The organism is Alcanivorax sp. (assembly GCF_017794965.1).
Lineage (GTDB): Bacteria > Pseudomonadota > Gammaproteobacteria > Pseudomonadales > Alcanivoracaceae > Alcanivorax.
Genome location: NZ_CP051240.1, coordinates 686,549 through 742,154 on the forward strand (window position 1 = coordinate 686,549; position 55,606 = coordinate 742,154).

Genomic DNA, 55,606 nt, shown 5'->3' on the forward strand with positions numbered 1-55,606 from the left:
TCCAGCATCTCCACCTTGGCCTGGCCCAACAACGGCAGGCACAGGGCGGCAATCATCAACAGTCCCCGCAGGGGACGTGCGCGTTGCGTGCTGCGTGAAGCGTGCAGCGTTCCGTTATTCATATTCTCTCCTGTATCCCGGGATGCTGCGTTCCAGCAGGGAGTCCACCTGCCCGCCAAAGCCACCCAGGCCAATCATCTGAATCTGGAGCCAGATAGTGCTGTCACCTTCCAGATCGCCGTCACCGTCTTCATCGGTGAGTTCGCGCTGGCTGAGCAGGCGCAGTTTCCAGCAGCAGTTGCGGTATTCGGCCCCTGCCATGGTTTCCAGTGTGCGTTGGTTATCCAGGTCGTACATCCAGCGACCGACCACGCGCCAGTGCCGGTGGACCGGCACAATGGCGCTGATCTCGGATTCCTGAATATCGTCGGCGGGGCGGTCGTGGTAACCCACGTTGAAGACCCGTCGCTCGCGGTCGTTGTAGCCGATCTGGAAATTGGAGCGCTCGCGCTCGTTTTCCTCAAGATCCCACTGTGCCTCTGTATAGAGGTACCAATCGCTGGCAAAGTTCCATCGGGCGTCGCCCACCAGCGGGGTCTGGTCATCGGTGGGGTCTTCCAGGGGATCGTCGGTCACTACTTTGCGATCGTCAAAGTAGAAGCCCTGGGCCACCCGCAGGCGCAGTTGTTCGCGGCCGGAGGCATCATGGAGGAAACGGCTGGTCAGGCCCAGTGCTATCTTCTCCTCGTCACCAATGCGGTCATAGCCGATAAAGCGGTTTTCCCGGAACAGGGCATTGTAGGAGAAGGTCAGTTCGCGGCTGTCGAAATTGGGCAGCCCGCTCTGGTCCTCATAGGCCACCTTGTTGAAGAACAGGCGCGGCTCCAGGGTTTGGGTGTAGCTGGTACCAAACCAGTTGCCGGGGCGCTCGAAGATCATGCCGGAGTCCACGCTGGCCCCCCAGGTGGTGAGCTCCGGGCGCTCTTCTTCGCCCATGGGCACGTCGTCCAGCTGGTAACGGGTGTGGTAGATGCGGCCACGGGGCTCCAGATAGCCCCAGGTGTTCTGCAGACGCAGGCTCAGGGCCGGCGCCATATGGCCACGCAGGCCGGTGGCCTTGCCGCTGTCATCGGTGCTGCTGCGGTCGAAGGCGGTCACATCCGACAGCCACAGCCCTTTCAGAGGGCCAAACAGTGTGGGGTCGCCGGTCAGCTGCAGCTGCGGCAAACGCCGATAGGGCAGGTCTTCATCCGCCAGGGTGGGGTCGATGGTCTGCCAGGACTGCATCCGCCCCAGTACCTGCCAGGTGCGGCCGTAGTAGCGGGCTTCGGCCAGGCGTGGAAGGTGGGTTTGCGAGCTGATTTCCAGCCCGGTATCCAGATCCTTGAAGTAAAAGTCATCCGACACGTAATTGAAGTCGGTCTCCAGGGTCCAGCGGCCCACGCTGCCGTTGTGGGTCCAGCGGGCGACTTCACGGTCTTCGTTGTCGAACTTGCGGTCGTTGAACAGGATGCCGTAGCTGATGTCGCCCTCACCGTACGGGGTGAGATAGCGGAACTCGGAATCGATGCCGCTGCCCCGGCCGTCGATATAACGGGGGGCCAGGGTGGCATCCATCTGCGGATGAATATTGATGTAGACCGGCTGGGAAATATCCAGCCCGTTGGCGTCACCAATGCTGATGGTAGGGAACAGCAGGCCGGTCTTGCGGCGATCATCAATGGGGAAGGTGATCCAGGGCAGCCAGAATACCGGCGTGCTCTTGACCTTGAGGACCACATTCTCCGCTTCGCCCCAGCCCTTGTCCCGATCCAGGGAAATGCGCTTGCCATGGAGGGACCAGCCATTGGAACCCGGCGCACAGGTGGTGTAGCTGCCGTTGGTAATGGTGGTGGTGTTGCCCTGAATGGTGATGTAGTCGGCGCTGCCCCGGGAGGCAATATCGAACAGGGAATAGCGTACCCCCTGCAGGGTGCCTTCCCGGCGGCGGGTCTGGCCGCTCATGTTATCGGCAATAAAGGTGGCCTGGTCGCTTTCCAGGCGCATGCCGCTCTCCAGCTCGTATTTGCCGGTAGACTGGTCCAGCCGGGCGCTGTCAGTGGTGATCCGGCGGCCGGGCTGTTCGATCAGCACATCGCCATCCAGCGAGATCAGGCCATTCTGGGTCAGGGTGGAATGGTCGGCGGTCACCACGGTGTCGCTACCCTCGACGGGCAGGCCCACACTGGGGTTGTAATACATGCCGCCGCACCAATCCGGCACAACGCGTTGCTGTACCGGCGGGAACGTGGCCATCTCTTCGCGGTCTACCCAGTTCAGGTCGTTATCCGCGGTGCTGGCCCCGGCCAATAACAGCAGGGCGGGTAGTAGAATTCGTTGTGTGGGCAGTGGCATCAGCTGCTCAGAACAGGTAAAAAGGCCGTTTTGCACCGCGCGGGCGTCCCGTGCGGTAAAAGCGGCAGTGTAATGGAACAAGGAAGGCAATGCAGCCTGATAAAAGTAATTCTCACGTAGATCTGCGTAAGCAGACGTTGGACAAGTGGGTGAGCGCTCACCTTGGCGCTACCCTTGAGGGCGTCCCGGCCTCCGCCGACGCCAGTTTCCGCCGCTATTTTCGCTATGAGCACGCCGGGCAGACCCTGGTGGCCATGGATGCGCCGCCGGAGCAGGAAGACTGCCGGCCCTTTATTGATGTGGCCGCGCGCCTGCGAGAGGCCGGTGTTCATGTGCCAAAGATCATCGAACAGGATCTGGAACAGGGCTTCCTGTTGCTCACCGACATGGGCACCGAGACCTGGCTCACCGCCCTCTGCGAGGCCAATGCGGATGAATGGTATGCCGCGGCTATCGATACCCTGATCACCCAGCAGAAGCACGCCCGCACCGAGGGCCTGCCGGAGTACGACGAGGCCCTGCTGCAGCGGGAACTGGAACTGTTCCCCCAGTGGTACCTGTTCCGGCACAGGGAGAAGGTGGTCACCGGTGAGCTGCGCCAGCGGCTGGACAAGGTGTTTGACGTCCTGATCGAGTCGGCTCTGGCCCAGCCCAGGGTGTTCGTTCACCGGGACTACATGCCCCGCAACCTGATGGTGTCCGAGCCCAACCCGGGCGTGATCGATTTCCAGGATGCCGTGGCTGGCCCCATTACCTACGACGTGATCAGCCTGTTCAAGGATGCCTTCCTGAGCTGGCCGGAACAGCGGGTGGAAGGCTGGCTGCGCCAGTACCACCAAAAAGCTCAGGCCGCCGGCCTGCCGGTACCGGACGCCTTTGAAGACTTCCAGCGCGATTGCGACCTGATGGGCGCCCAGCGCCACATCAAGGTGATCGGCATCTTTGCCCGCATCTGTCATCGTGACGGCAAGCCCAAATACCTGGGGGATGTGCCGCGCTTCTTCGCCTACCTGCGTACCGTCATCGCCCGTCGACCGGAGCTGGCGGACCTGCAGTGGGTGCTGGACCAGATCGAGGACAACGAGTGAAGGCCATGATCCTGGCCGCCGGCTACGGCAAGCGCATGCGGCCGCTCACCGATCACACCCCCAAGCCCCTGCTGCAGGCGGGGGGCAAGGCGTTGATCGAATACCACATCGAGAGACTGCGCGATGCCGGTATCGATTCCCTGGTGATCAACAGCGGCTGGCTGGGTGACAAGCTGGCCGAGGCCCTGGGCGACGGCAGCCGCTACGGCATCCCCATCGCCTGGTCCCATGAAGGCACCCCGCTGGAAACCGCCGGCGGTATCAAGCGCGCCCTGCCGCTGCTGGGCGATGACCCCTTCCTGTTGGTCAACGGCGATATCTGGACCGATTTCGACTTCCAGCCGCTGCTGGCGGACCGCCCCGATCCCGTCCATCTGGTGCTGGTGAATAACCCCGAGCATCACCCCGCGGGCGATTTCCATCTGACAGAAGGGGGCCGGTTGCGCGATAATGCCGAGCCCAGACATACCTACGCCGGCATCGGCCGCTTTGATCCGGCCCTGTTTGCCGCGCTGCCGGAAGGCGAAGCCAAGCTGGCCCCGCTGCTGCGCGCCGCCATGGCGGAAGACGCCGCCAGCGGCGAGCATCACCAAGGCCAGTGGTGGGACATCGGCACCCCGGAACGTCTGGAGGAACTGGATCGGTTACTGACCCAACGCTGAAAACAAAATTTGTAGGAGCGGTCGTTGGACCGCGATTTCTGCCCGTGGCGCTTTCGCGGTGGAACCACCGCTCCTACAGACGCTGCTGCGCCAACTGCACTTTTGAGGATTTATCATGCCCAAGCAGGATTACCTGATCGCCCCCTCCATTCTGGCCGCCAACTTCGCTCGCCTGGGCGAAGAATGCGATAACGTACTGGCCGCCGGGGCAGACGTGATCCACTTCGACGTGATGGACAACCACTACGTGCCCAACCTCACCATCGGCCCCATGGTGTGCAAGGCCCTGCGCGACCACGGCATCACCGCTCCCATCGACGTGCACCTGATGGTCAGCCCGGTGGACGACCTGATCGGCATGTTCGCCGAAGCGGGCGCCAGCTACATCACCTTCCACCCGGAAGCCAGCCAGCACGTGGACCGCTCCCTGCAGCTGATCAAGAGCCACGGCTGTAAAGCCGGCCTGGTGCTCAACCCGGCCACCCGCCCGGACTGCCTGGAATACGTGATGGACAAGCTGGACATGATCCTGCTGATGAGCGTGAACCCCGGCTTCGGTGGCCAGAAGTTCATCCCGTCCACCCTCGACAAGACCCGCGCCGTGCGCCAGATGATTGACGCCAGCGGCTACGACATCCGCCTGGAAGTGGATGGCGGCGTTTCCGAAAAGAACATCCGCGAAGTGGCCGCCGCCGGCGCCGACACCTTCGTGGCCGGTTCCGCCATCTTCGGCAAAGACGACTACGCCACTGTCATCCAGCAAATGCGCGAAGAACTCGCCCAGGCCTGATGTGGGAGCTTGCCTGCAAGCGATTTCCTTCAGAATCTAAAAACCCAAAAATGGTTTACCACAGAGATCACTGAGGTTAAAGAAAGGGAGCGCCTTACGCCCGGCTGACGAAGCCGCTGTAGGAGCGCCACTTGAGGCGCGAAAGCGAGCCTTGGCGAGCAGAGGTTTTTCAAAATCCGTCCTTCGCTAGCGCTCTGGTTCGCGCCTCAAGTGGCGCTCCTACAAATGCCAGCTCCTCGTCGGAACCATCCCCATCGATTATTGCCAGACACAATAAGTCAGCAATCACCAACTCCCCATGCCCTTTGAACCGTTCTCCCACTCAAAACCCTCCGCAACAATGCTCCTCTGCATTGCGTTAAGCGCCTGCGCCACAAAACCCACTCCCCCCGTCCAGGAATCCGAACCCCCAAAAGACGACAACACCACCGCCGAACTTCTCACCTCCGACAACCTCCTCCTCAACAGTCTCCTGGCCCAAAAAGAAGACTGGCAAGGCGTCCCCTACCGCTACGGCGGCCTAAGCACCAAAGGTGTGGATTGCTCCGGCTTCGTCTACCTCACCTTCCTCTCGCAACTGAACATGCAAGTGCCGCGCACCACGGCTGAATTATTGAAAGAAGGCGAGCCCGTCGCCCGTAACGAACTGGCCGTTGGCGACCTGGTGTTCTTCCGCCTGGCTCGCGGCAATCGCCATGTGGGCATTTACCTGGGTGACGAGGCGTTTTTGCATGCCTCAGTGAGTAGTGGCGTTATGCAATCGTCGCTGGGGAACCCGTATTGGCGGGAGCGCTATTGGCAGGCGAGGCGGTTGGTGGGGCGGTAGCTCTCGATCCGGTTTTCTTACATCCGCAAGCTCACTTTGTAAGGGATGGCTTACATAAACAGGTAAGGGGCTGAGTTAAGGTTATTTTCCCGAATCGGGGAGCGGGCCGCTGTTTGCTGATGAGCACAGGTCTGGCGTTTCAGAGACCGTTTCGGAGACGGAATTGTAACGTGTATCGATACAGGGTACAGTGTGAATGATAGAGTCGTTCAAGGAGCGGGCGCTGGATGATTACTTCTTTAATGGCGGTGTATGTCCGGCCCCCAGGAACATTGAGGGGGCACTCAAGCGCAAACTTGAAATTCTTCACATCGCCACCGGCGAGCAGGATTTAAGGGTGCCACCAGGAAACAGGTTTGAGCACTTGAATGGAAAGTTGAAGGATTGGTGCTCGATTCGGGTCAACAAGCAATACCGCTTGGTGTTCAAGTGGGACAAGGGTAAAGCGCGCGATGTTTACCTTGATCCCCATCAGTACAGATGAAAGGTGACATCATGGTTGAGGCATTAAGACTGCCTGCGCATCAACCCACCAGCGTGGGCGCCATGCTCAAGGAAGAATTCCTCGAGCCCCTGAAAATTACTCAGGGGGAACTGGCCAAAGCAATGGGCGTCAGCCGTAAAACGGTCAATGAGCTATGCGGCAATCACCGTGGCATCACGGCGGAAACCGCGTTTCTACTTGCCAAGGTACTGGGTACAACCCCTGAGTTCTGGCTTAACCTCCAATACATGAATGACATGTGGTTGGCCATTCACAAGGAGTCCCTTGCCAAGAAGGTGGCTGCGGCCAAGTCGTTGGTTGCAGCCTGATCAGGGGGCCGGGGATTGGTCGCTTTTGGATTCGGGGTCAGATCTTTCATCCGGGTGCACGATGCAGGGCCTCGGTGGCTCGGCTTGTCGAGAAACGCATCAACGGGAAGAATGTCCTCACTCATGCGGAATACGACAAAGTCTGGTCGTGATACGCGAGAGGAGATTTATCATGACTGCAATAGCGTTCAAGGAAGCCTGTTACAGCTTCGCGCAGGCCGCGGCGCCTTACCTTCCTATCCGGGATGAGGCGCACTATGAGGAGGCGCTGGCGCTGATCGAAAGTCTGCTGGAAGAGGCTCAGGATTCCGCCGATGATCCCCTTAATGCGGTTGTCGATCTGCTGGCGCAGGCAATTGAATCCTATGAAAACAAGGATGCTGAACTTGCCGCTTTTGATCGGAGTGCAATGGAGCAGCCCGCAGATCTTGCCATGCTTCGTCTGCTGATAGCACAACACCAGCTGGGCACCGCCGATCTCCCTGAAATCGGCTCCAAGTCCATGGTGTCACGGGTGCTCTCCGGTGAACGAAGCTTGAACAAAAAACATATCGCGGCACTGGCCAGGCGTTTTGGTATTGATCCTGGGCTTTTCTTTTGAGGGGCTCGCCATTGTGATGGAGTGCACGATGCAAGACCTGACCCCAATGTCGGACCCTCTCCCAAATGCCGCGATGGTACATCAAGACCTGATCCCGGTTTGCTTAAATCACGCCGCGAGATGCTGCTATGGAAGGCGTTAGCTGCGCAGTTTCTTTAGTGCGCGATTGAGGTTGTCTCTGGCTGCCAACTCCAGTTTCTCTCTCAACTCTACCGTGTGATAAATCACCCCCTGATCCAGAAAACTTTTTAACACCGCACCCCGCCCTTTCCGGAACGCTTCCTCCGGCACAAAGGCATACTCCTGCCGAATCCATCCTTCATAGCAGTCATACAGTTCTGCCTCCGCCCCGAGAATACTCAGATCAATATCCTGCAGCAGCGCCATGCCCCTATCGGTGGGTGGGTGCGGGTGGATGGTGGCGAGGATGAGTGCGTGGACGCGATCTTTCTGTTTCTTTGTGAGTGTGCTGTCTTCGAAATGCTCAGCGAACCAGTCGGCGCTGCGGACTTCGTTGTCGCTGGCGCGGGGATCGTAGGTCACGTCGTGAGCCCAGAGGGCTAATTCAATTGTCAGCGGATCATCGGCAAGGTGGCGGTAGCGGTCCAGCCATGTCAGGCAGGCGGCCACGTGATCCAGGGTGTGGTAGTGGCGATGGGGTTCGCTGTAGAGGGTGGCCAGTTGTTGCCAGGTGGCATCTGGCTCGCCTAGTAGCGGGGCAACGTTGGTGTGCCATCGCTGTTGTAGTGTGGATTCGGTGGTCATCCAGTTTTCTCAGATCGTCTGGCCAGGAGACCTTCTGTATCAGGAGAAGGTGCTGGCTGGCCTGCCCAGATGGGTGTCGTCTGCATCTTGAATGAATCCTTCTTCAGGGTCATCAATGATCTCGTATTTCGGTACACCTATCAGGTAGAGGCGCTTGCAAGCCTGCATATCCTGCGCAATGGTGCGTTGAATCACTTGATTTTTGCCTACTTGGGGAAGAAAACTTTTAAAACGACACCCATTCTCAACCTTTTCGCCTTCCCGAAGTTCATAGTGGAAAGCGCTAAATTCAATCGTGTTGAAACCTTCTCGCAATTTAACCGTTGCTCCGGAAAGAAAGTTGTTGAAGGCAGACAGTTTATCACTTTTAAGGATCAAAGAGTCTGCCGCTGCGACATTCATTGCCAATCCAAAAGCGACTATTAACATTCCCTTGTACATACCATGCTCACTGCTTTTATAAGCATTTCCATCATCTCATTGATGTGGAATGAAAGTGAGCTATTAAAATAGCTTTTGGCTTGATTAGTGGCAGTAAGTTTTGCTGAAAGTAACAATTCTTCACAGTAGAGAAAAGGCAAGAGAGAGGCGCGGAATTAGCAAGGAAATAGGGCCTGGTCTTGCCCCGTGCGTCAACGGACAAAGACAAAATCTCGAATCTTGTAGATCCGAGAATCTCGATATTCACTGTGTAAGCGAAGAGCATTGGCCTCAGGTCTGCCTATTCCCGTGATGTGATCCCCCGGCCTTTCAGTATGGCGACTTCCCGTAGAGTGAGTCGAGGAACGTAATAATCTGAAGGCGTAGAGCAAAAAACCTGTCTGAGCGGAGCGAGTCTTTTTTGTGTCCTTCAGATTATGAGTACCGAAGTGTACCCGCGGAGCGGGTCGAACGGAGTCGGGGTGGCGGGGAGTCCAGAGGGGGAGCCAGTTCCCCCTTTGGGCCCGTCCGGCGAGGACAAGCACTTTGATCGGTGCGATAACGGGGCAGGTAAGTCGTGAGTCATCCGGGTGGGTGCCACCTTCACTTCTGGCATTGCCTAATGGATGGTGGTGGCATCTTCCTCGCTGTCGCTCGGTTCGCGGCTCAAGCGCCGCTCCTACGGGGGGGGGGAAGGTCAGCCCGCTTCCTCGAATGGCTTGCCGTCCTCATCCACAAACCGCACATCCCGCACAGTCAGCGGCTGTCCCTGCTGGTTCTGGACGCTGACCGGGGCCAACGGCTCACCCGTCTGCCGATCCACCAGCTGCATGCTGTCCTGTGCTCCATTCCAGCGTTCGCTCCACTGGCGCAGGGCGGTGACCACGGTGAACAGGTCGCGGCCCTTGTCGGTGAGGCGGTATTCGTAGCGCTTGCCGTGTTCGCCCACATCCACGCGCACCATGACGCCGTTCTCTACCAGGCGGGAGAGACGGTTGCAGAGGATGTTCTTGGCGATCCCCAGGCTGTTCTGGAAGTCCACATAGCGGCGGGTGCCCAGCATGGCCTGTTTCACGATCAGCAGGGACCACCAGTCGCCAACCTCATTGAGGGCGGAGGCAACGCAGCATCCCATTTCATCAAAGCGTTTGCGTGTCATAGCGCTAGTGTACGTCAGAATGGTTGCAAAACGAAACCAAATAAGGTTTCATCGTGAAACCAAATTATGTGGCCGGGCGTTTCCCGGCTGACAGAAGCGCTGATTCTGTTAATTTTTTTAAGACGAGATTCGGGAGAGCCCCCTATGAGCAATTCACTGGATAGCCTGTTGCGTCCGTTTGAGTGCAAATCCCTGAAGCTGCGGAACCGGGTGGCCATGGCCCCCATGACCCGCACCTTCTCTCCGGGCTATGTGCCCAATGATGAAGTGGTGGGTTACTACCGCCGCCGCGCCGAAGGCGAGGTGGGGTTGATCATCACCGAAGGTACCTTTGTGGGCCACAAGGCGGCCAACGGCTACGAGCGGGTGCCGGCCATCTATGGCGATGAGGCCATGGCGGGCTGGAAGAAGGTGGTGGATGCGGTGCACGAGGCCGGAGGCCAGATCATTCCGCAGCTGTGGCATGTGGGCGCGGTGCGCAAGGCCGGTATCGGCCCCGATAAGGACGTGCCCGGTTATTCCCCGTCTGGCCTGTTCAAGCCGGGCAAGGAAAATGGTCATGCCATGACCAAAGAAGACATCCAGGACGTGATCCGTGCCTTTGCGGAGTCCGCCAAGGCTGCCAAGGAGGTGGGGTTTGATGGCGTGGAGATCCACGGCGCCCACGGCTACCTGCTGGATCAGTTTTTCTGGGAAGGCACCAACCAGCGTGACGACGAGTACGGCGGCTCCATCGAGAACCGGGCCCGTATCGGTGTGGAGATCGTCAAGGCGGTCCGTGAAGCGGTGGGTGAGGACTTCGCCATCGTGCTGCGTTTCTCGCAGTGGAAACAGCAGGATTACGAGGCCAGGCTGGCTCAGAACCCGGAAGAGCTTGAGCGCTTCCTGATGCCGTTCGTGGAGGCGGGCGTGGATATCTTCCATGCCTCTACCCGACGTTTCTGGCTGCCGGAGTTTGAAGGCTCTGATCTGAACCTGGCGGGCTGGACCAAAAAGATCACCGGCAAGCCCACCATTTCTGTGGGCAGCGTGGGCCTGGATGATGACTTCCTGAACAGCCCGGAAGGCATGGGCGGCACCGCCAACCCGGCGGGGCTGGACGAGCTGACCCGGCGCATGGAGAACGACGAGTTCGATCTGATCGCCGTGGGCCGTGCGTTGCTGCAGGACCCGAACTGGCTGGTGAAGATGCGTCAGGGCAAGGAAGACGAGATTACGCCGTTTACCAAGGCAGCGCTGGGGAGTTTGAGCTGACAGCTACGAGCTATGAGCTGTGAGTAAAAGCACGCGGGGCAGGTTGTCTGGCCCGGAAATGAAAGAGGCCGCGTCCAAGGGTTGGGTGCGGCCTTTTTTGTTGTGCAGACGATTTTGTGGGAGCGGTGGTTCCACCGCGAAAAAACACCGCGCCACGGCTATCGCGGTCGGACGACCGCTCCTACAGCGGGAGGTGCGGTTTGGCTTTTCGACGGAGTCGCTGTAGGAGCCCAGCTCGCCTGGGCGAACCGAGCCACAGCGAGGAAGTGTTGAGGTTGGGCCCACTCCTGTTTCGGGAGAGCCAATGCTTGGTAGCCCTGCGGCGGAGTCCGCATTGCCATGCGGTTCGCCCAGGCGAGCTGGGCTCCTACAGAGGGGCATTGCTGAACGACAGAGGCCGCGTCCAATGTCTGGGCGCGGCCTCTGTGTTTCAGTTCGCTGCGACCTCAAACCGCGTTGCAGCTTGAGGCTTGTAGCTTGCCGCTCAGTCCTCGCCCTGATCCTCCAGGGACTGGTTGATGGCCAGGGCGAGCAGGGTGCAGATGACGCCGGAGAGCAGGTACACGGTCACCGACAACAGGCCGAATTTGGCGGACAGGCCCAGGGCCACCAGGGGGGCGAAGGCCGCGCCGAACAGCCAGGCGAAGTCGGAGGTGAGGGCGGCGCCGGTGTAGCGGAAGCGCGGGGCGAAGTTGGCGGTGACGGTGCCGGAGGCCTGGCCATAGGACACCCCCAGCAGGGCGAAGCCGAGCAGGATAAAGGTGTCCTGCATGACCGGGCTGCCGCCCATTAATAGTGGAGTGAGCAGGCTGAACACGCCGATCATGGCGGCCAGGGCGCCCACGGTGGTGCGCTTGCCAATGCGCGCGGCGATCCAGCCGGAGCCGATGGTGGCCAGGATGCCTACGAAGCCGCCGACGATCTGTACGGTGAGCACCTGGGCGGTGGTCTGGCTACCCTGAAAGGCAATCCAGGACAGCGGGAAGATGGTCACCACATGGAACAGGGCGTAGCTGGCCAACGCCGCGAAGGAACCAATGAAAATGTTGTGGCCTTCTTCGCGCACCATTTCGGTGGTGCGGATGGGCTCCAGTTCTTTTTCCTGCATGGCTTCAGTGTATTCCTCGCCCAGCACCAGGCGCAGGCGGGCAAACAGGGCCACCACGTTGATGGCAAAGGCCACGAAGAACGGGTAACGCCAACCCCAGCCGAGGAAGTCAGCGGCAGTGAGGCTGTTATAGAGGTACAGGAACAGGGCGCTGGCGATCACAAAGCCCAGTGGCGCGCCCAGCTGGCCCAGCATGGCGTACCAGCTGCGTTTCTCTTTGGGCGCGTTCAGGGCCAGCAGGGACGGCAGGCCGTCCCAGGAGCCGCCGAAGGCTACCCCCTGCATAATACGGAACAGGGCCAGCAGGGCGATGGCGTAGCCGCCGATTTTTTCATGGCCGGGGAGGAAGGCGATCCCGGCGGTGGCGGTACCCAGCAGGAACAGGGCGGCGGTGAGTTTCACGCCGCGGCCCCACTGACGTTGGATCCACATGAACAGGGCGGTACCGAAAGGGCGCGCCACAAAGGCCAGGGCGAACAGGGTGAAGGCATAGAGCATGCCCTGCAGTTGGCCGGTAAACGGAAAGAAGACCTGGGGAAAGATCAGGACCGAGGCAATCCCGTAGACGAAGAAGTCGAAATATTCGGAGGTGCGGCCGATGACCACGCCAACGGCGATTTCATTGGGGGCCACGGGGGCGTGGCTTTGCCCCGGTGAGGGGGCTGCGTAGCTCTGAGACATGTTGTGCGCTCTTCCTCGAAGTTGTTATGGAGGCTTGCTGGCGGCCCTAAACGTGAATGGCCAGTCATGCATTGATTTCCATCAAGCCTGCTTAGGACTTTAAGCCGATGGGACAAAATGTCCAATACCGGCTACCCCTTCCCTTGGCTAAGGTGCCGCAAAGGGAGTCGCAGATCCGCTCCCTCTCCTGATCCCATAAGCCAACAGAAGTACGCCAATGCAAATAGCCAAACTATTGCGTGGGGTGGTGTTGACCCTGCTGGCAGCCGCACTGCTAACCGGCTGTGACACGGTGGTAATGTCCCCGTCCGGAGACATTGCCATGCAACAGCGTGACCTGCTTGTCTGGGCCACCATCCTCATGTTGCTGGTGATTGTGCCGGTCATCGTGCTGACCCTGTGGTTCGCCTGGCGCTACCGCGAGACCAACGAAGAAGCCACCTACGCCCCGGAGTGGACCCATTCCACCGTGCTGGAGCTGGTGATTTGGGCGGTACCACTGATGATCATCATCGCCCTGGGCGCCATGACCTGGGTGGGCACCCACAAGCTGGACCCCTACCGTCCGCTGGACCGGATTGATGCACAGACCCCGGTGCCCGCCGATCTGGAGCCGCTCACCGTGGAAGTGGTGGCGCTGGACTGGAAGTGGCTGTTCATCTACCCGGAGCAGGGCATTGCCACGGTGAATGAGCTGGCAGCGCCGGTGGATCATCCGATCCGCTTCAAGATCACCGCGTCCACCATGATGAATTCGTTCTTCATTCCGGCTCTGGCCGGACAGATCTATGCCATGGCGGGCATGGAAACCAAGCTGCATGGGGTGATCAACGAGCCGGGTGTCTACAAGGGGTTCTCCGCCAACTACAGCGGCGCGGGCTATTCCCACATGAAGTTTGATTTCCACGGGCTCAGTGAGGCGGACTTCGACGCCTGGGTGGCGAAGGTGAAGGCCAGCGAGCTGAGCCTGGATCGCGACACCTACCTGGAACTGGAAGTGCCCAGCGCCAAGGTGCCGGTGACGCTGTACGCCAACGTGGATCCAACCCTGTACCACGGCATTCTCAATCGCTGTGTGGTGCCGGGCACCGTGTGCATGGAAGACATGATGTACCACAGCGGCATGGGCCAGCACGGGGAACATCACGGCGAGGCTGAGGGCCATGAAGGTCACGAGAGCCACGCCGGTCACGGCGAGCATGGAGGCCACCATGATTAACACCGAACTCCAGACCACATACGCAGTAGGTGCCGCCCATGTTTGAGAACCTGGACCTGACCAAGCTGATCTTTGGTCGCCTGACCTGGGATGCAATCCCGTTCCATGATCCGATCATCCTCGCCACCTTCGCGGTGGTAGCGGTGGGCGGTGTGGCCATGCTGGCCGCCATTACCCGCTACAAGCTGTGGGGTTACCTGTGGAACGAGTGGTTCACCACCATCGACCACAAGAAGATCGGCATCATGTACATCATCCTCGGTCTGGTGATGCTGCTGCGTGGCTTTGCCGATGCCATCATGATGCGTCTGCAGCAGGCGCTGGCTTTCGGGGATTCCGCGGGCTATCTGCCACCGGATCACTACGACCAGATCTTCACCGCCCACGGCGTGATCATGATCTTCTTCGTGGCCATGCCGCTGGTAACCGGGATCATGAACTACCTGATTCCGTTACAAATAGGCACCCGCGATGTGGCGTTCCCGTTCCTGAATAACTTCAGCTTCTGGATGACCACCGCTGGCGCCGTGCTGATGATGATGTCGCTGTTCATTGGTGAATTCGCCAAGACCGGCTGGCTGGCCTACCCGCCGCTATCGGGGATATTGCAGAGCCCCGGAGTCGGGGTGGATTACTACATCTGGTCGTTGCAGATTGCCGGTGTGGGCACCTTGCTGTCGGGCGTCAACCTGCTGGTGACCATCGTCAAGATGCGTGCACCGGGCATGAGCCTGATGAAGATGCCAGTGTTCACCTGGACGTCTCTGTGTACCAACGTATTGATCGTAGCGGCCTTCCCGGTGCTGACTGCCGTGTTGGGCATGCTGACCATGGACCGTTACCTGGACACCGCCTTCTTCACCAACGATCTGGGCGGCAATGCCATGATGTACGTGAACCTGATCTGGATCTGGGGTCACCCGGAGGTGTACATCCTGATCCTGCCGGTGTTCGGTATCTTCTCCGAGATCGTGGCCACCTACAGCCGCAAGCCGCTGTTCGGTTATACCTCCATGGTATACGCCACCGTGGTGATTACTGTGCTGTCCTACCTGGTATGGCTGCACCACTTCTTCACCATGGGCTCGGGGGCCAGCGTGAACTCGTTCTTCGGGATCACCACCATGATTATCTCGATCCCCACGGGCGCGAAGATCTTCAACTGGCTGTTCACCATGTTCCGCGGCCGCATCAAGTTCGATGTGCCGATGCTGTGGACCGTGGGCTTCATGGTCACCTTCGTGATCGGTGGCATGACCGGTGTCTTGCTGGCGGTACCGCCGGTGGACTTCGTGCTGCATAACAGCCTGTTCCTGATCGCGCATTTCCATAACGTGATCATTGGCGGTGTGCTGTTCGGTCTCTTTGCCGGTATCACCTACTGGTTCCCGAAGGCTACCGGATTCAAGCTGGATGAGTTCTGGGGCAAGATGTCCTTCTGGTTCTGGCTGATCGGTTTCTACTTCGCCTTCATGCCGCTGTACGTGCTTGGCCTGATGGGCGTGACCCGTCGCGTCAGCCACTTCGAAGATCAGTCCCTGCAGATCTGGTTCCAGATTGCCGCCTTCGGTGCGGTGCTGATTGCGGTGGGTATTGCTGCTTTCGTTATCCAGCTGGTGGTGAGTTTCAAGCGCCGCGAAGCCCTGAAGGACGAAACCGGTGATCCGTGGGATGGCCGCACTCTTGAGTGGTCCACTTCCTCACCGCCGCCGCCGTACAACTTTGCCTTCACGCCCCGCGTGCATGATCTGGATGCCTGGTGGCAGATGAAGCAGCACGGTTTCCAGCGTCCTGAATCCGGCTTTATCCCGATTCATATGCCCAAGGGCACCTGGGCGGGCATCGTGCTCTCCGGTATCAGTGTGGTGGTGGGCTTTGCCCTGATCTGGCACATGTGGCTGCTGGCAGGTGTGTCCTTTGTGGCCCTGATCGGCACGGCGATTTACCACACCTTCAACTACGACCGTGACTACTACATCCCGGCGGAAGAAGTAGCGCGGATTGAAGCAGAACGTACACGGGTGCTTGCCAATGTCTGATAACACCATGACTGCTGCTGTGAATGACAGCGACAAGAAGGCCCCGCTGGAATTTCTCGTGAAGGGGGATCACCACCCCCAGAACGGTACCCTGCTGGGTTTCTGGCTCTACCTGATGAGCGACTGTCTGATCTTCGCTTGTCTGTTTGCCACCTATGGTGTGCTCGGTCGCAGCTATGCGGGCGGGCCCACCGGCATGGAACTGTTCGATCTGAACCTGATCGCCATCAACACCTCGTTGCTGCTGATCTCGTCGATCACCTATGGCTTCGCCATGCTGCAAATGCAGGCCAACAAGGTGAAGGGCACCATGTTCTGGCTGGCCATTACCGGCCTGCTGGGCGCGGGCTTTCTTGGGCTGGAACTGTATGAGTTCCATCACCTGATTCACGTGGGCGCTGGCCCGCAGACCAGCGGTTTCTGGACCGCTTTCTTCGCGCTGGTAGGGACTCACGGTCTGCACGTGTTCTTCGGCATCGTGTGGCTGGTGACCCTGCTGTTCCAGTTGAAGAAGCACGGTTTGATTGTGGAAAACAAGCGCCGGGTATTCTGCCTGTCCATGTTCTGGCATTTCCTGGATGTGGTCTGGATCGGCGTATTTACTTACGTTTACCTGATGGGAGTGCTGCCATGAGCGAGCATACACACGAGCATGATCATCACGATGATGACATTCCCCATGTTTCCCTGAAGGAATACCTCACCGGTTTTGTGCTGGCGGTGATCCTCACCGTGATTCCGTTCTGGCTGGTGATGGGCAATGTATTTGAGAGCTCAGCCACCACCGTCCTGGTAATCCTGGCCTTTGCGCTGGTGCAGATCGTGGTGCACATGGTGTATTTCCTGCACATGAACTTCCATTCGGAAGGTGGCTGGAACATGCTGGCGCTGATTTTCACGTTGATCCTGGTGTTCATTACCCTCGCGGGTTCGTTGTGGGTGATGTACAACCTGAACGTGAACATGATGCCGGGGATGATGGAATAGGCGACGCTTCACGCGACACGCATCACGCAACATGCGTAAGACGGAAACCGGCATAGCCGATTTCTGCCTTACCTTTCACTACGTTTGAAGTGATGTTGGGGTGATGTAGGGGGAATGCAGAAATGTCCCGTTCGCGCTCCGTCCCGCCGTAGGAGCCTGCCTGCAGGCGAATCTGTCTTTGCTGGTGAAAGATCGCCTGCAGGCAGGCTCCTACGGATTCCTTCCCCTCTCCCTCCACGTTTGAAGAGGCATGACCATGGCTCGTCGGCGTTTTCTGGCTTTTGTTTTTCTGCTGCTGGCGGCGTTGGCCTTTGCTGGCTTTATGTCGCTGGGTGTCTGGCAGATAAAGCGGCTGGCGTGGAAGGAAGATCTGATTGCGCGTATCGATGCGCGGGTGCATGCGCAGGCCGTGGTGGCGCCTGCCCGGGAAGAGTGGGCAGACGTGACCCATGCCAGCCATGAATACCGCCCTGTGACGGTGACCGGGCACTATCGGCCGGAGGCCGTGTCATTGGTGTCCGCTGCCACGGAAGCGGGGCAGGGCTATTGGGTGATGGCGCCACTGCAACGGGCGGATGGCAGTTGGTTGTACATCAATCAGGGCTTTGTGCCTCAGTCCGAGCGCAAGCCGGCTCAGGCGGGTGAGTTTACTCCGCAGGGTGAAGTGACCGTGACCGGTCTGCTGCGTCTCAGCCATCCCGGCGGTGGCGTACTGCGTGACAACGTGCCCGCGGAAAATCGCTGGTATTCCCGCGATGTGCAGGCCATGGCGGCCAGACAAAGCATTGCCCCTGTAGCCCCGTTCTTTGTAGATGAGGCCAGAGCGGGGGAGGCCTTGCCGATCGGCGGGCTCACCGTTATCCAGTTCCGTAATAACCATCTGGTGTATGCCATCACCTGGTTCGCACTGGCGTTAGGCGTGGTACTGGCGGGGTGGCTGGTGCAGCGGCATCGCTGACGCTTTCACGTGGAAGCCGTTACACTGACGGCATGGAAACCATGAGTACAACCGATTCTGCCAACCGGCATCCCCTTTCCGCCCTGCGCAGTGTACTGGGCAGCGGTAGCGACGATGCCACCGGGCGCAAGAACCTGCAGCTGCTGATCCAGCTACGCTGGATTGCCATGTTCGGCCAGTTCGCCACCATTCTGGTGGTTTACTACGGGCTGGATGTGCCGCTGCCGGTGTCCAACATGTTGATCGTGTTGTTCGGCTTGTTGCTGTTCAACGCCCTGAGTGTATTGCGCCTGCGGGTGCGCCGCCCCATTGGAAACACTGAGCTGTTTCTGTCCCTGCTGGTGGACGTGGGCACACTCACCATGCTGCTTTTTCTTAGCGGCGGCGCCACCAACCCCTTCGTCTTTTTGTTTCTGCTGCAGGTGATTCTGGGCGCGGTATTGCTGGAGGCCTGGTCCACCTGGGTGATCCTGATTGTCACCACCCTGTGTTTTGGCTGGTTGGCCTGGTACGGGCATCCCTTGCCCATGCCTTTGGATCATTCCCGTGGGCTGTTCAGTCTGTATATCGAAGGCATGTTGATCTGCTTTGTGCTCAACGGCGGCTTGCTGGTGATCTTTATCAACCGCATTAACCGCAACAAGCGTCAGCGGGATGAGCGTCTGGCGGAATTGCGTCAGCGTGCGGCAGAGGAAGAGCACATTGTCCGCATGGGGCTGCTGGCGTCCGGCGCCGCCCACGAGCTGGGCACGCCGCTGGCCACCCTGTCGGTGATTCTGGGGGATTGGAAACACATGGCGCCGTTCAAGAATGATCCGGACATGGCGCAGGAAATCGCCGAAATGCAGACCCAGGTGCTGCGCTGCAAATCCATTGTCAGCGGCATTCTTTTGTCTGCCGGTGAAACCCGCGGCGAAGCCTCCGAGGAAACCACAGTGCGGGAGTTCCTCGATGAGCTGGTGGCGGAATGGCGTGACACGCGGCCGGTGAAGGATTTCATCTACATGAATGATTTCGGCACCGACCTGCGTATTGTCTCCGACGACGCGCTCAAGCAAAGCATTCATAATGTATTGGATAATGCCCTGGAGGCCTCGCCGAACTGGGTGCGGCTGGATGTGCATCGCGAAGACGAGACGCTGCTGATTTCAGTGACTGACCGGGGTCCCGGCTTCCCGGAAGACATGCTGGACAGTATCGGCCGTCCGTATCAGTCCACCAAGGGCAGACCGGGCAGTGGCCTGGGGCTGTTTCTGGTGATGAATGTATTGCGCACTCTGGGCGGCAATCTGCGCGCCCGTAATCTGGTCCAAGGCGGGGCGTTGGTGACGCTGTCGCTGCCCCTGAACACCGTGACGCTGGAAGAGGAGGGCTAACATGTCTGACGCTATCGAAAATGAAGGGCGGCTGTTGCTCATCGTAGAAGATGACGAAGCGTTTGCCCGCACCCTGGGGCGTTCCTTCGAGCGCCGTGGCTATACCGTGGTGACGGCGGACAGTCATGAGGCCATGGAGAAGGTGCTCAAGACCCACAATCCGGGTTACGCGGTGGTGGATCTCAAGATCAAGGGCGAAGCTTCCGGGCTGGCCTGTGTGCAGACCCTGCACCAGCACAATGAAGAGACCCTGATCGTGGTCCTTACCGGTTACGCCAGCATTGCCACCGCGGTGGAAGCGGTGAAGCTGGGCGCCTGCCATTACCTGGCCAAACCTTCCAACACCGATGATATCGAGGATGCCTTCCAGCGTGCGGAAGGGACCACCGATGTGTCGCTCACCGCGCGGTCGTCGGACCTGAAAACCCTCGAATGGGAACGCATCCACGAAACCCTGGCCGAGACCGGCTTCAACATTTCCGAAACCGCCCGCCGCCTGGGCATGCATCGCCGCACCCTTGCCCGCAAGCTGGAAAAACAACGCGTCAAGTAAAGCAATTAATAGTTAACAGTGAATAGTTAATAGCTAAATCCAAAGACAAAAGCTTTCGGGTCAGCTAACGCCCCGTAGGAGCTTGCCTGCAAGCGATCCGAGCCTCGGCGAGGTATGGATTCCAGAGACGCGAGGTGCGAGTTGCGAAAATCTCACAACCTCGAGAATGAACGCGGTGTTTTGCCTTTCGAAACTTGTTCCTCGTCAGTCGAAACAGATTCCCTCGCTGTCGCTCGGTTCGCCCAGGCAAGCTGGGCTCCTACAAAAGCGATGCCTGTCGAATGGCGGTCATGTCATTCGATTAGCTATGGATAGCCAATCATCTCAAGGAGAGAAACCATGTCTGATGTGAAGATCAACCCCTACCTGAATTTTCCGGGCAGCTGCCGGGAGGCCTTCGAGCTGTATGCCCAGGTGCTGGAGGCGCCGGTGACCTTTCTGATCACTATGGGAGAAACGCCCATGGCGGAAGAGGTGCCGAAGGAGATGCATGATCGGATTTGTCATATCTGTCTGGAACGCGATGGTTTGACGTTGATGGGTTCGGATTGTCCGCCAGACCAGTATGAGACGCCGCAGGGCACCATTATCAATATCGGAATGGAATCGGTGGAGAAAGCCGAATTGGTATTTGCCCAGTTGAGTGAAGGGGGGCGGGTCACCATGCCTTTGGAGGAGACCTTCTGGGCAAAACGGTTCGGTATGTGTGTAGACCGGTTTGGGGTGCCGTGGATGGTGAATTGCGATAAGCCCATGCCGTAATACACAGCATTCCCTGCTTCACGGTGCCGCTGTAGGAGCTTGCCTGCAAGCGATCCGAGCCTCGGCGAGGTACGGATTCCAGAGACGCGAGTAACGAGTTTCGAGTTGCGAAAATCTCAAAACCTCCAGAATGCGCAAAGTGTTTTGCCTTTCGAAACTCGTGACCCGCAACTCGAATCTTTTTACCTCGCTGTTGCTCAGATCGCCTGCAGGCAGGCTCCTACGGTGTGTGTCGCGATCTCCGCGACCTAGTGCAGCTGTTCAGGGGGTGGGGTGTAGCGGTGGGGGGGCAGGTCGACGCGGTGCACCGTGCCGCCCATGACGATGGTGTGGCCCTGATAGCGTTCGCCGCCGGTGACGGTGAATTCGAAGCGGTAGATGCGGGTGATGCGTAGCTTGCCGTTGCTGTCCCGTTGCAGGGTCAGCTTGTCCATGCCCACGGTGTCGTCGAGAAACTCCAGCGCTTCCCGTTCACAGTATTTGCGTGTGTAGGCCAGGGCCCGCTCACGGATTCCGTGGGAGCGCCAGAACAGGGCGGCGATGATCACCACGGCGGTGACCAGAAAGATATCCCCCAAATCCAGATTCATCGCGAGGCTCCCGGCGGGCCGCCGAACAGACTGAGCCACTGGGCTTCGCTGAGGTTGTCCAGGGTATCCAGGTTGCGTTCGGGAATGGCTTCCGGGTCCGGGTAGCTGGCGAGCCCCTGCTCCAGACTGTCTTCACGCAGCAGGTGCAGGATCGGGAAGGGCGCCCGGTTGGTGTAGTTGCCCGGGTCGTCCGCTTCCGTGTCGGCAAACTGATAGGCCGGGTGGAAGCTGGCGATCTGGAAGGTGCCTACCCAGTCCTGCTGTTCCAGCAGGGCGTCGGCCAGATCCAGCATGTCGTTGTAGTCGTAAAAGTCATCCAGTTGATCGGGGATGATAAGCAGGGTGGTGTCGATGGTGCTGGCGGGTGTCGTCGCCAGTTTTTCCAGTTCGTCGTAGAGATCCTGCAGCAGGGTTTCCACGTTGCGGCTGTCGGTCACGGCAAAACGCACCTGGCCTTTCTGGAAGGGTTTGCGGGCGAAGGGGCACAGGTTCAGGCCGATCACCACCTGTTCCAGCCATTGGCGGGTCTGGTTGATGTAGCGGGTTTTTTCCACGTCGTTCATGCGGTGAAGCGCTCTAAAAAGTGTCGTAGGGCGGAAATTCCCGGAGGGAATCTCCGCCGCTGGGTGTTCATGGCGGAGATTGGCTGGCGCCAATTTCCGCCCTACGGTCGAGTTGCAAGTGACAAGTTTCAAGTTGCAACGCGGAAGATGTCCGATGTTATCTTCGACTCTTCAGTCCGCGCCCTGCGTTGGTTCGCGGCCACGGCGCTGAAATTCTGTTGGCCTTGCTCCGCGTTGAACCTTGAAGCTTGACCCTCATTCGCTGGGGATCACAATGTCGTCGCCCACTCTCACCACGCCTGTTGAGAGGATCTCGCAGCGTAGACCGCCGCGGCCCATGAAGGACTGGATGATGCGGGTGGGCGTAAGCTCGCCGGCCAGCAGTTTGCCCACCACCGAGCAGGGCTCACACAGCTCGATGCCGCGCACCCGCACCGGGCCGATCATGAATTCATGGCCCTCCAGGGCATTGAGATCCACGCCCTGGGTAACGATGTTGCGGCGCAGCTGGTGGGGCTGCACTTCCTGGCCGAACTCTTCGTTGAAGGCGTCCACGGCCTCATGCTCGATCAGGGTGAGCTGCTCTTCGGGTTTGGTATTGCGCTTGTAGTGGCGGTCACCAACGATGCCGCAGCCGGCACGCAATTGCACGGCTTCGTGGCCGGTCATGGGGCCACGGGACTCATCGGCGGTGTAGAGGGCGACAATATTCATGGCTGGGGACGCCCGACGCCGGCTGCCCGACGCCAGACGCAAAAAGCATCCGGTTGACGTTGTGCGATCTAGTTTACATGAGAGCGGGGGCGGCTGAATTCAATCTGCACGGTAGATTTGGCTTCTGGCTTGCTGTGGGGGCGTGCTTGCACGCGAAAGGGTGACTGGAAAGCTTCGCGTGCAAGCACGCTCCCACGGAGTTTCCTCCATGGGCTCCCGGTAAGGCGTCCGGCGTCTGGCGTCCGGCGTTAACATTGACTACAATTTCAGCCATCGACCTCGCTTGAGAAAGGACGTCCCCCTTGGACCGTACCCCGATCAACAGCTCTGCTTCCCTGTCCGCACCCGCCAGCTGGCGATGGTGACGCTTTCCCTGTGTTTGTGCGCATCACGTCTGCACTGACACCCCCCTTTGCTCTACAATCTGCATTCTCGATATCGGCCTCCCAGAGAAAGGTCGGATAAGGAAAAACCATGTCACCACAAGAACTGGATCGTTACGCCCAAGAGGGCTACACCCGCGTCCCTGTTGTCCGCGAGGTGCTGGCGGATCTGGATACGCCGCTGACGGCGTACCGCAAGCTGGCCCAGGGGCCTTACAGCTACCTGTTTGAATCCGTGCAGGGCGGCGAGCAATGGGGCCGCTATTCCATCCTTGGCTTGCCCGCTGAAGAAGTCATTCGCATCACTGGCCAGAAGGTCTCGGTGAGCAATGCCGATGGTGAAACCCAGCTAGATGTGGAAGATCCGATCCGCTGGATCGAGAGCTATCGCCAGCAGTATCGGTCTCCGGAACTGCCCGGGCTGCCCCGTTTCAATGGTGGTCTGGTGGGTTATTTCGGTTATGACAGCGTGCGTTATTTCGAGCCGCGGCTGGGCCCGGCACCGGGCAAGGATGTGTTGGGCGTGCCCGATATCCTGCTGATGCGTTCCGAAGAAGTGGTGGTGTTCGACAACCTGCGTGGTTCGCTGTATCTGATCGTGCACGTGGACCCCACTGCTGCCGATGCCGCAGAGCAGGCAGAGGTCCGGCTGGAGGCCCTGGAGGAGAAACTGCGGGCGCCGCTGCCGGAGCCCGAGCATACGGTGTATGGCGATCCGGTGGACGAAAGTGATTTTCAGAGCGAGTTCCCGGAAGCCCAGTTCAAGGCCGGGGTGGAGAAGGTGCGCGAGTACATTCTCGCCGGCGATGTGATGCAGGTGGTGCCGGCCCAGCGCATGAGCTGCCCTTTCAAGGCGCCGGCCATGGATCTGTACCGCGCTCTGCGCTACCTGAACCCGTCGCCGTACATGTTCTATCTGGATCTGGATGACTTCCACATTGCCGGTTCTTCGCCGGAAATCCTTGCCCGGGCCGAGCAGGGGCGGGTGACCGTGCGCCCCATTGCCGGTACCCGCAAGCGCGGTGCCTCCACCGAGGAAGACAAGGCCCTGGAAGCGGACCTGCTGGCGGATCCGAAGGAAATCGCCGAGCATCTGATGCTGATCGATCTGGGCCGCAACGATGTGGGCCGGGTGGCCAAACCTGGCAAGGTGAACCTCACCGACAAGATGGTGGTAGAGCGCTATTCCCACGTGATGCACATCGTTTCCAACGTGGAAGGCGAGCTGAAGGACGGCCAGGGGCCGTTGGAAGTGCTCAGTGCCACCTTCCCGGCGGGTACCCTGAGTGGCGCGCCAAAGATTCGCGCCATGGAAATCATTGATGAGCTGGAACCCACCAAGCGCGGCATCTATGGCGGTGCAGTGGGTTACATCGGCTTCAACGGCGATATGGACACGGCCATCGCCATCCGCACCGCGGTGGTGAAGGACGAGCGGCTGTACGTGCAGGCGGGCGCCGGCATTGTGGCTGACTCGGTGCCCCAGTCCGAGTGGGACGAGACCATGAACAAAGCCCGGGCAGTATTCCGGGCGGTGAACCTGGCATTGGGTGGTCTCAACCTGGCAGACGGAGGGCAGCGGTAATGCGTGTCTTGATGATCGATAACTACGACAGTTTTACCTACAACCTGGTGCAGTATCTGCAGGAACTGGGCGCCGAGGTGCTGGTACATCGCAACGACCAGATCACCCTTGAGGAGATTGAAGCCCTCAACCCGGACCGGTTGATGGTATCGCCGGGGCCCTGTACGCCTAATGAGGCCGGGATTTCCATTGCGGCTATCAAGCACTTTGCCGGCAAGCTGCCTATTCTGGGTGTGTGCCTGGGACACCAGAGCATCGGTCAGGCGTTTGGCGGCGAGGTGGTGCGGGCCCGTCAGGTGATGCACGGCAAGACCTCGCCGATCTATCACAGTGGCGTGGGCATCTTCCGGGATCTGCCGTCCCCCTACATCGCCACCCGCTACCACTCCCTGGTGGTGGAAAAGGGCAGCCTGCCAGATTGTCTGGAGATCACGGCCTGGACCCAGAATGAAGACGGCAGTATGGACGAGATCATGGGCATGCGGCACAAGACCCTGCCGATTGAGGGGGTGCAGTATCACCCGGAGTCCATCCTCAGTGAGCACGGCCACGCCCTGCTCGACAATTTTCTGAAAGGAGAGCAAGGCGCATGAATATTCAGGAAGCCCTGGCCAAGGTGGTCGAGCAGATTGATTTGAGCGTGGACGAGATGCAGGACGTGATGCGCCAGATCATGACCGGCGGCGCCACCGATGCCCAGATCGGCGGATTCCTGGTGGCCCTGCGCATGAAAAGCGAATCCCTGGATGAAATTACCGGTGGTGTGCAGGTGATGCGCGAGCTGGTGACCGCAGTGCCGGTGGCCAATCGCCAGTATCTGGTAGATATCGTCGGCACCGGTGGTGATGGCGCCAACCTGTTCAATGTGTCCTCGGCCAGTGCCTTTGTGGCCGCAGCCGCCGGTGCCCACGTGGCCAAGCACGGTGGCCGTTCGGTGAGCTCCAGCAGTGGTTCTGCTGACCTGCTGGAAACCGCCGGGATTGCCCTGGACCTGACCCCGGAACAGATTGGAAGCTGTGTGGACAACGTGGGCGTGGGCTTCATGTTTGCTCCCAACCACCACAAGGCCATGAAGTATGCGGTGGGCCCGCGCAAGGAACTGGGTATGCGTACCCTGTTCAATATCCTCGGACCGATGACCAACCCGGCTGGCGTGCAGCGCCTGGTGCTGGGGGTGTTCAGCGAGAAACTGTGCCGGCCCATGGCAGAAGTGATGGGGCGCCTGGGCGCTGAGCACGTGATGGTGGTGCACAGCAAGGACGGCCTGGACGAGATTTCCCTGGCCACCCGCACCCATGTGGCGGAGTTCAAGGACGGTGCCGTGAGCGAGTATGACGTGACCCCGGAAGATCTGGGGCTTGATTCCGCCTCCTTGGTGGGGCTGGATGTAAGCAGCTCTGATGGCTCCCTGGCCCTGATCAAGGATGCCCTGGGCAAGCGCACCACAGACGCGGCCAGCAAGGCGGCGGACATGATTGCACTGAATGCCGGTGCAGCTATCTATGTGAGCGGTATTACCCGAACTCACAAAGAGGGGGTACGCATGGCCGAAGACCTGATACACAATGGAGAGGCAGCGGAACGCATGCGTGAGCTTGCCCAGTTCAGTACTGCCCTTACGGCGGCGGACTGACAGGCCAGGACAGGGAGTATCGTTATGAGTACCGGCACTATTCTCGACAAGATTATTGCCCGCAAGCAGGAAGAGATTGCGGTGGGCAAGAACAACTACACCCTCGGTGATCTGCAATCCATGGCGGAGAACCAGGGCAAGGCCCGCGGTTTTGCCCGCGCCCTGTTTGACCGGGTGCGTGACAAGCAGCCGGCGGTGATTGCCGAAATCAAGAAGGCGTCCCCCAGCAAGGGGGTGATACGCGATGATTTCGATCCGGTGGCCATTGCCCGGAGCTATGAAAAGCATGGCGCAGCCTGTCTGTCAGTGCTCACTGACCAGGATTTTTTCCAGGGCCACGAAGATTACCTACGGGCCGCCCGGAACGCGGTGGAACTGCCGGTGATTCGCAAGGATTTCATGATCGACCCCTGGCAGATCTTCGAATCCCGTGCCATGGGCGCCGATGCGGTGCTGTTGATCGTGGCGGCCCTGTCCGATGCTCAGCTGGACGAGCTTAACCATGCTGCCCAGCAGGCCGGCTGTGACGTGCTGGTGGAAGTGCACACCGAAGAAGAGCTGGAGCGGGCGGTGAAGCTGAACGCGGAGCTGATCGGCATCAACAACCGCAACCTGCATACCTTCGAGACCAGCCTGGACACCACGCTGACCCTGGCCGAAAACGTGCCCGCCGACCGCATGATCATCACCGAAAGCGGCATCCACACCGCCGCGGATGTGAAGCTGATGCGCAGCAACGGCATTCATGCCTTCCTGGTGGGAGAAGCGTTCATGCGCGAAGCGGACCCGGGGGAGGGGCTGAAGGCGCTGTTCTTCAGTTAATAGTTATACTGAATAGTTAATAGCTGCGCGTGATGCGTGGGTATTGGCGTACAGCATAGAGGCCGCGCCCATGAATTGGGTGCGGCTTCTTCGTTTCTACAGAGTCGCCGTAGGAGCCCAGCTTGCCTGGGCGATCCGAGCCTCGGCGAGGTAGGGTTGCAGGCCGTGACAGGTTTCTCTATCGAATCCCTGTCTGCCTGGAATGCCAGGTAGCGCCGCGGATGATGACGTGCTCCGCACGGTTCGCCCAGGCAAGCTGGGCTCCTGCGGTGACTTTGTAGAACGGTCGGCTACAGATAAAAGTGGCCGCGTCCAGATTCTGGTTGCGGCCTTGTTGTTTCAAGGAGGAAGCATGACAGCTAAGTCACCGGAGGAATGTCTGGGGATGGAGGATATTCGTGCCGAAATTGATCGCCGGGATCGTGAGATTATCGCCTTGCTCGGCGAGAGGGCGGGTTATGTGCATGCCGCAGCGGCCTTCAAGACCAGCGAAGATGGTGTCAGGGCGCCAGAACGGTTCCGGACCATGCTGCAGACCCGAAGAGAGTGGGCGGAGCAGGAAGGGCTGGATGCGGATATGGTCGAGAAGCTGTACCGGGATTTGGTGGAGCACTTTATCCAGCGGGAAATGGCGGCTTTTAAAGGCAGTTAATAGTTAATAGTGAATAATTAATAGCTGCGCGGGATGTGTGGGGGTTGGCTTACAGGATAGAGGCCGCGTCCAGAGATTGGGCGCGGCCTCTGTGTATGAACAGCTTTGTTACGAAGCCACCGTAGGAGCCCAGCTTGTCTGGGCGATCCGAGCCTTGGCGAGGTAGGGCTGCAGGCCGTGACGGGTGTCTCTATCGAATTCCTGTCTGCCTGGAATGCCTGGTTGCGCCCGGATGATGCGGTGCTTCGCACGGTTCGCCCAGGCAAGCTGGGCTCCTACGGTGGCTTGAAGGAAGTGTTTGTACAAACAAAGAGGCCGCACCCGGATTCCGGGCGCGGCCTCAATGCTTTCAGATCAGAATGGTGCCAATCCGCGCAGCTATTAATTATTCACTATTAACTATTAATTGCTTTTCAGCGCGTGCCGTAAACCACCATGGTCTTGCCCTTCACAGATACCAGACCCTGTTCTTCCAGATTCTTCAGTACCCGGCCCACCATTTCACGGGAGCAGCCGACGATGCGGCCGATTTCCTGGCGGGTGACCTTGATTTGCATGCCGTCGGGGTGGGTCATGGCGTCGGGTTGTTTGCACAAGTCCAGCAGGGTGCCTGCCACGCGGCCGGTTACGTCCAGGAACGCCAGGTCACCCACCTTTCGGGTAGTGGCGCGCAGGCGGCCGGCGATCTGGGCGGAGACGGCGAACAGGATATCGGCGTCTTCGCGGGCCAGCTGCTTGAATTTTGCGTAGCTGACTTCCGCTACTTCACATTCACTCTTGGCCTTAACCCAGGCAGAGCGGGACGGGTCATTCTCGAACAGCCCCATTTCACCGAAGAAATCCCCCTCATTGAGGTAGGCCATGATCATTTCGCGGCCGTCATCATCCTCGATCATGACGGTCACAGACCCCTTCAGAATGTAATACAGTGCATCTGACTCATCCCCGGCATAGATAATTGTGCTTTTCGCCGGATATTTGCGACGGTGACAATTGGCCAGGAAATGGTCCAGATTTGGAATAATTTTGTTGCCTTCAGTCATGGGCGCTCAGTCTTAAGCCAGAAAAATGTCTTAGCCAATAAGTCATGGATATTGCCTGTTTTTATGGGTCATGCCAAGGGAACTGGCTCTCACTCTCGCTTTTCCCGGCCCGGACGGTGGCCCAGGGGGGACAAAGCCGCTCACTGGCTAGCCAGAACGGCATGTAAAAGCCATTGCAGGCGCTGACAAAAGGGGGTGGCGAAGCCCCCCTGCTATGGTACTCTGCGCGCCTTTTTACGGGGTTGTGGATCCCGCATCAACAGACTCAGGAGACGGCCATGAAAGCAGTGGTTCAGTGGCAGGGCGAAGCCTGCTACGAAGGGCAGACGGAAAGCGGCCATCAGGTGCTGATGGACGGTCCGCCGGATCACGGTGGCCAGAACCGGGGTCCACGGCCCATGGAAACCCTGCTGCTGGGCGTGGGTGGCTGCTCGTCCTTTGATGTGGTGCATATCCTGAAAAAATCCCGCCAGGACGTGACCGACTGCCGGTGTGAGCTGACCGCCGAGCGTGTGGATGACGTGCCGGCGGTATTCAGCAAGATTCATCTGCATTTCATCGTGAGCGGTAATAACCTGAAAGAGAATCAGGTGAAGCGTGCCGTGGAGCTGTCTGCAGAGAAGTATTGTTCTGCCAGCATCATGCTGACTCGCGGTGGTGTTGAGATCACCCATAGTTATACCATTGAACCCTGATCGATAACGATCAGGGCAAGTTTCCCGGCGGCTGCCGGGGAGAGGGCGAGACGGCGAGTGCCGTTTTGCATCCAGGTCGCCGCCGTGGGGCGGTAATGTGTTGGTTCTGATGTGGCGGTGAAACGCCCGTGGGGTACGGCTGTGGTGAAAGATCCCAATCCCAAGATTACGGTTCATGGTTTCAATAACCTGACCAAATCCTTGAGCTTCAATATTTTTGATATCGCTTATGCAAAGACGGAGCAGCACCGTCAGGAATACATCGAATATATTGATGAGCTGTATAATGCCGAGCGTCTCACCGAGATTCTCACCAATGTGACCAAGATCATTGGCGCCAATATTCTCAATGTGGCCCGGCAGGATTACGATCCGCAGGGTGCCAGCGTGACCATGCTCATTGCCGAGCACGAGACCCCGCCGGATGGCACTGACTGGGATGAGGAAGCCCCCGGTCCGTTGCCGGACACCGTGGTGGCTCACCTGGACAAGAGCCACGTGACTGTGCACACCTACCCGGAATCCCACCCGGACAATGGCATTTCCACCTTCCGGGTAGATGTGGACGTGTCCACCTGCGGGGTGATTTCACCGCTGCGGGCGCTGAACTACCTGATCCACAGCTTCGATTCCGATATCGTCACCGTGGACTACCGGGTGCGGGGCATGACCCGTGATCTGGATGGCACCAAGCACTACATCGATCACGACATCAACTCGATCCAGAACTTCCTCACCGAAGATACCCAGAACGCCTATCAGATGATCGACGTGAATGTGTATCAGGAAAACATCTTCCACACCAAGATGTTGCTCAAGGACTTCGATATCGACAACTACCTGTTCGGTGCCGGCAGCGATGAGTTCAACCAGGAAGAGCTGGACCAGATTGAAGAACGCCTCAAGACCGAGATGCTGGAGATTTTCTATAGCCGTAATCTGGGCTGAAAGCAGTGAATAGTTAACAGTTAACAGCTGCGCGATTAGCGCCGCTGCCTGCTGAAAGTAAAGAGGCCGCGCCCAGAACCTGGGCGCGGCCTTTGTTTGACTGCCTGACGCCAAGGATGAAACCGCTGTAGGAGCTTGCCTGCAAGCGATCCGAGCCTTGGCGAGGTAAGGATTCCAGAAGCGAGTTTCGAAAATCCAAAACTGGAGGCCAGGCGCGAGGTTTGAATCCTTGCCTTTCGAAACTCGTGACCCACAACTCGAATCTTTTTACCTCGCTGTTGCTCGGATCGCTTGCAGGCAAGTTATTCGCTCCGCTTACCCTTCGGGCCGCACTACGTGCGTTACTCCGCTGCGCTACGTTCCTACAGCGGCTTCGAAATAAACGTTGTCACAAACAAAAGGCCACGCCCGGGTTCTGGGCGCGGTCTCTTTGTTCTCGGCACCTGATGACGTTTGGCGCGACGCTGTTAACTGTTCACTATTCACTGTTAACTAATCAAACCCGATAAGTCGCAAACGTCATCACCTTGCTCATCAATGTCATGGCGTGGCGGATCGGGGGCGGCAGGTCGGCGCCGCCGGCGTCTTTGGCGGTGACGGCGTGCTTGAGTTCGTCGCTGCGCATCTGTTCGAGGATGGCGCGGGTGCGCAGGTCGCTTTCCGGGACCTGGAACAGGTGAGACTCGAGGTGTTTCACCACCTGGTTTTCGGTTTCAGAGACAAAGCCCAGGCTCCAGCGATCGCCAATCAGCCCGGCGGTGGCGCCCATGGCGTAGCTCATGGCATAGAACAGCGGGTTGAGTTTGCTGGGCGCGCCGCCCAGCTCCCGTATGCGCTCCTCACACCAGGCCAGATGGTCCTCTTCTTCTTTGGCTGCCTCTTCCATGGCATGGCGGATATGCGGCAGGCTGGCTGTGCTGGCCTGGCCCTGATACAGCGCCTGGGCACACACCTCACCGGTATGGTTGATGCGCATCAGGCCCATCACATGGCGACGCTGGTCGGTGGGCAGGATGCCCGGCTGAGCCTCACCGCCGGGGCTCTCCGGCGTGGCAGTGGGAGCACGTTCTGCCTGAATGGTACCCGGCGTCAGGGTGCGCAGGGCGTTATCAGCACGGGCCAGCAGGCGGTCAAGAGGTGTCAGTCGACGTTCGGTCATGGTTATACGCTTCACGCAGCATGCAACACGCTTGCACGCAGGGTTGGTTACAGAGATTCTAGTGTAGCCGAAGCCAGCAACTTCGGCATTTGATTCAACACAATAACAAGGATTCTTTAGCCGCGCGTGAAGCATGATGCGTGTTGCGTGAAGCGTAAATCATGAGTGATCTGAACGACCTGAGAATGCTGCTCGATTCCCGCTATCCCATTGTGGTGATCGAGACCTGGGAAGAATTACGGGCACTGGATTTGATCCGGCGGCTGGGGATGAAGGAAGGGCGGCCAGTGTTCGCCTGGACCTCTGTAGACGGCATGCGCCGGCTAGAGTTTGATGACGTCCCTGCCCAGAAGCATACGGTGGAGCCGGATGCGGTGCTGGGGCAAATTCGTGGTACCAGTCAGCCTGGTATCTATGCGCTGTGCGATCTGCACCCTTTCCTCAAGGACGAGCCGAAGAATGTACGTCTGCTCAAGGAGATCGCGCTGCATCACGAACGGCTGCAGCACTCGCTGGTATTGATCAGCCACCAGTTCCAGATTCCCCCGGAAATTCGCCGTTATTCCACGCGCTTTTCCCTGTCCATGCCGGATGAGAAACAGCTGGAACATATCGTTCAGGACGAGGCCCGGCGCTTCAAGCAGGAAAAGGGGGAGCGGGTGCGAGCCGACCGGGAATCCCTGGATCGCCTGATTCGCAACCTGCGTGGACTGAGTGTGGAGGATGCCCGCAAGCTGGCCCGTGGAGCGATACTCCACGATGGCGCGATCACCGAGGCCGATCTGCCGGAGGTGAACAAGGCCAAGTTCGCTCTCATGGAAATGGAGGGTGTGCTCAGTTACGAGTATGACACCGAAAGCTTTGCCAATGTGGGCGGCTTGCAGGGGCTGAAAAACTGGTTGGGCAAGCGGGAAAAAGCCTTCCATGGCGAGAGCGATATCGACTCCCCCCGCGGTGTCATGCTGGTGGGTGTGCAGGGGGGCGGCAAGAGTCTGGCCGCCAAGTCGGTGGCCGGTCTGTGGGGGCTTCCGCTGCTGCGCCTGGATATGGGCGCTATCTTCAACAAGTTCTTTGGTGAATCCGAGCGCAATGTGCGTGAAGCGTTGAAGATGGCCGAAACCATGTCGCCCTGTGTGCTGTGGATCGATGAGATTGAAAAGGGCATTGCGGTAGGGGACAACGATGGCGGTACCTCCCGCCGGGTGCTTGGCACCTTGCTGACCTGGATGGCGGAGAATCAGAGCAAGGTGTTCATGGTGGCCACCGCCAACGACATTGAGCGGCTGCCGCCGGAGCTGATTCGCAAGGGCCGTCTGGATGAAATCTTCTTTGTGGATTTGCCGGACCCTGCCGTGCGTGAGGTGATCTTCCGTATTCATCTCGCCAAGCGCGGTCAGCCTGCGGATCGCTTTGATCTGCGAGCCTTGTCGGCCGCCAGTGACGGTTTTACCGGTGCCGAGATCGAACAGGCGGTGGTGGCCGGGCTGTACAGTGCGGGCGCCGCAGAGCAGCCCCTGGATCAGGGAGTGCTGGAAGCGGAGCTGGCGGCCACCGTGCCGTTGTCAGTGACCATGGCCGAACCTCTGGCCCGCCTGCGACACTGGTGTCAGGGGAGGGCGGTCAATGCCGGTGCTTGATCCGGCGCTGGCAGGGTCTGACCAGAGCCTCTCTGCGGCCTATGTGGAGTCGGTGCTGCCGGATCTGCTAGCCCATTACCAGCTGTCCCGGGGTGAGATTCTGACCGCCGCCGGCATTGACGATGACCGTTTGGGCCGGCCGGAACAGCTGCTGCCCCTGGTGGATGTGTTGCGCCTGTTTCTGGTGATCATGCAGGCCAGTGGCGACCCGGGGCTGGGCTTCGAGATTGGGCGACGGGTGCGGCCCCGTTCCTATCAGGTGCTGGGCTACGTGATTCTTGCCAGTACTGACCTGGGAGAGGCCATCGACCGGCTGATTCGCTTTGAAAGCCTGTCTGGCAAACTGGGTCAAACCCGCCTTGAGCATCATGATGACGGCATTCATCTGCAGTGGCTGTGCCCATTGAGCGGGGAGCCCGCGCGCTATCTGGTCGAGGCGGCAGTCACAGGCTGGGTGGCCTTCATCCGTCCGTTGCTGGCACACACCCTGGCACCCAGCGCGGTGTGCTTTCGGCATGCCCCGCCGGCAGAGGTGGCACGCTATGAGGACTACTTTCAGGCGCCGGTATATTTCAATGCCGACTTTGACGGGGTGGTACTGGAGCCGGCGCTGCTCTCTGCCCCCTTGAATACCGCGGACCCGGGTCTGGCGGGCATGATGGAAAAACAGGCCAGTGAACTGCTGGCAGGTTTTGACGTGAACACCAACCTGGTCAGTGCTGTGCGCGCGGCCGCCTACCGGCAGCTGGCCGGTGGCGAGCCGTCCCTGGAGAGTGTGGCCCAGGCGCTGGGGCTAAGTGGTCGCGCCTTGAGCAAGCGGCTGATGGCCCAGTCCCTGCGTTTTCCCGAGATGCTCGACAGTCTGCGTCAGACATTGGCGGAGCTTTATCTGCAGGATGCCTCGCTTTCCCTGACCGAGATTGCGCTGCTGCTGGGCTTTGCCGAGTCCAGCTCGTTCAGTCGAGCATTTCGTCGCTGGCGAGGGATGAGTCCGAACCAGTTCCGTCACTGCGAGTAAAGCGTAGAACCGTCTCGCGCAAGGTATTCAATTCAACCGGTTTGGGCAGGTGGGCGTTCATCCCGGCTGCAAAGCTGCGATCTTTGTGTTCCTTGAGGATATGCGCGGTGAGCGCCACGATGGGCGTGGATGGCAGGGCGTGACGCTGTTCATGCTGGCGGATGCGGCGGGTGGCTTCAAAGCCATCCATTTCCGGCATCTCACAGTCCATCAGTATCAGGTCATAGTGCTGCTTTTCTGCCAGCGCCAGGGCTTCCTGGCCATCGCTGGCGATATCCGCCTTGAGGCCCAGCTTTCCGAGCATGCCACGGATGACCTTCTGGCTCAGGTAGTGATCCTCTGCCACCAGAATGCGAAGATCCGGGCTGGGTCGACTATCTTCCGTATCCGGTTTGCTGTGCACCTCGTTGCCCAGTTCCTCGGCCAGCGCCTGGCGCAGACGCGGCGCGGAAACCGGTTTGGACAACACCCGGTGGATGCCTACATTCCGGGCCTGGGTAGCACTGGGCGCCTGCTGAATACCGGTGAGCATCACCAGCACCGTGGGATGGAGGATGACCGGGTCTTCGTGGATACGCGCGGCCAGTTGCATGCCATCCATACCAGGCATTTGCTGGTCCAGTACGACTACGTCATAGGGCTCGTTGATATTGGCCTGGGTGCGCAGTGATGCCAGTGCTTCCTTGGGGTCGTGACAGGCGGTGACGCGCATCCCCCAGGACAGCGCATGGTGGCGCAAAACCCGGGTCACGGTGCTGGAGTCATCCACCACCAGCAGGCTGCGGCCTTCCAGGCAGTTGAGGTCGATCTTGGCTGACGAGTGCGGGGCAGATTGATCGGGGGGGAGAGGGACGACGAACCAGTAATGGGTGCCGCGCTGGTCCTGCAGGTTACCCATGCGGCCATGCAGGGCCTCTACCAGCTGTTCAGCAATCACCAGGCTGAGATGGCTGCTTTGGTTCTGGCGCTGGCTGTCCTGAAGGCGTTTGATGGCCTCATCACTGAGGGTGCTGCCCGAGAAGCCAAAGCGGACTCTGTCGGCCTGACCGGTGGGCTCCAGTGACACATCAATGATCAGTTCGCCGGGGGTGCCATGACGAATCAGGGCCCCTGTCAGGTTGGTGAGCACCTGACGTAGACGGCTGGCATCTCCCAGCACCCGGGCCGGCACATTGGTATGCACATGGGTGATCAGTTCTATCTGCTTCTCTTCCGCCCTTTCCTTGAACAGGTCGATGGCTTCCATGAGCAGATCATGCACATTCAGTGAGGCCTGATTCACGTCGGTGCTGTCGGAGAGTTGGGAGTGTTCCAGTACGTCATTGATGATACGAAGCAGGTTGTCGCCTGCATTCTGGATGGCAGACACGCATTCCCGCTGATTGGGGGTCAGGGGGGTGTCGGAGAGGATTTCCGACATGCCCAGAATGCCGCTGAGCGGTGTGCGAATGTCGTGGCCGATTCGCGACAGGGTTTCACGGCGGGTGCTGTCCACGGTGTCTGCAATGGCCTTGGAGCGGTGTTTCTCGATACGCAGCTGGCTCATGTGGGTGTAGCGGATGCGAAGCCCGATGCCCAGGGTAACCGCTTCCAGCACGGTGGCGCCCATCAGCCACTGGGGCAGCTCCGCGCCGGTCTGCAGCAGGCCCAGATAGGCCAGGCCAAGCACCATGGCTGGCAGGCAGACAAACAGGGTGGTGATGAAAAACAGGCCGCCACCGCTTTGCTCCCGGTGCCAGGTGGTGTAACCCATGGCGATCAATACCATGGCGGAGGCACTGACCAGGCAGAAACACATGTAGGCGGCAACTGTGATGGGCAGCATCTGGGTTAGCGGTATCCCCGCCAGAGGCAGCAGCATCAGGACCCGGGAGGTGTAGTTCATCCAGTCAGGGTGTTGCTGTAAACGGAAATAGCTGCGCGTCATGGCGGCAGCTGCGCCCATGGCAACCAGCATCAGCGGAAACAACAGACGAGGTTGCAGTTGATTGCCATCGGTGAGGTGGTGAGGCAGAAAATCTGCCAGAAGCAGGCTGATCAGGGTGATGCTGGTCAGAAAGCCGGCATGGTACCAATAGGTGCCCCCACCCCGCATGATGGCCGCAATCAGGTTATAGAGAATCAGCACCAGCAGCGCGCCGGTGAGCAGCATGTACAGATCGTCCTGGCGTTGCTGGTTGATCAGGTGATCATTGAGTGTGGAGAGGCTGAGGCCGTAGGTCAGGTAGCCGCGGGGCTGCAGTTTCAGGTAAAACAGCTGCTCCTCACCCACCGGCAGGTGTACACGAAAACTGGCTTGCCTGCCGGGAATGCGGGTGTCCGGCGCGGCGGGCAGATAACGATTGCCATTGCCAGTGGGGATAAAAAGGGTGGCATTGGGGTTGCCGCGCAGTTGCAGGGAATAGGTTTGCTGCTCGCGATATTCGTTCTTGATGGAGAGTCGCACCCACCATGGATTTTGCTGGATACCCAGCCGTTCCACAAAGCGGGTGGCAGGCTGGAACTGATCGGCTACCGGTTTGCGACTTACCTGTTGCACGGACAGGGTGCCGTCTTCATCTCTCAGGTATTCCGAGTAAACGGTTACCCGGGCATCGGCCGGCAGGGTATGGATGATAAAGGGAGGGGGCGGCTCAGAGACGGCCCTTGCTGTGCCACTCAGGCACAGCAGGATCATCATCAATAGCCCGAGAAGAGTCTCAGGCCTGTTGTGCCAAATTGTCTTGTTGATCTGCATCCGCTGGTTTTCCCCGATCAAGCACATAGGCGTTCAGCCCGGCTTCGGAGAGGATATAGGCTCCGAGCTCACTGCGTCGACCTTCTCCGCACACCACATAGAAAAAGTCCTTTTCCAGACTGTGCACTTCTCTGCGTAATTCGTTCAGCGGAATGTTGCGAGCGCCGGGTGTGCGGTCGTGGCGGAATTCCATGGGCAGGCGCACATCCACCAAAATGCAGGCGGTATCGGCCTCCAGCACCATGGTGTCCAGTTCGTCTTCGGTCAGATGGCGGATCACGGAGTCCTGCAGGATGGCCTGGAAATCCTTCTTGCCCAGGCACATGATCACCCCGTCGCTGGTCATGGTGATGGTGGCGTTGCGCGGGCTGTCGCTGATCAGGGCATCCTCGCCAAAGAATCGGCCGGCGGACAGGGCGGCAAGGGTTTCCTGCTTGGCGCCCTTGGTGCGGCTGACCATGGCCTTGCCCTGCTTGATCACAAAGAAGGTGTCCCCTTCTTCGCCTTCCGTGACAATGGTTTCACCCAGCTGTACCTCGCGTTCCTCGAACTTCACGAACAGGGTATGGATCATGGCCGGAGGAATGGCGGCAAACAGTTCGGAAGAAAGCAGGGCGTCCATCCAGTCCCGTTCGCTCTCGTCATCGCCTTCATCAAGCATGGATTCTGCCGCCTGGGTCCAGGTCATCAACAGATCCAGTTTATTGCGGTCGATGGCGTAGAGAGTGGTGGGCTCAGCCGAGATGGCGTTGATGGTGTGTTCCGGGTAATTATCCAGCGCCAGGTAGTTTTCGTCGTCATCAGCGGGAAAATGGCGAACCTGAAAACTGGCATCGGTGAGATCCAGCGCCCCTTCTACCAGGAAGTAGGCCTTGTCGCTGGTCTGGCCGCGTTTGAAGAGCAGGCGGCCAGGGGCCATCTTGATCACTTCGATCTGGCCCTGAATTTCCTGCAGATGGGATTCGCTCAGGCAATCGAAGGGAATAAAGTTCTCAAGACGGGACATATCCGCCGTGGATGTAGACATGGCAACCCCTTTGAATCCGGGTAAGAGTGGGAGGCCTGCTGGTCCCGGCAGGCTCCCACTTAATTATTAGTTGCCTTAACTCTATGCCTTTTCGCGGGCCACTGCACGGTAGCCGATGTCAGTTCGGTACTGGGCATTCCGCCATGTGATCTGCTTCACACCAACGTAGGCGTTGGCCTGGGCTTCGCTGACGGTGGCGCCGACCCCGGTGACACACAGCACACGACCGCCACTGGTGACCACCTGGCCATCCTTCTCGGCGGTGCCGGCATGGAAGACTTTCACGGTGTCGGAATCGGCCTGATCCAGGCCTTCAATCACGTCGCCCTTGTCATAGCTGTCCGGGTAACCGCCAGCGGCCATCACTACGCCCAGAGTGGGGCGCGGATCCCACTGGATGTCGGTCTGGTCCAGTTTGCCATCCAGAGCCGCCAGACACAGGCTGGCAAGATCAGATTGCAGACGCATCATGATCGGCTGGGTTTCCGGGTCGCCAAAGCGACAGTTGTACTCGATGACCTTGGGAGCACCTTGCGGGCTGATCATCAGGCCAGCATACAGGAAGCCGGTGTAGGGCATGCCTTCAGATGCCATGCCTTCCACGGTGGGGGTGATCACCTCGTCCATGATGCGCTGGTAGACGCTGTCGGTGACCACCGGCGCCGGGGAGTAGGCTCCCATGCCGCCGGTGTTGGGGCCGGTGTCGCCATTGCCGACCCGCTTGTGATCCTGACTGGTGGCCATGGGCAACACGTTCTTGCCGTCCACCATGACGATGAAGCTGGCTTCTTCGCCTTCCAGGAATTCTTCTACCACCACGCGGTGACCGGCATCGCCGAACTTGTTGCCGTCGAGCATGTCACGCACGGCTTCCTCAGCTTCTTCCAGGGTCATGGCGACAATCACGCCTTTACCGGCAGCCAGGCCGTCGGCCTTGATCACGATGGGGGCACCTTGCTCGCGGACGTAGGCGAGGGCGTCGTCCATGTCGGTAAAGTTGCCGTAGGCCGCGGTCGGGATCTTCTGGCGCGCCAGGAAGTCCTTGGTGAAAGCCTTGGAGCCTTCCAGCTGGGCAGCCGCCTTGCTGGGGCCAAAGCACTTCAGACCGTTATCCTGGAAGGTGTCCACCAAGCCTTCCACCAGCGGGGCTTCCGGACCGACGATGGTCAGGTCAACGCCGTTGTCCCTGGCGAAGGCCAGTAGGGCTGGCTGATCCAGCACATCGATGGCCACGTTCTCCAGCTTGGCTTCGCGTGCGGTGCCGGCGTTACCCGGGGCCACGAATACCTTTTCTACCGACTCGGCCTGAGCCACTTTCCATGCCAGCGCATGCTCGCGGCCACCGCCGCCAATGATCAAAACTTTCATTGAGGTTATTGCCTCTTCTGACGTTGTCTCAATGGGAGACGGGTCAGATGTCGGACGTCGGACGTCGGACGCTAACCCGGGTTTTGTCGTCAGACGTCCGACCTCAGACGTCCGACGTCTTAATGCCTGAAATGACGCATGCCGGTGAAGACCATGGCCATGCCGGCTTCGTCGGCGGCGGCGATGACTTCTTCGTCGCGGATCGAGCCGCCCGGCTGGATCACGCAGCTGATGCCCACCTTGGCGGCGTTGTCGATGCCATCGCGGAACGGGAAGAAGGCGTCGGATGCCATCACCGAGCCTTCCACCTGCAGGCCTGCGTGCTCGGCCTTGATGGCGGCGATGCGGGCTGAGTTCACTCGGCTCATCTGGCCTGCGCCCACGCCCACGGTCTGGCGGTTTTTGGCGTAGACGATGGCGTTGGATTTCACGAACTTGGCCACCTTCCAGGCGAAGATCAGGTCGTGCATCTCGGCTTCGGTAGGAGCGCGCTTGGTGACCACTTTCAGGTCGCCTTCGGTTATCATGCCGATGTCGCGATCCTGCACCAGCAGGCCGCCGTTAACGCGCTTGTAGTCCAGGCCGCCCTCAGTGGGGCCCTGGATTTCGCCACACACCAGCACGCGCACGTTCTTCTTGGCGGCGGTGATGGCCAGGGCGTCGTCGGTGGCGCTGGGGGCGATGATCACTTCCACGAACTGGCGATCGACGATGGCCTTGGCGGTGTCCGCATCCAGCTCACGGTTGAAGGCAATGATGCCGCCAAAGGCGGATTCGGTGTCGGTTTCAAAGGCCAGATCGTAGGCCTTGCCGATGCCGTCCAGACTCACCGCCACACCGCAGGGGTTGGCGTGCTTGACGATCACACAGGCGGGCTTGGTGAAGCCTTTTACGCACTCCAGTGCGGCGTCGGTGTCGGCGATGTTGTTATAGCTCAGTTCCTTGCCCTGCAACTGCTTCGCGGTGGCGATAGAGGCGGGGGCCGGGTTGCGCTCGGTGTAGAAGGCCGCTTTCTGGTGCGGGTTCTCGCCGTAACGCATGTTCTGGGTCTTTTCGAAGTTCAGGTTGATGGTGCGCGGGAAGTCCTGATTACTCATACCGTCTTGGCCGCCCACCTTCTTGCCAAAGTAGTTGGCAATGGCGCTGTCATAGGCCGCGGTATGCTCGAAGGCCTTGATGGCCAGGTCGAAGCGCAGGGTGTCGGACAGGGCGCCGCCGTTGGCGTCCATGTCGTCCAGCACACGCTGGTAATCACCGGCAGCGGTCACGATGCCTACGTGAGCATTGTTCTTGGCGGCAGAGCGCACCATGGTCGGGCCGCCGATATCGATGTTCTCGATGGCGTCTTCCAGGGAACAGTCCGGGTTGGCCACGGTGGCTTCGAACGGGTACAGATTGACCACCACCAGGTCGATGCGGCTGATGTCGTTATCGGCCATGACCTGATCGTCCTGGCCGCGACGGCCGAGAATGCCGCCGTGCACTTTCGGATGCAGGGTCTTCACCCGGCCATCCATCATTTCCGGGAAACCGGTGTAGTCGGAGACTTCGCGCACCGCGATGCCGGCCTCCTGCAGTTTCTTGAAGGTACCGCCAGTAGACAGCAGTTCCACGCCCTTGTCGGCCAGGGCCTGGGCAAATTCAACGATACCAGTCTTGTCGGAAACACTGATTAGTGCACGTTCAACGGCTTTGCTCATGGGGTTTCACCAAGTTGCGTAGTCTTAATTAATACAAGGGCCAGAAACAAAAAAAGGGCAGTGTGGTCACTGCCCTTGGTGTAGCAGGTCTGTATTACAACAGACCGTACTGCTTGAGCTTCTTGCGCAGGGTGCCGCGGTTCAGACCCAGCAGCTCGGCGGCTTTGGTCTGGTTGCCACGGGTGTATTCCAGCACTTTCTCAAGCAGCGGGATTTCCATCTCCGCCAGTACCATCTGGTAGAGCTCGCTGACCGGCTCGCCGTCCAGCTGATTGAAATAATCGTTTAACGAACGACGCACACAATTACGCAGCGTGTCGTGGGTTTCACTGCGCGCAATAGTGAGATGCGGCTGCTTTCGTGCTTCTGCGGTGTTCATTTCAGTAAGTGTCCGTGCAGCGGCTGTGTTAACTGAAGAGAGGGTCATGCGGCCAAGGCTCCGTTTTTCTTCCGGGCAGACACCTCGCCATAACGACCGAAGCGAACCCGGTCGGTATTGGCGCTGATCTGTTGGAAAAACTGCTCGATCGCCACGCGTTGTTCGGTGGCATTTTCCAGTGTGTTAAATCCACGCCGGAAGTCTTCCCCTCCGGGCAGGTTCTGTGTGTACCAACCCAGATGCTTGCGCGCGATACGCACTCCCATGAACTCACCATAGAACTGGTGGAGTTCAGCCAGGTGCTGTTGCACGCAATCATGGACTTCCGTTACTAACGGCGCTGCAGGCAGCGAGCCGTGCTCGAGGTAATGCAGGGTGTCCCGGAAGATCCACGGGTTACCCTGAGCAGCGCGGCCGATCATGATACCACCGGCTCCCGTGGATTCCAGTACCTGTTTAGCTTTTTCCGGGCTATCCACGTCACCGTTAGCCAGGATCGGAATATTCACCGCCTGGACCACCTGGGCGATGGTGGCGTATTCCGCCTCACCGTTGAATTTGTCGGCGCGGGTGCGGCCATGAATAGCCAGTGCCTGGATACCGGCGGTTTCGGCGATACGCGCAATGTTGATGGCATTACGATGTTCGCGGTCGGGGCCGGTGCGGATTTTCAAGGTCACAGGAACATCCACTGCCGAGACGACCGCATCGAGGATGCGGGCGACCAGATCCTCATCGGCCAGCAGGGCGGACCCGGCGGCGCGCTTGCACACCTTTTTGGCGGGGCAGCCCATGTTGATGTCGATGATCTGGGCGCCGTGATCCACATTGGCGCGGGCGGCGTCCGCCAGCATCTGGGGTTCGCCTCCGGCAATTTGCACCGAGATCGGCCCGGGTTCACCGGTATGGTCCAGTCGTTGGCGGGATTTTCGAGAGTTCCAAAGACGGGTGTCTGAGGTCACCATCTCCGAGACCAGCAGGCCGGCCCCCAGATCGCGGCACAGGCGCCGGAACGGGCGATCGGTGACGCCGGCCATGGGGGCCAGAATCAGCGAATTGGGCAGCGTGTAGGGTCCGATCTGCATGATGAAAGGAGTGGCTGGTTAAAAAGGGAGCTAATGATAGAGATCGGGGCGAGGGGATGAAAGGGCAGAGCGGGACTTTTCGCCCCCCGTCTGTCAGCTGGGGGAAGCGATGCCGCACACTTCACGCATCATGCAACACGCCAGGGCGTTGCCGGCCGGCAGTGTGGTAGCGACGTTGTTTATCGCGGATTATCGGTAAGGTGCTGCTACCGGGCCTTCCCACACAAGCAGGAAAGCCAGTTTTACCACAGAGGTCGCAGAGATCACTGAGGATAAGGCAGCTTTTTCCTCTGTGGACTAGGTGCCCTCTGTGGTAAACCCGCTTTTGATCTTGGCGTGCCGCGTGTTGCGTGAAGCGTGTTGCAGCCGCGAAGCGGCATAAAAGGCACGCCTGGGTAACGGGCGGGCCTTTTTACGTCAGGCGTTTCAGCGTTGGCTGATTTGTTCGCTGGATGTCTGGTTGGGCAGCAGGCGAAGGTTGTAGTTCACCGCGCTGTCGCCGGGGTCCACGATTTCAAGGGAAACATGCAGAGGGGTGTTAGTGGGCATGGTGTCCAGGCCGCTCAGGTCCCCGCGCAGATATTCTTCCGGCATGAAGCGCCGGCTGGCTACCGCTTTGCCATCCAGGGCGCTGAAACGCAGCTCCAGATCCGGGAAGGGTTGTGGATAGCGTGCTTCATTGAACAGGATGGCATCCACGATCAGTGCGTTGCTGTATTCCGGGTGACTGCGAACCACCAGGTTGGCGCCGCGCAACTTGCTGATATCACTGCGGCTGGGCAGTGTGCAGCCGAGTACACCGCAGACCTGCTGGTAGGCGGGACGCCATTGTGGGGTGCGCGCCAGATGATCGAAGTTGAACCAGGCGTACTGGCCAACCAGGAAGGCGGCAGCCAGGATGGACAATACCGTCCACTTGATCAGCCCTTGCCAGTCGTGACGGGGCTTGAAGGCCACATCCCGTTCACGCACCGGTTTGGAAGGAAGGGCCACCGGTTCATCGTGCAGGTCGTCGCCGAACAGATCCAGGCCTCCGAACAGGGAGTCATCCTCTTCCGGTTCCTCGCGAGCGGGTTTGGCTTTCTTCCTTGGGGGCGGAGGCGGTGTTGGTGCCTTGCTCGATGATTGTTCGTCCCGGGGGGCGAAGCTGGCCGGGCCAGGCGTGGCAGGTTTGGCCGGGGTGGGTTCATCCTCGTCTTCCAGCTCTTCAAGCAGGGCTTCAGCCCAGGATTCGTCGGCGCCGTCGTTATGGCTGGAGCGGCCGGCACCAGCCATATCTGAAAAGTCTTCACCGAGGCCACTGTCGTCGCCGTCCTCGCCCAGGCTCATGAAGGAATCGCTAAGTTCCATCCCTTCCAGGCTGAGGCCGTCGCCCTCGCTATTGCTGGACGTTTCTTCAGACAGGGGGCTGTCTTCCGGGGGCGGGGGAGTGGGGGTGTCGGCGTCGTTGTCCAGGGCGCCCGCCCAGCGATCCGCAGAGGTGTTGCTATCCGCACCGGGGGGATCGACCAGATGATCCGTGGCCTGGAAAATCTGCAGGCAGGAGCCACAGCGTACGGCGCCGTTGGCTTGCTTGAGATGTTCTTCCGTGATCTTGAACTGGGCTGCACAGTGGGGGCAGCGCGTTTTGTACTGGGTGGCCATGCGGTCGCCTGATTGTTATTGATGGATTTCCGCTACACGCGGCACGCAACAGGCACCACGCAACCCCTGAAACCTGCAGTTCACAAGCCTGTCAGGTGTTCTTTTTACAGAAAAAACATTGTTATTCGCAAGGACCTGTACCGCATTTATGCTTTCTGCATCAGGTGGTTGGCCTGCCTTGATGCTGGATGCCTTAAGCCAGGCGCCTGACGATGAAATCACAATATCGGGTTGCGTCATAAGGCTGCGCTTTGTCCAGGGCAGCTATTAAGACCCGGAGCGAGATGCCACTGGCATCAGGCATCCAGCGTCGAGCCTCTGGCATGGAAACGCAGTGGCTCAAGCAAACAGGAAGTCCGGCGCGGTGTATTCCTGCAATTTCGCGATGAACCTTGATTAAGCCTGACGGCGTACCCCGTCGATGCGAACCCAATCCCCTTTTTGTGTGGTGGGGTTGAGGTCGAACCAGGGGCGGTAGGCGTCGCGAACGGAGTCTGCCTGCTCGGCAAGAATGCCGGACAGTGCCAGACGGCTGCCCGGGCGACAGTAGCTCGCCAGCAGCTCGGACAGTTCCACCAGTGGGCCGGCCAGAATGTTGGCCACCAGCACATCACAATGGAACGGCTGGGGCATATCCTCCGGCAGGTGCAGCGACAGGCGGTCGGCCACGCCATTGTTGCCAGCGTTCTCTTTGCTGGCAATCAGGGCCTGAGGATCGATATCCGTGCCCACCGCCTGTTCTGCACCCAGAAGCAGGGCGGCGATGGCCAGTACACCGGAGCCACAACCAAAGTCGAGTACGGTTTTGCCGCTCAGGTCGGCATGGTCCAGCCACTCCAGACACAGGGCCGTGGTTTCATGGGTGCCGGTGCCAAAGGCCAGGCCAGGATCCAGCTTCAGGTTCACCCCGTTGGTGTCCGGTGCCTCGCTCCAGCTGGGTACGATCCATAGCCGCTCACCAAACTGCATGGGCGCGAAATCGTCCATCCAGGCCCGCTCCCAGGCCTGATCCTCAAGCATTTCATGGTGCATGGCATCTGCATTGAGGCCCTGCATATCCAGTGCGGCCTTGATCAGGGCCGGATCATGATCGGCATCGAACAGGGCGGTTACCACGGTGTTCTGCCACAGCGGGCGAGTCCCCGGCGGCGGCTCAAAAACGGGCTGGTCGGCACCATCGGTGAGGCTCACCGCACTGGCCCCCAGATTCTCCAGCGCTGCCTGGAAGGCATCCGCATGCTTTTCGTCGGTGGCAAGATGAAGTTGCAGCCAGGCCATTTTCGCTTCGCTCTAGTGAATAGTTAACAGTGAATAGTGAACAGTTGCGCGGGAGAGCGGGGAGGAAACTCAAACCACGGATGCCGCGCACACACGCCGGGTGCGATCCGGGGAGAATGATAGCAGCTAAGGTGCACAGTATGGCGATGACAGCGATTTTTCTGGTTCTTGTAAATGCACGAAGCCGCGCACAGAGACTGTGCGCGGCTTCGTGGGTGAAGCTCGGGACAGGCTAAAACCGCGAACTGTTAACTATTCACTGTTAACTGTTCACTGCCTCAATGACCGCCCAGCTTCTTCTCCAGATGGTGAATGTCCACGCCGCCTTCCAGGAAGGCTTGATCCCGGAAGATCTTTTCTCGGTGCAGGTCCACGTTGGTCTTGATGCCTTCCACCACGATTTCGTCCAGGGCGTTGCGCATGCGGGCCATGGCGATGTCGCGGCTTTCCCCCCAGGTGATCAGTTTGCCGATCAGGGAGTCGTAGTAGGGAGGTACGCTGTAGCCGCTGTAGATATGGGAGTCTACGCGGATGCCGTTGCCGCCGGGGGCATGGAAGTAGGTGACCTTGCCTGGAGACGGGGTAAAGCGAACCGGATCTTCGGCATTGACCCGCACTTCGATGGCGTGGCCCTGGAACGTCACGTCTTCTTGCTGGATCTGCAGGCCTTCTCCGCCGGCGATGCGCAGCTGTTCCTTGACGATGTCCACACCGGTGATCATTTCGGTGACCGGGTGTTCTACCTGGACGCGGGTGTTCATCTCAATGAAGTAGAAGCCTTCGTTCTCATACAGGAACTCGAAGGTGCCCGCACCGCGGTAGTTGATTTCCTTGCACGCGTTGACGCAGCGCATGGCCACTTCGTCTTTCAGGTGCTGGGGGATCTGCGGGGCGGGTGCTTCTTCCACCACCTTCTGGTGACGACGCTGCAGGGAGCAATCCCGGTCGCCCAGATGGATGGCATGGCCAGCGCCGTCGGCCAGTACCTGCACTTCCACGTGACGGGGTTTCTGCAGGAACTTTTCCATGTACACGGTGGCGTCCCCGAAGGCGTTCTTGGCTTCGGAGCGGGTCAGGGTGATGGCGTTGAGCAGGGTGCGCTCTTCTTCCACCACGCGCATGCCGCGACCACCACCGCCGGCGGCGGCCTTGATGATTACCGGGTAACCGATGTCGCGAGCCATCTGCAGGGCGGCTTGGTCATCGTCACCCACCGGGCCGTTGGAGCCGGGTACGGTGGGCACGCCGGCCTTCTTCATGGCCTCAATGGCGGCCACCTTGTTGCCCATCAGGCGAATAGTGTCTGCCTTTGGCCCGATGAAGATAAAGCCGGAACGTTCCACGCTCTCGGCAAAATCCGCATTTTCTGCCAGGAAACCGTAGCCGGGATGAATGGCGTCGGCGTCGGTGACTTCGGCGGCACTGATGATGGCAGGAATGTTCAGGTAGGAGTCCACGGAAGGTGCGGGACCGATGCAGACCGCTTCGTCAGCCAGACGAACGTGCATCAGGTCGCGGTCGGCCTTGGAGTAGACGGCGACGGTGCGTATGCCCAGTTCCTTGCAGGCGCGCAGGATACGCAGGGCGATTTCGCCACGGTTGGCAATGACAACCTTTTCCAGCATGAGAGATGCCTCCCTTAAACGATGGAGAAGAGAGGCTGATCAAACTCAACCGGTTCGCCGTCTTCGACCAGGATGGCATCGATGGTGCCGGACTTGTCCGCTTCGATCTGGTTCATCATCTTCATGGCTTCCACGATGCACAGGACATCGCCGGCCTGAACCTTCTTGCCCACTTCAGCGAACATGGGGGCGCCCGGTGCCGGGGAACGGTAGAAAGTGCCGACCATGGGGGAGCGAACCATGTGACCGCTAGGGGTGTCAGCTGCCGGAGCGGCTGCCTCTGCGGCGGGAGCCGGGGCTGGCGCCGGTGCTGCAGGAGCGGCCTGCGGAGCGGCAACATACTGGGTCGGAGCAGCGGCGACCTTGTTGCCGCCACGGCTGATGCGTACAGACTCTTCGCCTTCGCAGATTTCCAGCTCTTCAATGCCGGACTCTTCCAGCAGCTCAATCAGTTTCTTGATCTTGCGAATATCCATGTCTCTAAACCATCCAGTTATTCGGGGGGCAGTTGTTCAAGGGCGGCGGTCAGCGCCAGCTGGTAGCCAATGGCACCCAGCCCGCAGATCACGCCGCGCGCGATATCGGAGAAATAAGAGTGGTGGCGGAACGTTTCCCGGGTATGCACGTTGGACAGGTGCACTTCAATGAAGGGAATGGCCACGGCCAACAGGGCATCACGCAGGGCGACACTGGTATGCGTGAAGGCTGCCGGGTTGATGATGATGAAGTCGATGCCTTCGGTGCGGGCATCGTGAATCCGCTCAATCAGCTCGTATTCCGCGTTGCTTTGCAGATGCTGCAGGTGATGGCCGGCCTGGCTGGCCTGGTCCTGCAGTTGCTGATTGATGTCGGCCAGGGTGGTGCGCCCATACTTGTCCGGCTCGCGGGTGCCAAGCAGGTTCAGATTGGGGCCATGTAAGACCAGAATGGAAGCCAAAACGGGTCTCCCTGGGAGAATGTGTCGTTATTTGTCGTGAACGTGCAGGAAAAGCACGGATAAGCCGAGGCTTTCTTGCACTCATGCAATACTAGGGTGAAACAGGGGTAGATAAAAGGGGTTTACAACATTCGTTACAAGTTGCCGGGAGATACTGGTAAATCGGTACTATTTCACGTTTTTTGTTTAGGGGGAGGCGCTGCAAGCGACAAGGCGCGGGATGGGGTGACACTGCTCGCGCGTCTACGGAGCTACTGTAGGCGTTCCCTTCCAGGGGATGAACCATGCGAAGCATGGAATCGCCCGCAGGGTGATCAGGGATCGAAAGGCATAACCCGACCATCCTGCGCCGTTCCTGGGTTTTGCCTTTCGCAACTCGACACCCGTTACCCGCTTCTGCTTTTTAGAGGTGCGGCATGACCCTGGCGTTGAGGTGCTCGATAAAGCGTTCCGGCCCCATCTCGCCCAGTACCCGGGACTTAGGGATCTCGGTGCTGGCGGGGGTGAAGAACACCAGGGCCGGCAGGCCGAGGATGTTGTACTGCTCCATAATGGCCTGACTGTCCGCGTTGATCTCGGTGATATCCACCCGGTAGAGGTCAAAGCCCTGCATTTCGGCAAGTACCGCCTCATTGCTGAGGGTGGTTTCTTCCAGCACCTTGCAGGCTACGCACCACTCGGCAAAGAAATCCACCAGCACCGGTTTGCCAGCCTGGCGGGAAGCGGCCAGGGCCTGTTCCAGTGACGCCTTGCCGACCACTGTTTGCCATGGGCCGTGATCCTGTTCCGCCGGCTGGGTGGTCTGCTGCGTCGCTACCGGTTGCTGCGTCAGTGGCTGGAGTGGCTGCAAAGGATCGCTGCCGCCGCTCAGGGCACCCACTATCATTACCGAACCGTAAAGGGCCAACACCAGTGCCACGCCTCGCTTGAGACGGGCAAGGCCTTCCCCGGCGGCGTCCAGTGCGCCCAGTTGAACCCCATAGATGGCCAGCAACAGGCCGTACAGGCCCAGGGTGATGGTGCCGCTGATGATGCGGTCCAGCAGCCAGATGGCCACGCCCAGCATCACTACACCGAAGAAACGCTTGATCTCATCCATCCAGTGCCCGGCTCTGGGCAGCAGGCTGGCGCCGCCGGTGCCGGCAATAATGAGAGGAATGCCCATGCCGATGGACAGGGCGAACAGAGAGGCGGCCCCGGTCACGGCATCGCCGCTGGCGGCCACATAAATCAGGGCGCCGGCGAGAATCGGGGTTACACAGGGAGACACCACCAGCGCGGAAATGGCCCCCATGAGGGCGGCGCCAAACAGGCTGCCACGTTTTTCGGCGCCGGGTTGATGCAGTTTGTCGCGCAGGAAGTGGGGCAGCTGCAGTTCATAGAGTCCGAACATGGACAGGGCCAGCAGCACAAAGATGACCGCGGAGGTAATAATGGCCGCGGGTTGCTGCAGCAGGAATTGCAGGTTGAGGCCGGCACCAAACAGCGCCACCAATAACCCGGCCAGGGTGTAGGGTACGGCGACACCCAGGACATAGGCGCTGCTCAACACAAAGCCACGGCTGGCGCTGGGGTTGTCCTCGCCGGCAATGATGCCGGACAGGATAGGCACCATGGGGAAAACACAGGGTGTGAAGGCGAGCAATAGTCCGCCAACGAAAAACAGGCCCACGATCAGGCCAATGGACTGGCTCTCCATCCATTCGTTGAAGGCGTTGGCATCATCGGATTGCAGGGTATTGAGAAAGCTGCCGCTGTCATTGTCGGAGGGGGCCGCCGTGGCGGCCGGCGACTTTTTTGTGGGCGTGGGGCTGCTGAACTCAAAGGTCTTGCGGGTGGGGGGGTAACACAGGGTGTCCTCGATACAGCCCTGGTAGCGAACCTCCAGCACGGTATCCACCAGTGGGACACTCTGCAGGGGCAAGGTCAGGCCCACGCGGTGAAAATAGACGATGACATCGCCAAAAATCTCGTCGGTCTTGGCTTTGCCCTCCGGCAAGGTAAGGCCTTCAAAGCTGTCCAGCACATTGCCGTTGGTGTCTTTCAGGGTGAAGCCGAAGCGATGCTGGTACAGATACACATCATCAATCAGCTCAAAGTCAAGCAGCAGTTGCTGGTTGTCCCAGTCGGCATCGGTGACCAGCTGGATGGCCTCATCGACGGTGGGCAGGCGCTCCTCACCAAACAGGCCCTGTGCCACAGATGTGGACCATGCCAGCAGCAGTACCAGAGCGGTCCCCAGTCGTTGCCAGGTTAGTTGCATTACTTTCTCCTCAATCCCCGAAGCCGAAACAGTGGCATCCCTTTGATGCCGGTATGGCAAATAAGTTTCAGGGCGGAATCTTAACGGTCCCTTATGAGACCTGAAAAACGTCAAGGGGAACAATCATCAAGCGCCTTAAGGTTGCTTTAAGGCGCCCATAGGAAGCTGTGGTCTCAACATAAGGAGAACCTCATGCGCTTCCTTCGGGTGCTTGTCCTGCTGGCCATTCCCTGGCTGGCTCACGCTGAATCCCTGCCATTTTCCCAAGAGCTGGTGGCAGACGCAAAAGTGATTTACGTCGATTTCTGGGCCAGCTGGTGTGGCCCTTGCCGTCGTTCCTTTCCCTGGCTCAATCATATGCAGGCCAAATATGGCGACAAGGGCTTCACCGTGATCGGGGTGAACGTGGATCCCGAGCGGGATGATGCCCAACGGTTTCTGCATAAATACCCTGCCACCTTCCCGCTGGTCTATGACCCTGACGGGGAGCTTGCCACCCGCTACGCCCTGCAGGGTATGCCCAGTTCGGTTCTGCTCAATGCGGATGGTAAAGAGCTGTCCCGGCACATCGGGTTTTCCGGAAAACACAAAGGTGAATACGAACAGGAAATCGTTCAGCTATTGGAGGCAGAGCAATGAAAAATGTATTGGGCCTGGTGGCCGTGATGGCGGTCCTTGGCGCTCTTGCCGGGTGCCAGAGCCTGGGGGTGCAGCCGTGGGAACGCGATCTATTGGCCAAACCGGTCATGACACCGGGGGCGGCTGACGGTCTCGATGATGCGCTGGATGACCACATTTATTTCAGTAAGGAAGCGTCCAGTGGTGGGCGTGGATTTGGCGGCGGTGGCTGCGGCTGTAACTGAGGAACGAACCATGAAAAGAATGCTGGATGGAAAGAAGATTGGTGCGGGCCTCGCAGCAGCTACCTGTTCCCTGCTGGGGCAACCCGCTATGGCGCAGGATACGGCAGATGCATGGCAATTTGATTCTGCAGTGCTTTACTACAGTGAGCAGGACCGTGTGACAGCCGTGGAGCCGGTGGTGCGTGGAAAAAAGCAGTTTCAGGATGAAAGTGAGCTTGAGCTCAAACTGACTCTGGATAGCCTCACCGGTGCTTCGCATAATGGTGCGATAACGTCTGACAAGCCGCAGACCTTTACATCCCCTTCCGGGGCCAGCACCTATCAGGTGACCAATGAGGTGCCGCTGGATGATGCCTTCAAGGACACCCGGGTCGCCGCCAATCTGCAGTACACCCGTCCCTTCACCCGCACCTTGCGCTGGACCGGTGGGCTGAACTTCTCCAACGAATATGACTTCACCTCTGTGGGGCTCAATGCCGGGTTGCTGTGGGATTTGAATAGCAAGAACACGACCCTGACCTTCGGCCTGGCTCATGAGGCCGATACCATTGATCCGGTGGGCGGTTCTCCGGTAGGGCTGACTTTCCAGAGTGATGATGACAAGACCGACGGCAGTGAAGACAAGTCCATCAATGATGTCCTGATCGGCCTGACCCAGGTCATCAATCGCCGCTGGATCATGCAGCTGAATTACAACCTGTCCATGTCCGACGGCTATCACACCGATCCCTACAAGGTGGTCACGGTGGTGGATGCCAATGGTGATCCGCTGGAGGCGGAAAGCTTCGGCGGCACCGATATCGGTGCCGGTGACGCGCAGATATTCGAGCTGCGTCCGGATTCGCGCACCAAGAATACGCTGTACTGGGAAAACCGTTATCACTTCAGTCGTGACGTGCTGGCGGTGGGTTACCGTTTCATGTCTGACGACTGGGGCATTACCTCCCATACCCTGGATGTGAAGTACCGTTTCCAGTTCGACAATGGCTGGTACCTGCAACCGCATGTTCGCTGGTATGACCAGAGCGAGGCGGATTTCTACCAGGAATCCATTACCGCTGACGAGCTCACTACCCTGCAGAACAGCAACTCTGACGTATCGGCGGATTACCGGTTGGGCAGCCTCACCGATACCACCTACGGTTTCAAGGTGGGTAAGGAGTGGGCCAACAACCAGCAGCTCAGCCTGCGGGTGGAAAGCTTTACCCAGAGTGGCGACAGCGATGCCTCGGAACTGGATGCGTTGATCACTCAGGTCGGGTATACCTTCTATTGGTGACCGGTGTGACTGTGATGGAGCCCGCATGAAACAGGGCAAAAAGAAACAGGGCAAGCATGTCGTCCTGGAACAGGATGGCCCCCTCTGGCGGGGCCGTTTTGCTGCCATGGCCAGCCCCTGTGAGTGCCTGATTCGCGGAGGCAGTGAACGAGAAGCCCGGCAGCTGGCAGAGACGGTCGCGGCTGAGGCCTGGCGGATCGAGCACAAGTATTCGCGCTATCGTGACGACAATCTGATGGCGGCGATCAATGCCGGTGACGAGCAGTGGGTGAGACTCGATGACGAGACTGTCCGCTTGCTGGATTTTGCCGATCAGTGCTGGCAGCTGAGTGAGGGCGCCTTCGATATCACTTCTGGCGTATTACGCCGAGTCTGGCGATTCGATGGTTCCGACCGGATTCCCGAATCGGAACAGGTGGAGCTGTTGTTGCCTTTGGTGGGCTGGGAGAAGGTAGAGCGCCGCGATGACGCCATTCGTCTGCACCGAGGAATGGAGCTGGATCTGGGCGGGATCGGCAAGGAGTATGCGGTGGACAGTGCCTTTCAGCTGGCCGGCAGCCTCACCGATGCAGACCTGCTGGTGAATTTTGGCGGCGATCTGGTGGCACGCTCTGCCGGTGCGCCCTGGAAGGTCGGCATGGAGGGTACGGCTCGTCCCATGGAGGGGCAGCTCACGTTCACCACGGGCGCTCTGGCGACCAGTGGCGACAGCCGACGCTATCTGTTGCGTGATGGGATTCGCTACAGTCACGTGCTGGATCCCCGCAGAGGCTGGCCGGTGGCCGATGCGCCACGTGCTGTTACGGTCTTTGGTCAGCTGTGTACCCAGGCGGGCCTGCTTTCCACTCTGGCCCTGTTGCAGGGGCAGGATGCGGAAACCCTGCTCGAGGAGGCCGGTGTGCAGTACTGGATTCAATGGGGGAATGATGCGCCTGTTACTGGTTGAAGATGACAAGTTGCTGGCAGATGGCCTGCAGCGAGCGCTGCGTGCTGAAGGGTATACGGTGGATCACATCGACCGTGGAGATCTCTTGGTCCCCGCCCTGGAGGCGGGTGCTTTTGAGCTGGTGCTGTTGGACCTGGGTCTGCCGGGAATGGATGGCATGGCTGCATTACGCACCTTGCGTCAGCATGATAAAAAAATTCCCGTTATCATTATCAGCGCGCGTGATGCGATTGATGATCGCATCAACGGTTTGGATGACGGCGCTGACGATTATCTGGTCAAGCCGTTTTCTGCCATTGAGCTGGTTGCCCGTATTCGTGCTCGCTTGCGTCGTCGCGAGGCGCCTGGCAATGAAATCCTGCATGTGGGGGATCTGGACGTCGATCCGGAACGTTTTTCCGTCACCCGCAATGGTGAGGCCGTCAATCTGTCCCGCCGTGAGATGAGTGTGCTGTTGCAACTGGTGCGCCACCGCGGGCGCGTACTTACCCGCGACCAGCTGGAGCAGGGGTTGTATGGCTGGAACGAGGATGTAGAAAGCAATGCGCTGGAAGTCCACATCCATCATTTGCGTAAAAAGCTGGGCAGTAGCCTGATTCGTACCGTAAGGGGAGTGGGTTATAGTCTTGGTGAGGGCAGCGAATGAGATTATCCATTCGCCGGTTTCTGATAGCTTCCCTGTTGATGGTGATCCTGGGTGGAGGCGTGTTGCTCGCATTCCTGACCTATCGCACCATTTATCACGAACTGGATGAGCAGTACGATGCGGAGCTGGTACAGAGTGCCCACCTGCTGGCGGGGTTCTGGCAGGACGGTCATCCTCCTGATGCGTCACTGTCGGCCCTGGATCGCCAGGAATCTCGTTATCTCCGCTATTTTATATACCAGTTATGGCAGGGTGGAAAACTGGTGTCGGCCAGTGAAGGGTATCCTGAAACGCCATTGGTGCCCCTGCAAAAGAAGCCTCTCTATACAGAAACCAAAGGTTGGCATGCGTACTCATTGCCTCTGACCAACGAGCGTTGGTTGATCCTGGCTGAGAGTGATTATGCCCGCCACTCCATGGTGAAAAATGTGGCGGCATCCTTGTTGATGCCCTACATCATCAGTGTCCCCTTCGTGATCCTGCTTGTTTGGCTTGCCATTCGTCTTGGGTTGTCTCCGATCTCTGATCTGGCTCGATCGGTCAGTCGTCGTTCACCGGATAATCTCAGTCCTCTCTCTGACAGCAGAAGGGTGCGTGAACTGGAGCCGGTCAAGGAGGCCATCAATGCGCTTCTGCTGCGCCTAAAGGCAGGTATCGAGCGGGAAAAACGCTTTACTGCCGATGCGGCCCATGAGCTTAGAACTTTGTTGATGGTCTTGCAGCTACATGCCGACAACGCCCGTTCCCTGTCCGACTCCGAACAGCGTGAAGCATCCTTGCAAAAACTGCAGGAAGCGGTGGGTCGAGCTGAAAGAATGCTGGAACAGCTTCTGGTGTTGGCTCGACTGGATCCTGCCCATGGCAGTCCAGAGCACGGTGCCAGCGCTGACATCTTGCGTGTGGCAAGAGACACCCTGGCATCCCTGGTACCTTTGGGCGATCGCTTTCAGCAACAGCTGGAATTGTCTCTGGAAACGTCTCTGTGGGCGAAGATTCCGGAAGAGGCGCTGCAGTTGGTGCTCCGGAACCTGGTGGATAATGCCTGCCGCTATGCTGCCCCCGGGCTGGTGCGGCTGAGTGCAGAGCAGCAGGGCGATCGAATCATTATCGAAGTGACTGACAGTGGCGAAGGGCTCAGTGAAGGACAGTGGCACCGTTTCGGGGAGAGATTCAGTCGTGGTCATTCCGATTCGGAGGGGGCCGGTTTGGGGCTCTCTATCGTCAATGGGCTGCTGTCCCTGTATGGCGGTAGCTTGAGCTATCGCAAACGGTGTGCGCAGTCGCCCGCAGCTGCTATCGTGGTACTCCCTGCCGTAAACCATAAGCCTGGGTTATAGTGGCAGCTCGTCGATCTTGGGAGTGATCATGACAAACGATAAATTCAGCGAACGGGTCGGTGACGCCATGCTGGACCCGCGCAACAACCGTATCTGGAAAGGGTTTCTCTGGCTGCTGGTGTTGCTGTTGGTGGTGGATGTGTTGTTCAGCTGGTACTGGAGTCAGGAGCCGGACCTGAGGGACGTGACTGTGCGGCCGGATGCCGTGACAGGAGAGACCACCACACGTGAGCTGATCCATGTGGCGGATACCCTGCTGAGCAAGCCGGGCGGCTACCTGAGTAATGACGTGCTCCCGCACCGCTTGTGGATGGATAACATGCCTAGCTGGGAATATGGCGTGCTGGTGCAGGTCCGTGATTTTTCCCGGGTGTTGCGACGGGACATGAGTCGTTCCCAGTCCCAGAGTCAGGAAGACCGCGACCTGGCCATTGCCGAGCCACAATTCAACTTTGATGCCAAAAGCTGGGCCATGCCCGCCACCGAGAGTGAGTACCGCCGTGGCATTCAGGCTCTGGAGCGTTATCTGGATCGTCTTACCGATGCCAACGAGAACGACGGCCAGTTCTACGCCCGTGCCGATAACCTTAACTAC

Annotated in this window: 55 protein-coding genes (2 of these 55 cut by a window edge); 32 read left to right on the forward strand and 23 right to left on the reverse strand. The window is 59.2% G+C overall.

Annotated elements, in window-relative coordinates; genetic code table 11:
- Positions 1–122, reverse strand: the start of a protein-coding gene (locus tag HF945_RS03015) for a peptidylprolyl isomerase (protein ID WP_290524280.1). 1,204 nt of this gene lie to the left of the window's left edge; the window shows 122 of its 1,326 coding nt (coding positions 1–122); it begins with the start codon at positions 120–122; its stop codon lies beyond the left edge, outside the window.
- The gene (locus HF945_RS03020) at positions 115–2,394 is read right to left on the reverse strand and encodes an LPS-assembly protein LptD (protein WP_290524281.1); all 2,280 of its coding nucleotides are present in this window, start codon (positions 2,392–2,394) and stop codon (positions 115–117) included. Before HF945_RS03020 ends, HF945_RS03015 begins: the two co-directional genes overlap by 8 nt.
- A gap of 89 nt (positions 2,395–2,483) precedes the next feature.
- Here HF945_RS03020 and HF945_RS03025 point away from each other — a divergent pair, with 89 nt between their 5' ends.
- The 7 genes from HF945_RS03025 to HF945_RS03055 all read left to right on the forward strand — a co-directional run bounded on the left by HF945_RS03025 (position 2,484) and on the right by HF945_RS03055 (position 7,174).
- Positions 2,484–3,482, forward strand: coding sequence for a phosphotransferase (locus HF945_RS03025; protein ID WP_290524282.1), 999 nt, complete (start codon positions 2,484–2,486; stop codon positions 3,480–3,482).
- Positions 3,479–4,144 carry an N-acetylmuramate alpha-1-phosphate uridylyltransferase MurU gene (gene murU / locus HF945_RS03030; protein WP_290524283.1) on the forward strand — a complete coding sequence of 222 codons (666 nt, stop codon included), beginning with the start codon at positions 3,479–3,481 and terminating at the stop codon, positions 4,142–4,144. The genes HF945_RS03025 and murU overlap by 4 nt, the downstream gene beginning before the upstream one ends.
- A gap of 115 nt (positions 4,145–4,259) precedes the next feature.
- Positions 4,260–4,934 (forward strand): ribulose-phosphate 3-epimerase, encoded by a 675-nt coding sequence (gene rpe, locus HF945_RS03035; RefSeq protein WP_035233045.1) that lies wholly within the window; start codon positions 4,260–4,262, stop codon positions 4,932–4,934.
- Between the two features lie 298 nt (positions 4,935–5,232).
- Positions 5,233–5,760: an NlpC/P60 family protein gene (locus HF945_RS03040; RefSeq protein ID WP_290524284.1), complete on the forward strand. Its 528-nt coding sequence runs from the start codon at positions 5,233–5,235 to the stop codon at positions 5,758–5,760.
- 196 nt (positions 5,761–5,956) lie between these two features.
- Positions 5,957–6,244 carry a type II toxin-antitoxin system RelE/ParE family toxin gene (locus HF945_RS03045; RefSeq protein ID WP_290524285.1) on the forward strand — a complete coding sequence of 96 codons (288 nt, stop codon included), beginning with the start codon at positions 5,957–5,959 and terminating at the stop codon, positions 6,242–6,244.
- Positions 6,241–6,573 (forward strand): HigA family addiction module antitoxin, encoded by a 333-nt coding sequence (locus tag HF945_RS03050; RefSeq protein WP_290524286.1) that lies wholly within the window; start codon positions 6,241–6,243, stop codon positions 6,571–6,573. Before HF945_RS03045 ends, HF945_RS03050 begins: the two co-directional genes overlap by 4 nt.
- A 172-nt stretch (positions 6,574–6,745) precedes the next feature.
- Positions 6,746–7,174 (forward strand): transcriptional regulator, encoded by a 429-nt coding sequence (locus HF945_RS03055; RefSeq protein WP_290524287.1) that lies wholly within the window; start codon positions 6,746–6,748, stop codon positions 7,172–7,174.
- A gap of 138 nt (positions 7,175–7,312) precedes the next feature.
- Here HF945_RS03055 and HF945_RS03060 read toward each other — a convergent pair whose 3' ends face one another.
- From HF945_RS03060 to HF945_RS03070, 3 genes are all read right to left on the reverse strand, one after another.
- Complete coding sequence (locus HF945_RS03060) at positions 7,313–7,939, reverse strand: N-methyl-D-aspartate receptor NMDAR2C subunit (RefSeq protein WP_290524288.1); 627 nt, start codon at positions 7,937–7,939, stop codon at positions 7,313–7,315.
- 39 nt (positions 7,940–7,978) lie between these two features.
- Positions 7,979–8,380, reverse strand: coding sequence for a hypothetical protein (locus HF945_RS03065; protein WP_290524289.1), 402 nt, complete (start codon positions 8,378–8,380; stop codon positions 7,979–7,981).
- 676 nt (positions 8,381–9,056) lie between these two features.
- A complete protein-coding gene (locus HF945_RS03070) occupies positions 9,057–9,518 on the reverse strand; it encodes a helix-turn-helix domain-containing protein (protein WP_290524290.1) in 462 nt (153 codons plus the stop codon).
- A 144-nt stretch (positions 9,519–9,662) separates the two neighbouring features.
- On the opposite strand from HF945_RS03070, the gene HF945_RS03075 reads away from it, so the two are divergent.
- Positions 9,663–10,772: an NADH:flavin oxidoreductase gene (locus tag HF945_RS03075; RefSeq protein WP_290524291.1), complete on the forward strand. Its 1,110-nt coding sequence runs from the start codon at positions 9,663–9,665 to the stop codon at positions 10,770–10,772.
- A 484-nt stretch (positions 10,773–11,256) separates the two neighbouring features.
- On the opposite strand, the gene HF945_RS03080 is transcribed toward HF945_RS03075, so the two are convergent.
- Positions 11,257–12,561, reverse strand: a complete 1,305-nt coding sequence (locus tag HF945_RS03080) for an MFS transporter (RefSeq protein ID WP_290524292.1) — start codon at positions 12,559–12,561, stop codon at positions 11,257–11,259.
- Positions 12,562–12,778: 217 nt separating this feature from the next.
- Here HF945_RS03080 and cyoA point away from each other — a divergent pair, with 217 nt between their 5' ends.
- The 8 genes from cyoA (at position 12,779) to HF945_RS03120 (ending at position 20,455) form a co-directional block, all read left to right on the forward strand.
- Entirely contained in the window at positions 12,779–13,780 is a 1,002-nt protein-coding gene (gene cyoA, locus HF945_RS03085; RefSeq protein WP_290524293.1) for a ubiquinol oxidase subunit II, read from the forward strand.
- Positions 13,781–13,818: 38 nt separating this feature from the next.
- Entirely contained in the window at positions 13,819–15,819 is a 2,001-nt protein-coding gene (cyoB, locus tag HF945_RS03090) for a cytochrome o ubiquinol oxidase subunit I (protein WP_290524294.1), read from the forward strand.
- The gene (cyoC, locus tag HF945_RS03095; protein ID WP_290524295.1) at positions 15,812–16,453 is read left to right on the forward strand and encodes a cytochrome o ubiquinol oxidase subunit III; all 642 of its coding nucleotides are present in this window, start codon (positions 15,812–15,814) and stop codon (positions 16,451–16,453) included. The genes cyoB and cyoC overlap by 8 nt, the downstream gene beginning before the upstream one ends.
- The gene (gene cyoD / locus HF945_RS03100; RefSeq protein WP_290524296.1) at positions 16,450–16,806 is read left to right on the forward strand and encodes a cytochrome o ubiquinol oxidase subunit IV; all 357 of its coding nucleotides are present in this window, start codon (positions 16,450–16,452) and stop codon (positions 16,804–16,806) included. Before cyoC ends, cyoD begins: the two co-directional genes overlap by 4 nt.
- A gap of 256 nt (positions 16,807–17,062) precedes the next feature.
- Complete coding sequence (locus HF945_RS03105; protein ID WP_290524297.1) at positions 17,063–17,764, forward strand: SURF1 family protein; 702 nt, start codon at positions 17,063–17,065, stop codon at positions 17,762–17,764.
- A 41-nt stretch (positions 17,765–17,805) separates the two neighbouring features.
- Positions 17,806–19,140: an ATP-binding protein gene (locus HF945_RS03110; protein ID WP_290524298.1), complete on the forward strand. Its 1,335-nt coding sequence runs from the start codon at positions 17,806–17,808 to the stop codon at positions 19,138–19,140.
- A gap of 1 nt (position 19,141) precedes the next feature.
- The gene (locus HF945_RS03115; protein WP_290524299.1) at positions 19,142–19,693 is read left to right on the forward strand and encodes a response regulator transcription factor; all 552 of its coding nucleotides are present in this window, start codon (positions 19,142–19,144) and stop codon (positions 19,691–19,693) included.
- Between the two features lie 339 nt (positions 19,694–20,032).
- Complete coding sequence (locus HF945_RS03120; RefSeq protein WP_290524300.1) at positions 20,033–20,455, forward strand: VOC family protein; 423 nt, start codon at positions 20,033–20,035, stop codon at positions 20,453–20,455.
- A gap of 248 nt (positions 20,456–20,703) precedes the next feature.
- Here the strand turns inward: HF945_RS03120 and HF945_RS03125 are convergent, their stop codons facing one another.
- The 3 genes from HF945_RS03125 to HF945_RS03135 all read right to left on the reverse strand — a co-directional run bounded on the left by HF945_RS03125 (position 20,704) and on the right by HF945_RS03135 (position 22,322).
- On the reverse strand, positions 20,704–21,045 hold the full coding sequence (locus HF945_RS03125) for a DUF3301 domain-containing protein (protein WP_290524301.1): 342 nt from the start codon (positions 21,043–21,045) through the stop codon (positions 20,704–20,706).
- On the reverse strand, positions 21,042–21,608 hold the full coding sequence (locus HF945_RS03130; RefSeq protein ID WP_290524302.1) for a DUF1415 domain-containing protein: 567 nt from the start codon (positions 21,606–21,608) through the stop codon (positions 21,042–21,044). The genes HF945_RS03125 and HF945_RS03130 overlap by 4 nt, the downstream gene beginning before the upstream one ends.
- Before the next feature lie 255 nt (positions 21,609–21,863).
- On the reverse strand, positions 21,864–22,322 hold the full coding sequence (locus tag HF945_RS03135) for an MOSC domain-containing protein (protein ID WP_290524303.1): 459 nt from the start codon (positions 22,320–22,322) through the stop codon (positions 21,864–21,866).
- Between the two features lie 474 nt (positions 22,323–22,796).
- Here HF945_RS03135 and trpE point away from each other — a divergent pair, with 474 nt between their 5' ends.
- From trpE to HF945_RS03160, 5 genes are all read left to right on the forward strand, one after another.
- A complete protein-coding gene (trpE, locus tag HF945_RS03140; RefSeq protein ID WP_290524304.1) occupies positions 22,797–24,290 on the forward strand; it encodes an anthranilate synthase component I in 1,494 nt (497 codons plus the stop codon).
- Positions 24,290–24,883, forward strand: coding sequence for an aminodeoxychorismate/anthranilate synthase component II (locus tag HF945_RS03145; RefSeq protein ID WP_290524305.1), 594 nt, complete (start codon positions 24,290–24,292; stop codon positions 24,881–24,883). Before trpE ends, HF945_RS03145 begins: the two co-directional genes overlap by 1 nt.
- A complete protein-coding gene (trpD, locus tag HF945_RS03150) occupies positions 24,880–25,923 on the forward strand; it encodes an anthranilate phosphoribosyltransferase (RefSeq protein ID WP_290524306.1) in 1,044 nt (347 codons plus the stop codon). The genes HF945_RS03145 and trpD overlap by 4 nt, the downstream gene beginning before the upstream one ends.
- A 24-nt stretch (positions 25,924–25,947) precedes the next feature.
- Positions 25,948–26,745, forward strand: coding sequence for an indole-3-glycerol phosphate synthase TrpC (trpC, locus tag HF945_RS03155; protein WP_290524307.1), 798 nt, complete (start codon positions 25,948–25,950; stop codon positions 26,743–26,745).
- Positions 26,746–27,097: 352 nt separating this feature from the next.
- Entirely contained in the window at positions 27,098–27,397 is a 300-nt protein-coding gene (locus tag HF945_RS03160; protein ID WP_290524308.1) for an isochorismate lyase, read from the forward strand.
- A gap of 413 nt (positions 27,398–27,810) precedes the next feature.
- Here HF945_RS03160 and crp read toward each other — a convergent pair whose 3' ends face one another.
- Complete coding sequence (gene crp, locus HF945_RS03165; protein ID WP_035233015.1) at positions 27,811–28,440, reverse strand: cAMP-activated global transcriptional regulator CRP; 630 nt, start codon at positions 28,438–28,440, stop codon at positions 27,811–27,813.
- 278 nt (positions 28,441–28,718) lie between these two features.
- Between crp and HF945_RS03170 the strand changes: the two genes are divergently transcribed.
- Complete coding sequence (locus HF945_RS03170) at positions 28,719–29,135, forward strand: OsmC family protein (protein ID WP_290524309.1); 417 nt, start codon at positions 28,719–28,721, stop codon at positions 29,133–29,135.
- A gap of 165 nt (positions 29,136–29,300) precedes the next feature.
- Positions 29,301–30,083 (forward strand): adenosylmethionine decarboxylase, encoded by a 783-nt coding sequence (gene speD, locus HF945_RS03175; protein WP_290525384.1) that lies wholly within the window; start codon positions 29,301–29,303, stop codon positions 30,081–30,083.
- Between the two features lie 496 nt (positions 30,084–30,579).
- Here the strand turns inward: speD and coq7 are convergent, their stop codons facing one another.
- Positions 30,580–31,242: a 2-polyprenyl-3-methyl-6-methoxy-1,4-benzoquinone monooxygenase gene (coq7, locus tag HF945_RS03180; protein WP_290524310.1), complete on the reverse strand. Its 663-nt coding sequence runs from the start codon at positions 31,240–31,242 to the stop codon at positions 30,580–30,582.
- A gap of 161 nt (positions 31,243–31,403) precedes the next feature.
- Between coq7 and HF945_RS03185 the strand changes: the two genes are divergently transcribed.
- Together HF945_RS03185 and HF945_RS03190 are read left to right on the forward strand one after the other, a co-directional pair.
- A complete protein-coding gene (locus HF945_RS03185) occupies positions 31,404–32,879 on the forward strand; it encodes an AAA family ATPase (protein WP_290524311.1) in 1,476 nt (491 codons plus the stop codon).
- A complete protein-coding gene (locus tag HF945_RS03190; protein WP_290524312.1) occupies positions 32,866–33,897 on the forward strand; it encodes an AraC family transcriptional regulator in 1,032 nt (343 codons plus the stop codon). The genes HF945_RS03185 and HF945_RS03190 overlap by 14 nt, the downstream gene beginning before the upstream one ends.
- On the opposite strand, the gene HF945_RS03195 is transcribed toward HF945_RS03190, so the two are convergent.
- The 12 genes from HF945_RS03195 to dsbD form a co-directional block, all read right to left on the reverse strand.
- On the reverse strand, positions 33,836–36,577 hold the full coding sequence (locus HF945_RS03195; protein ID WP_290524313.1) for a hybrid sensor histidine kinase/response regulator: 2,742 nt from the start codon (positions 36,575–36,577) through the stop codon (positions 33,836–33,838). The genes HF945_RS03190 and HF945_RS03195 overlap by 62 nt on opposite strands.
- A 19-nt stretch (positions 36,578–36,596) precedes the next feature.
- Entirely contained in the window at positions 36,597–37,661 is a 1,065-nt protein-coding gene (locus tag HF945_RS03200; RefSeq protein ID WP_290524314.1) for a cyclic nucleotide-binding domain-containing protein, read from the reverse strand.
- An 81-nt stretch (positions 37,662–37,742) separates the two neighbouring features.
- Positions 37,743–39,029, reverse strand: a complete 1,287-nt coding sequence (gene purD / locus HF945_RS03205) for a phosphoribosylamine--glycine ligase (RefSeq protein WP_290524315.1) — start codon at positions 39,027–39,029, stop codon at positions 37,743–37,745.
- Positions 39,030–39,148: 119 nt separating this feature from the next.
- A complete protein-coding gene (gene purH, locus HF945_RS03210) occupies positions 39,149–40,729 on the reverse strand; it encodes a bifunctional phosphoribosylaminoimidazolecarboxamide formyltransferase/IMP cyclohydrolase (RefSeq protein ID WP_290524316.1) in 1,581 nt (526 codons plus the stop codon).
- Between the two features lie 94 nt (positions 40,730–40,823).
- Positions 40,824–41,108, reverse strand: a complete 285-nt coding sequence (gene fis / locus HF945_RS03215) for a DNA-binding transcriptional regulator Fis (RefSeq protein WP_022984641.1) — start codon at positions 41,106–41,108, stop codon at positions 40,824–40,826.
- Positions 41,109–41,152: 44 nt separating this feature from the next.
- Positions 41,153–42,193, reverse strand: a complete 1,041-nt coding sequence (gene dusB, locus HF945_RS03220) for a tRNA dihydrouridine synthase DusB (protein WP_290524317.1) — start codon at positions 42,191–42,193, stop codon at positions 41,153–41,155.
- 426 nt (positions 42,194–42,619) lie between these two features.
- The gene (locus tag HF945_RS03225) at positions 42,620–43,837 is read right to left on the reverse strand and encodes a zinc-ribbon and DUF3426 domain-containing protein (RefSeq protein WP_290524318.1); all 1,218 of its coding nucleotides are present in this window, start codon (positions 43,835–43,837) and stop codon (positions 42,620–42,622) included.
- Between the two features lie 396 nt (positions 43,838–44,233).
- On the reverse strand, positions 44,234–45,115 hold the full coding sequence (gene prmA / locus HF945_RS03230) for a 50S ribosomal protein L11 methyltransferase (RefSeq protein WP_290524319.1): 882 nt from the start codon (positions 45,113–45,115) through the stop codon (positions 44,234–44,236).
- A 278-nt stretch (positions 45,116–45,393) separates the two neighbouring features.
- The gene (accC, locus tag HF945_RS03235) at positions 45,394–46,740 is read right to left on the reverse strand and encodes an acetyl-CoA carboxylase biotin carboxylase subunit (protein WP_290524320.1); all 1,347 of its coding nucleotides are present in this window, start codon (positions 46,738–46,740) and stop codon (positions 45,394–45,396) included.
- 14 nt (positions 46,741–46,754) lie between these two features.
- The gene (gene accB / locus HF945_RS03240; protein WP_290524321.1) at positions 46,755–47,216 is read right to left on the reverse strand and encodes an acetyl-CoA carboxylase biotin carboxyl carrier protein; all 462 of its coding nucleotides are present in this window, start codon (positions 47,214–47,216) and stop codon (positions 46,755–46,757) included.
- A gap of 17 nt (positions 47,217–47,233) precedes the next feature.
- Positions 47,234–47,677, reverse strand: a complete 444-nt coding sequence (gene aroQ / locus HF945_RS03245) for a type II 3-dehydroquinate dehydratase (RefSeq protein ID WP_290524322.1) — start codon at positions 47,675–47,677, stop codon at positions 47,234–47,236.
- A gap of 403 nt (positions 47,678–48,080) precedes the next feature.
- The gene (gene dsbD / locus HF945_RS03250) at positions 48,081–49,940 is read right to left on the reverse strand and encodes a protein-disulfide reductase DsbD (RefSeq protein ID WP_290524323.1); all 1,860 of its coding nucleotides are present in this window, start codon (positions 49,938–49,940) and stop codon (positions 48,081–48,083) included.
- A gap of 192 nt (positions 49,941–50,132) precedes the next feature.
- Between dsbD and HF945_RS03255 the strand changes: the two genes are divergently transcribed.
- The 7 genes in view from HF945_RS03255 to HF945_RS03285 are tightly spaced (at most 28 nt apart) and all read left to right on the forward strand, a layout consistent with a single transcriptional unit that may run on beyond the window.
- On the forward strand, positions 50,133–50,579 hold the full coding sequence (locus tag HF945_RS03255) for a TlpA disulfide reductase family protein (RefSeq protein WP_290524324.1): 447 nt from the start codon (positions 50,133–50,135) through the stop codon (positions 50,577–50,579).
- On the forward strand, positions 50,576–50,803 hold the full coding sequence (locus HF945_RS03260) for a DUF4266 domain-containing protein (RefSeq protein ID WP_290524325.1): 228 nt from the start codon (positions 50,576–50,578) through the stop codon (positions 50,801–50,803). Before HF945_RS03255 ends, HF945_RS03260 begins: the two co-directional genes overlap by 4 nt.
- Positions 50,804–50,813: 10 nt before the next feature.
- Positions 50,814–52,082: a DUF3570 domain-containing protein gene (locus HF945_RS03265; RefSeq protein WP_290524326.1), complete on the forward strand. Its 1,269-nt coding sequence runs from the start codon at positions 50,814–50,816 to the stop codon at positions 52,080–52,082.
- Between the two features lie 25 nt (positions 52,083–52,107).
- Entirely contained in the window at positions 52,108–53,028 is a 921-nt protein-coding gene (locus HF945_RS03270) for an FAD:protein FMN transferase (protein WP_290524327.1), read from the forward strand.
- The gene (locus tag HF945_RS03275) at positions 53,006–53,674 is read left to right on the forward strand and encodes a response regulator transcription factor (RefSeq protein WP_366492512.1); all 669 of its coding nucleotides are present in this window, start codon (positions 53,006–53,008) and stop codon (positions 53,672–53,674) included. The genes HF945_RS03270 and HF945_RS03275 overlap by 23 nt, the downstream gene beginning before the upstream one ends.
- The gene (locus HF945_RS03280) at positions 53,671–55,011 is read left to right on the forward strand and encodes an ATP-binding protein (protein ID WP_290524328.1); all 1,341 of its coding nucleotides are present in this window, start codon (positions 53,671–53,673) and stop codon (positions 55,009–55,011) included. The genes HF945_RS03275 and HF945_RS03280 overlap by 4 nt, the downstream gene beginning before the upstream one ends.
- 28 nt (positions 55,012–55,039) lie before the next feature.
- Positions 55,040–55,606, forward strand: partial view of a DUF2333 family protein gene (locus tag HF945_RS03285; protein WP_290524329.1) — the 5' portion only. The gene runs 441 nt beyond the window's last position; only the first 567 of its 1,008 coding nucleotides appear in the window; its start codon is at positions 55,040–55,042; its stop codon lies off the right edge, out of view.

Excerpts from the sequence above, each read along its gene's own strand:
- HF945_RS03020 (WP_290524281.1), bottom strand. The coding sequence starts at position 2,394 with ATGCCACTGCCCACACAACGAATTCTACTACCCGCCCTGCTGTTATTG.
- HF945_RS03025 (WP_290524282.1), top strand. The coding sequence starts at position 2,484 with ATGCAGCCTGATAAAAGTAATTCTCACGTAGATCTGCGTAAGCAGACG.
- rpe (WP_035233045.1), top strand. The coding sequence starts at position 4,260 with ATGCCCAAGCAGGATTACCTGATCGCCCCCTCCATTCTGGCCGCCAAC.
- HF945_RS03040 (WP_290524284.1), top strand. The coding sequence starts at position 5,233 with ATGCCCTTTGAACCGTTCTCCCACTCAAAACCCTCCGCAACAATGCTC.
- HF945_RS03045 (WP_290524285.1), top strand. The coding sequence starts at position 5,957 with ATGATAGAGTCGTTCAAGGAGCGGGCGCTGGATGATTACTTCTTTAAT.
- HF945_RS03050 (WP_290524286.1), top strand. The coding sequence starts at position 6,241 with ATGAAAGGTGACATCATGGTTGAGGCATTAAGACTGCCTGCGCATCAA.
- HF945_RS03055 (WP_290524287.1), top strand. The coding sequence starts at position 6,746 with ATGACTGCAATAGCGTTCAAGGAAGCCTGTTACAGCTTCGCGCAGGCC.
- HF945_RS03060 (WP_290524288.1), bottom strand. The coding sequence starts at position 7,939 with ATGACCACCGAATCCACACTACAACAGCGATGGCACACCAACGTTGCC.
- HF945_RS03065 (WP_290524289.1), bottom strand. The coding sequence starts at position 8,380 with ATGTACAAGGGAATGTTAATAGTCGCTTTTGGATTGGCAATGAATGTC.
- HF945_RS03070 (WP_290524290.1), bottom strand. The coding sequence starts at position 9,518 with ATGACACGCAAACGCTTTGATGAAATGGGATGCTGCGTTGCCTCCGCC.
- HF945_RS03075 (WP_290524291.1), top strand. The coding sequence starts at position 9,663 with ATGAGCAATTCACTGGATAGCCTGTTGCGTCCGTTTGAGTGCAAATCC.
- HF945_RS03080 (WP_290524292.1), bottom strand. The coding sequence starts at position 12,561 with ATGTCTCAGAGCTACGCAGCCCCCTCACCGGGGCAAAGCCACGCCCCC.
- cyoA (WP_290524293.1), top strand. The coding sequence starts at position 12,779 with ATGCAAATAGCCAAACTATTGCGTGGGGTGGTGTTGACCCTGCTGGCA.
- cyoB (WP_290524294.1), top strand. The coding sequence starts at position 13,819 with ATGTTTGAGAACCTGGACCTGACCAAGCTGATCTTTGGTCGCCTGACC.
- cyoC (WP_290524295.1), top strand. The coding sequence starts at position 15,812 with ATGTCTGATAACACCATGACTGCTGCTGTGAATGACAGCGACAAGAAG.
- cyoD (WP_290524296.1), top strand. The coding sequence starts at position 16,450 with ATGAGCGAGCATACACACGAGCATGATCATCACGATGATGACATTCCC.
- HF945_RS03105 (WP_290524297.1), top strand. The coding sequence starts at position 17,063 with ATGGCTCGTCGGCGTTTTCTGGCTTTTGTTTTTCTGCTGCTGGCGGCG.
- HF945_RS03110 (WP_290524298.1), top strand. The coding sequence starts at position 17,806 with ATGAGTACAACCGATTCTGCCAACCGGCATCCCCTTTCCGCCCTGCGC.
- HF945_RS03115 (WP_290524299.1), top strand. The coding sequence starts at position 19,142 with ATGTCTGACGCTATCGAAAATGAAGGGCGGCTGTTGCTCATCGTAGAA.
- HF945_RS03120 (WP_290524300.1), top strand. The coding sequence starts at position 20,033 with ATGTCTGATGTGAAGATCAACCCCTACCTGAATTTTCCGGGCAGCTGC.
- HF945_RS03125 (WP_290524301.1), bottom strand. The coding sequence starts at position 21,045 with ATGAATCTGGATTTGGGGGATATCTTTCTGGTCACCGCCGTGGTGATC.
- HF945_RS03130 (WP_290524302.1), bottom strand. The coding sequence starts at position 21,608 with ATGAACGACGTGGAAAAAACCCGCTACATCAACCAGACCCGCCAATGG.
- HF945_RS03135 (WP_290524303.1), bottom strand. The coding sequence starts at position 22,322 with ATGAATATTGTCGCCCTCTACACCGCCGATGAGTCCCGTGGCCCCATG.
- trpE (WP_290524304.1), top strand. The coding sequence starts at position 22,797 with ATGTCACCACAAGAACTGGATCGTTACGCCCAAGAGGGCTACACCCGC.
- HF945_RS03145 (WP_290524305.1), top strand. The coding sequence starts at position 24,290 with ATGCGTGTCTTGATGATCGATAACTACGACAGTTTTACCTACAACCTG.
- trpD (WP_290524306.1), top strand. The coding sequence starts at position 24,880 with ATGAATATTCAGGAAGCCCTGGCCAAGGTGGTCGAGCAGATTGATTTG.
- trpC (WP_290524307.1), top strand. The coding sequence starts at position 25,948 with ATGAGTACCGGCACTATTCTCGACAAGATTATTGCCCGCAAGCAGGAA.
- HF945_RS03160 (WP_290524308.1), top strand. The coding sequence starts at position 27,098 with ATGACAGCTAAGTCACCGGAGGAATGTCTGGGGATGGAGGATATTCGT.
- crp (WP_035233015.1), bottom strand. The coding sequence starts at position 28,440 with ATGACTGAAGGCAACAAAATTATTCCAAATCTGGACCATTTCCTGGCC.
- HF945_RS03170 (WP_290524309.1), top strand. The coding sequence starts at position 28,719 with ATGAAAGCAGTGGTTCAGTGGCAGGGCGAAGCCTGCTACGAAGGGCAG.
- coq7 (WP_290524310.1), bottom strand. The coding sequence starts at position 31,242 with ATGACCGAACGTCGACTGACACCTCTTGACCGCCTGCTGGCCCGTGCT.
- HF945_RS03185 (WP_290524311.1), top strand. The coding sequence starts at position 31,404 with ATGAGTGATCTGAACGACCTGAGAATGCTGCTCGATTCCCGCTATCCC.
- HF945_RS03190 (WP_290524312.1), top strand. The coding sequence starts at position 32,866 with ATGCCGGTGCTTGATCCGGCGCTGGCAGGGTCTGACCAGAGCCTCTCT.
- HF945_RS03195 (WP_290524313.1), bottom strand. The coding sequence starts at position 36,577 with ATGATGATCCTGCTGTGCCTGAGTGGCACAGCAAGGGCCGTCTCTGAG.
- HF945_RS03200 (WP_290524314.1), bottom strand. The coding sequence starts at position 37,661 with ATGTCTACATCCACGGCGGATATGTCCCGTCTTGAGAACTTTATTCCC.
- purD (WP_290524315.1), bottom strand. The coding sequence starts at position 39,029 with ATGAAAGTTTTGATCATTGGCGGCGGTGGCCGCGAGCATGCGCTGGCA.
- purH (WP_290524316.1), bottom strand. The coding sequence starts at position 40,729 with ATGAGCAAAGCCGTTGAACGTGCACTAATCAGTGTTTCCGACAAGACT.
- fis (WP_022984641.1), bottom strand. The coding sequence starts at position 41,108 with ATGAACACCGCAGAAGCACGAAAGCAGCCGCATCTCACTATTGCGCGC.
- dusB (WP_290524317.1), bottom strand. The coding sequence starts at position 42,193 with ATGCAGATCGGACCCTACACGCTGCCCAATTCGCTGATTCTGGCCCCC.
- HF945_RS03225 (WP_290524318.1), bottom strand. The coding sequence starts at position 43,837 with ATGGCCACCCAGTACAAAACGCGCTGCCCCCACTGTGCAGCCCAGTTC.
- prmA (WP_290524319.1), bottom strand. The coding sequence starts at position 45,115 with ATGGCCTGGCTGCAACTTCATCTTGCCACCGACGAAAAGCATGCGGAT.
- accC (WP_290524320.1), bottom strand. The coding sequence starts at position 46,740 with ATGCTGGAAAAGGTTGTCATTGCCAACCGTGGCGAAATCGCCCTGCGT.
- accB (WP_290524321.1), bottom strand. The coding sequence starts at position 47,216 with ATGGATATTCGCAAGATCAAGAAACTGATTGAGCTGCTGGAAGAGTCC.
- dsbD (WP_290524323.1), bottom strand. The coding sequence starts at position 49,940 with ATGCAACTAACCTGGCAACGACTGGGGACCGCTCTGGTACTGCTGCTG.
- HF945_RS03255 (WP_290524324.1), top strand. The coding sequence starts at position 50,133 with ATGCGCTTCCTTCGGGTGCTTGTCCTGCTGGCCATTCCCTGGCTGGCT.
- HF945_RS03260 (WP_290524325.1), top strand. The coding sequence starts at position 50,576 with ATGAAAAATGTATTGGGCCTGGTGGCCGTGATGGCGGTCCTTGGCGCT.
- HF945_RS03265 (WP_290524326.1), top strand. The coding sequence starts at position 50,814 with ATGAAAAGAATGCTGGATGGAAAGAAGATTGGTGCGGGCCTCGCAGCA.
- HF945_RS03270 (WP_290524327.1), top strand. The coding sequence starts at position 52,108 with ATGAAACAGGGCAAAAAGAAACAGGGCAAGCATGTCGTCCTGGAACAG.
- HF945_RS03275 (WP_366492512.1), top strand. The coding sequence starts at position 53,006 with ATGATGCGCCTGTTACTGGTTGAAGATGACAAGTTGCTGGCAGATGGC.
- HF945_RS03280 (WP_290524328.1), top strand. The coding sequence starts at position 53,671 with ATGAGATTATCCATTCGCCGGTTTCTGATAGCTTCCCTGTTGATGGTG.